A 55,815-nucleotide genomic window follows, 5' to 3' on the forward strand; every position below is an offset into this window, starting at 1 on the left:
CTCGACGCCTACGGCAGGCTCAATCCGCGCATGATCCTGATGGATGTATCGATGCCGGAAATGAACGGGCTGGAGGCGACGGGCGCGATCCGCCGGCTCGAGGAGGACATGGGCACGCATGTGCCGATCGTCGGCGTCACCGCGCATGCACTGAAGGGCGACCGCGAACGCTGCCTGGAAGCCGGCATGGACGATTACCTGCCGAAGCCGATCAGTCCGCGGGCGCTGCTCGAAAAGCTCGAGCGCTGGCTGGGTTCGGACGTCGAGACCCGGCGCAACGCCGGTTAAAACGAATTTGGCGGGCAGGACGGCGGCAAGGGGCTGACGCATGCGTATGGTGCGATCGCACCATACCAAAGCAAGCGCCAAGCTCGGACAATCATGACATTGATTCCGCTCTTTGGTTACGGGCGGGAGCAGCGACCGCCGACAAGAAACAGCGTCGACTCTACCCCAACGGACCCTGTTTTCGGCGATGGCCAGGCCATGATCCGCTCTGGCTTACAGGCAACGCACTCTCGTCCGGATTTTATTTCCCGGCGGCCGTCATCCGGCCGCCGGGATAAATTTTGTTTCAAAAGTCAGACAAGTTGCTGATTTCCGCGGCAAACTCCGTCCGGCCCTTCGAGGCCGCTGCGGAACCCCTTCCGAGCATCCTCGTCCAGACGTTACCGGGCTGACACGAAACTGTCATGCGACTGTAATAATCGAGGGCTATTGCGCTGACCGGGCGCCGATACAACGGGTGCCGAAAGACCATCTTCCGAACAGGAGCAGGCCACATGAGACATTTCATCCGCTCGGCGGCCGTTGCAATTGCAATGGCTGCGGCATCAACCCTTAGCATGGCCGCCGCGATGGCAGCCGACATTTCCGGCGCTGGCGCCACCTTCCCCTATCCGATCTACGCGAAGTGGGCCGACGCCTACAAGAAGGAGACCGGCATCGGTCTCAACTACCAGTCGATCGGCTCCGGCGGCGGCATCAAGCAGATCAAGGCCAAGACCGTCACCTTCGGCGCTTCCGACGCGCCGCTGAAGGGCGAGGATCTCACCTCCACCGGCCTCGCGCAGTTCCCGATGGTGATGGGCGGCATCGTGCCGGTCGTCAACCTCGAAGGCATCAAGCCGGGCGAGCTGGTGCTCGACGGTCCGACGCTCGCCGACATCTTCGCCGGCAAGATCACCAACTGGAACGACGCGGCGATCAAGAAGCTCAACCCCAAGATCAAGCTGCCCGACCAGGCGATTGCCGTCGTCCACCGTTCGGACGGCTCGGGCACCACCTTCAACTTCAGCTACTACCTGGCCGACGTCAGCGCCGACTGGAAATCGAAGGTCGGCGTCAACACCGCGCTTGAATGGCCGGTGGGCATCGGCGCCAAGGGCAATGAAGGCGTCGCCAACAACGTGTCGCAGACTGGCGGCGCGATCGGCTATGTCGAATACGCCTATGCCAAGCAGAACAAGCTCACCTATACCGACATGGTGAACAAGGACGGCAAGAAGGTCGAGCCGACCGCGAAGGCGTTCTCGGCCGCCGCGGCCAATGCCGACTGGAGCTCGCAGCCGGGCTACGGCGTTATCCTGGCCAACCAGGCGGGCGCCGAATCCTGGCCGATGACTTCCGCCACCTGGATCCTCGTCTACCAGAAGCCCGATGATGCGGCAGCCACGGCCGAAGCGCTCAAGTTCTTCGCCTGGTCCTATGCCAAGGGCGACAAGATGGCTGCTGAGCTTGACTACGTTCCGATGCCCGACAAGGTCGTGAAGAGCGTCGAGGAGATGTGGGGCAAGGACATCGTCGACAAGGATGGCAAGCCGGTCTACTCCGGCATGTAATTCCCGCCGAATGAGGAGGGCGCCTCTAGCGCCCTCCTGTCTCTTTCGAAATGCGAGGGACTAAATGACAGCCGTTTCCGAAGCCGCGACATCGTCCGCCCTGCGGACCAGAGAAGCGACGGTGCGCCGCTTCGCCGTCACCGACATGGTTTTCCGGACGGCGACGCGCCTTTCCGCCATACTCGTGCTCGTTCTGCTCGGGGGGGTCGCGATCTCGCTGGTCGCCGGATCGTGGGAGGCCCTGTCGAAGTTCGGCTTCTCCTTCCTGACCACCGAATCCTGGAACCCGGTCACCGAGAACTTCGGCGCGCTCGCGCCCATCTACGGCACCATCGTCACTTCGGCCATCGCCATTCTCATCGCCGTGCCGATCGGCATCGGTATCGCCATCTTCCTGACCGAGCTTTGTCCGCGCCCGCTCAGGCGTCCGATTGGCATCGCCGTCGAGCTGCTCGCCGGCATTCCCTCGATCATCTACGGCATCTGGGGCCTGTTCGTCTTCGCGCCGTTCCTGCAGACGACTGTGCAGCCCTTCATCATCAGTCTTTTCCACGGCATACCGGGGCTCTCCAGCCTGTTTGCCGGTCCGCCCTACGGCATCGGCTTGCTGACCTCGTCGCTGATCCTCGCCATCATGGTGCTGCCTTTCATCACCTCGATCACCAAGGACGTGTTCGACACGGTGCCGGCGGTGCTGAAGGAATCGGCCTACGGCATCGGCTGCACGACCTGGGAAGTGACCCGGCGCGTGACCATCCCCTATACCCGCATCGGCATCATGGGCGGCGTCATGCTCGGCCTGGGCCGCGCGCTCGGCGAGACGATGGCCGTCACCTTCGTCATCGGCAACGCGCACCGCATCAGCGCCTCGCTGTTTGCGCCGGGCACGACGATCTCGGCGACCATCGCCAACGAATTCACCGAAGCCGACGGCAACCTCTATACATCCTCGCTGGTATCGCTCGGCCTGATCCTGTTCATCATCACCTTCATCATCCTCGCGCTCGCACGCTACATGCTGTTGCGCATCGATAGCCGCACGGGAGCCTGACCGATGTCGACTGCCGCATCGCTTCACCAAAGCCGCAAGCGCAAGAATGCCGTGATGATGACGCTGTGCGTCGTCGCGGCGGGCATCGGGCTGGCCTGGCTGGCGCTGATTCTCGGCGCCCTGCTCTACAAGGGGCTTTCCGGGGTGTCGCTCTCCGTGTTCACGGAAATGACGCCGCCGCCCGGCGATGCCGGCGGCCTGCTCAATGCCATCTACGGCAGCATCGTCATGACGATCATCGGTATCGTCGTCGGCACGCCGATCGGCGTGCTGGCCGGCACCTACATGGCCGAATACGGACGCTTCTCGAAGCTTACGACGGTGGTGCGCTTCATCAACGACATCCTCTTGTCGGCGCCTTCCATCATCATCGGCCTGTTCGTCTACGAGCTGATGGTGCGGCCGATGGGGCACTTCTCGGCGATTGCCGGCGCGGTCGCGCTGTCGATCCTGGTGATCCCCGTCGTGGTGCGCACCACCGAGGACATGCTGAACCTTGTGCCCAACGCGCTGCGCGAAGCAGGCACCGCCATCGGAGCACCGCGCTGGGTAGTGATCCGCTCGGTTGCCTATCGCGCGGCGCTCTCCGGCATCGTCACCGGCATCCTTTTGGCGATCGCCCGCATCTCCGGCGAGACGGCGCCGCTTCTCTTCACCGCGCTCAACAACCAGTTCTGGTCGAGCAATCTCAATGCGCCGATGGCCAGCCTGCCGGTAACCATCTTCCAGTTCGCTCTCAGCCCCTACGAGGAATGGCAGCAACTGGCCTGGACGGGCGCACTCATAATCACCCTGACGGTTCTCGGGCTGAGCATCATCGCCCGCAGCCTAACCGGACGCAGAGAGGACAGATGAAACCGATGTTGTCCACCGACCTGAACGCAGCCGACACGACCGTCGAGAAGGCCAAGATCGAGGTCAAGAACCTCAATTTCTACTATGGCCAGTCGAAGGCGCTGAAGGACATCAACCTGTCCCTGCCCGAGCGCAGCGTGACCGCCTTCATCGGCCCGTCGGGCTGCGGGAAGTCGACGCTGCTGCGCGTGCTCAACCGCATCTACGAGCTCTATCCGAAGCAGAGCGCCGAGGGCCAGGTGCTGCTCGACGGCAAGAACATCCTCGACCGCTCGCAGGACCTCAACCTGCTGCGCACCAAGATCGGCATGGTGTTTCAGAAGCCGACGCCGTTCCCGATGTCGATCTACGAGAACATCGCTTTCGGCGTCAGGCTCTATGAGAAGATCAGCAAGGCTGAGATGGACAGCCGCGTCGAGCAGGCGCTGAAGCGCGCAGCACTCTGGAACGAGGTCAAGGACAAGCTCAACGCCAGCGGCCTCAGCCTCTCGGGCGGCCAGCAGCAGCGCCTGTGCATCGCCCGTACCGTTGCTGTGAAGCCCGAGGTCATCCTGCTCGACGAGCCGGCCTCGGCGCTCGATCCGCTGTCGACCGCCAAGATCGAGGAACTGATCGACGAGCTGCAGGCCGACTACACGATCGTCATCGTCACCCACAACATGCAGCAGGCGGCGCGCGTGTCGCGGCAGACGGCGTTCATGTATCTGGGCGAGCTGGTGGAGTTCGACCGGACCGAGAAGATCTTCACCTCGCCCCGCGAAAAGCGCACGCAGGACTACATCACCGGCCGCTTCGGCTGAGCTCATACGAGGACATCATCATGGCCGAACATACCGTCGCTTCCTTCGACGAGGATCTGAGGCAGATCAGCCGGCTCATCAACGACATGGGCGATCTCGCCGCCTCCATGGTCGGCGCTTCGACCAAGGCCCTGCTCGAGACCGACAATGCCATGGCGCAGCGCGTCGTTTCCGACGATGCTATCATGGACGCGCGCCAGCGCGAGCTCGACGACCGCGCCATCACGCTGATCGCCAAGCGCCAGCCGATGGCCGACGACCTGCGCAACGTGGTCGGCTCGATCCGCATGGCAGGCGACCTCGAACGCATCGGCGACCTCGCCAAGAACATCGCCAAGCGCGTCGGCTCGGTCGGCGTCAGCGCCGCGCCGCGCGACCTCACGCATTCGATCGATTCCATGGCGCAGCTGGTGCTGATCCAGGTCCAGGCCGTGATCCAGGAATATACGGTGGGCGACGCCACGGCGCTGGCCAAGCTTCGCAACGACGACGAGCGCATCGACGTCAAATACACATCCGTCTTCCGGGAACTCCTGACCTACATGATGGAAGACCCGCGCAACATAACCGCCTGCACGCATCTTCTGTTCTGCGCCAAGAATCTCGAGCGCATCGGCGACCATGTGACCAACATCGCCGAGAACGCCTATTATGTGCTGACCGGCACGCAATTGCCCGCGAATCGTCCCAAGCAGGACGAGACGACAATGTCGGCGCCGGCGGCCTGACGAAGGGTATCTGCCAATGATCGCGCCACGCATCATGGTGGTGGAGGACGAGGAGCCGCTTGGTGTGCTGCTCCGCTACAATCTCGAATCCGAGGGTTACCAGGTCGAAGTGGTGACCCGCGGCGACGAGGCCGAAATCCGCCTTCAGGAAAACGTCCCCGACCTGCTCGTGCTCGACTGGATGGTACCCGCGGTTTCCGGCATCGAGCTCTGCCGGCGCCTCAGGATGCGGCCCGAGACCGAGCGGCTGCCGATCATCATGCTGACCGCGCGGGGCGAAGAAAGCGACCGCGTGCGCGGCCTCTCGACCGGCGCCGACGACTATCTGGTCAAGCCGTTCTCGACGCCGGAGTTCATGGCGCGCGTCAAGGCGCTGCTGCGCCGCGCCAAGCCGGAGGTGCTGTCCAGCGTGCTCAAGGTCGGCGACATCGTGCTCGACCGCGAGTCGCACCGCGTCTACCGCAAGAAGAGCGAGATCAGGCTCGGCCCGACCGAGTTCCGGCTGCTGGAATTCATGATGCGTCATCCCGGCCGGGTGTTCTCGCGCAGCCAGCTGCTCGACAATGTCTGGGGCGAGACGATCTATATCGACGAACGCACCGTCGACGTCCATGTCGGCCGCCTGCGCAAGGCGGTCAACAATGGCCGCATGCCGGACGTCATCCGCACCATCCGCGGGGCGGGTTACGCGATCAGGGAAGATTAGGGATAGGGGGCCGAGACGCTGACGGGTTCTGTGTCTCCAGCATCGGATCGCGTGCATTGGCGGTTAGCCGAGACGCTTGTGCTTCGTCATCCACGGGCGGAGCAAGGAGCGCAGCGACGCAGCGCAGATCCGAGGATCCATTCCGTGATGTCGATGCGTTGCGACAGTCCAGAATTCTGTGCCGCTGCGCTCGACGCGTGAGGTAGCGGCATGGATTCCAGGGTCTCCGCGACGGAGCTTCGCTCCTGCTCCGCCCTGGAATGACGAAGCTGCGGGGCCTTCCCTTCGCTAATTCAAGCGTCTGCTGCTGTCCCGGACCTCTTCAAGGCTGCCTCAGGCCACGTTCTTTCCCGTCCCCACTCTTGCCTGGCCTCCCGGCGCGAAAATCTCCTGGTCGACGAAGGTCAGCGCGCGCATGGCGCAGCCTTCGCGGATCAGCGGCAACTCGTTCGGCTCGGTGTCGAAGGAGATCGATTCGGAGTGCTGGCCGCCGGCCGTCTGGGCGATCGCTTCCCTTAGCGCCGGCTCGATTAGGTCGAAGGCGGCCGCGCTGACGCCGACCATGGCGACAGGCGCCGGGTCGATGAGGGCGAACAGGCTGCCGAGACCGAAACCAAGCGCTTCGCCGGCCCGGCGGTAAGCCTCCCGTTCGGGGCCGTCCCTCTCGCGCGCCTTCGCGGCAAGGGCCCGCATGTCGGCGTCGCCGACGTCGACTGGCTCGGCGTCCTCGCTCATTTTCATGGCGCTGCGCCAGATCGCATAGTTGCCGGCATAGGCCTCGACGCAGCCGCGGCGGCCGCAGCGGCAAAGCGCCCCGCCCGGGCGGTGGATCATGTGGCCGAACTCGCCGCCGGAGGAATGCGTCCCGGTGAACAGCGCACCCTTGAGCACGAGACCCATGCCGATGCCGTGCGACAACAGGATGGCGATGAAGTCGTCGCGATAGCGCTCCGGGTCGCGCCATTGCAGCGCCACCGCCATCATGTTGCAGTCGTTCTCCATGGTGGCGGAGATGCCGAACTCCTTCTCGAGAATGTCGGCGAAAGGAATGTCGGTCAGCGGCGTTATCGGCGACCACAGCATGGAGCGCGCATGCGAATCGGTGATGCCCTGAATGCCCATGGCGATGCGGGCGACGCTGCCAATGTCGAGGTCGGGATCCTGCAGCCGGCGCCGCACGATCGCCACACATTCGCCGATCAGCTCGTCGCGGGGCATAACAAGCGTGTCCAGGCGCTGCTGCTCCTCGGCAACAACTTGGCCGGCATAGTCGATCACGGCGACCGACAGGAAGTTCAGCGACAACACCACGGTCAGCACCGCGGCGGCTTCAGGGTTCAGCGCCAGGCCGATCTGCGGCCGGCCGCGTTTCAACGCCGTCGGCTCGCTGGCCTTGCTTTCGGTGAGAATGCCCTCCTGGATCAAGTCGGCGGAGATCGCCGAAATGGTCGAGTGGCTGAGCCCGGTGGTGGCGGCAATTTCGGTCCGTGATGGCTGACCGGCGCGGCGTACCGCCGAAATCACCATGGCGCGGTTGCGCCGGCGCAAATCGTCATGGCGGATTCCGACCGACATCGTTTCGCACGTCCTCCCCAGTCATCGCGGCCTTGTGATAATGCCATGGCCTGTCGCTGACACGCTAGGGATTGTGGCAGAAGCCAGGGGCCATGTCATTATTTATTGCGGATACCGAAAAAAATGCCTGAGCCCATCAAAACCCATCAGAATCTCGGTTGACAGCGCTGTTGTGCTGGACCACTATTTTTTTGAGGCTCGAAAAAAAGCCTCTGTGCCGGCCTTCGGGCCAGTCTGGGTCGCGCCGCACGGGCGCAGGGAGGATATCATGAAGAAATTTGCAGCCGCCATTCTGGCGGGCGTTGCCATGTCGCTGACGCTGGCGTCCGTCGCCGAGGCGAAGGACAAGGTGATCGGCGTGTCGTGGTCGAATTTCCAGGAAGAGCGCTGGAAGACCGACGAAGCAGCGATGAAGGCCGCCATCGAGGCCGCGGGAGACAAGTATATCTCGGCCGACGCGCAGTCCAATCCGGGCAAGCAGCTGACCGACGTCGAAAGCCTGATCTCGCAGGGCGCCAACGCGCTGATCATCCTGGCGCAGGATGCCTCGGCGATCGGCCCGGCGGTGCAGAAGGCGCTCGATGAAGGAATCCCGGTCGTCGGCTACGACCGCCTGATTGAGAACAAGGACGTGTTCTACCTGACCTTCGACAACAAGGAAGTCGGGCGCATGCAGGCCCGCGAGGTGTTCAAGGCCAAGCCGGAAGGCAACTATGTCTTCATCAAGGGCTCGGGCTCCGATCCGAACGCCGACTTCCTGTTCGCGGGCTCCATGGAAGTCCTGAAGGACGCCATCGACAGCGGCAAGATCAAGAATGTCGGCGAGGCCTACACGGACGGCTGGCTGCCGGCCAACGCGCAGAAGAACATGGAGCAGTTCCTGACCGCCAACGACAACAAGGTCGACGCGGTCGTGGCTGCCAATGACGGCACCGCCGGCGGCGTCGTCGCGGCGCTGACGGCGCAGGGGCTGGCCGGCACCGTTCCGGTCTCGGGCCAGGACGGCGACCACGCGGCGCTCAACCGCATCGCGCTCGGCACGCAGACCGTGTCGGTGTGGAAAGACGCGCGCGAGCTCGGCAAGAACGCCGCCGAGATCGCCTCGCAGCTCGCCGACGGCAAGAAGATGGGCGACATCGCCGGCGCCAAGGACTTCACGACGCCCGGCGGCAACACCGTCAAGTCGCTGTTCCTGACGCCGGTCGCGATCACCAAGGACAACCTCAACGTCGTCATCGACGCCGGCTGGATCAAGAAGGACGAGGTCTGCGCGGGCGTGCCCGCCGGCAGCGTCCAGGTCTGCAACTGAGCCTTGCCGACGTTCGATCAAAAATACCTGCGCCGCGGCCAGGAGCGGTTCAATGAACCGCTCCTGGTCTTTGTTGCCGCAATCCCGGACGGAAAACCGCTACGCACTTTTCCTGGGATTGCTCTAAAGCCGTGGCGTTTTCTCAAAAGATTTTGCCGTTCTGCCTCAGGCGGATAGCTTCTAGGCTGAGTTCCGGCATCCGCGCCAGACGGCAAGCCGGTGGGAGGAAATCATGACCGACACGACGTCTACCCAACCGGCGGACACCGCGCGCGCGTCGGAACTCGGCACTGTTGCCCGGTTCCTGAAGGCGACCGAGCTCGACACCCGCATGCTGGGCATGATCGGCGCGCTGCTCCTGATCTGGATCGGGCTGCATGTGATTTCCAGCCTGCGGCTTGGCGTCAACCCGCTCGACTTCGACAGCCGCACGTTCCTGACGCCGCGCAATCTCTGGAACCTGTCGGTTCAGTCTTCGGCCGTGGCGATCATGGCCTCCGGCATGGTGCTGGTCATCGTCATGCGCAACATCGACCTGTCGGTCGGGTCGGCCGAAGGGCTGATCGGCATGGTCATGGGCTTTGCCCAGGTGCATTTCCTAGTTCGCTTCGTCGGGCTTGAACTGGGAAATCCCTGGATCTGGGTTCTGGCGTTGCTCATCGGCCTGGCGCTCGGCCTCATCATCGGCGCCTTCCAGGGCTTCGTCATCGCCTATCTCGAAGTGCCGGCCTTCATCGTCACGCTGGGCGGATTGCTGGTATGGCGGGGCGCTGCCTGGTGGGTCACCAGCGGCCAGACCGTTGCGCCGCTCGACGCCACGTTCCAGTTGATGGGTGGCGGCCCGGCGGGCTCGATCGGCGCCAGATGGAGCTGGGCCGTCGGCATCGTCGCCTGCCTGGCGGTTATCTTCATGCATTTCAACGGCCGCGTGCAGCGCAAGCGCTTCCGCTTCCCCCTGCGTCCGGTCTGGGCCGAGACGCTGCTCGCCACGGTTACCTGCGCGGTCATCCTGGGCGCGGTGTGGCTCGCCAACTCCTATCCGTGGCCGGTCGGCATCGTGAACCGCTACGCCGCCGCCAACAACATCACCGTGCCCGAAGGCGGGCTGTTCATCGCGCACGGTATCGCCATTCCGGTCCTGATGGCGGTCGCCGTCGGCCTGATCATGACCTTCGTCACCAAGCGCACTAGATTCGGCCGCTACGTCTTTGCCATCGGCGGCAATCCGGAAGCCGCCAATCTTGCCGGCATCAACACGCGCTGGATCACCATGAAGGTGTTCATGATCATGGGCGTGCTGGCGACGATCGCGGCGGCGATCTCGTCGGCCAGGCAGAACTCCTCGACAAACGCGCTGGGGACGCTGGATGAACTGCTGGTCATCGCCGCAGCGGTCATCGGCGGCACGTCGCTCGCAGGCGGTTCCGGAACCGTGCTCGGTGCCATGCTGGGCGCATTGCTGATGCAGTCGCTGCAATCCGGCATGGTGCTGCTCGGCGTCGATTCACCGCTGCAGAGTATCGTCGTGGGCGCCGTGCTGGTCGTCGCGGTGTGGCTCGACACTCTCTATCGCAAGCGCGTCTGATAGCAGGAGAAGGACCATGGCTGAAAAATCGTCTCCCGCCGGCGTTCCGCTGGTCGACATGCGCAACGTCTCGATCGCCTTCGGCGGCATCCGCGCCGTCGACGACGCATCCGTCGATCTTTTCCCCGGCGAAGTGATGGCGCTGCTCGGTCACAATGGCGCCGGCAAATCGACGCTGATCAAGATCCTGTCCGGCGCCTATAAGCGCGACAGCGGACAGATATTCATCAATGGCGAGGAGGCTTCGATCTCCAATCCGCGCGACGCCAAGAAATATGGCGTCGAGACGATCTATCAGACGCTGGCGCTGGCCGACAATGTCGATGCCGCAGCCAATCTCTTCCTCGGCCGCGAACTGATGACGGGTTGGGGCACGCTCGACGACGTCGCCATGGAAGCCGAGGCGCGCAAGGTGATGGGCCGGCTCAATCCGCGTTTCCAGCGCTTCAAGGAGCCGGTTATCAAGCTGTCGGGCGGACAGCGGCAGTCGGTGGCGATCGCGCGCGCGATCCTGTTTAACGCCCGTATCCTGATCATGGACGAGCCGACTGCGGCGCTCGGCCCGCAAGAGACGGCGCAGGTCGGCGAACTGGTCAAGCAGCTCAAGGCCGACGGCATCGGCATCTTCCTGATCAGCCACGACATCCACGACGTGTTCGAGCTCGCCGACCGCGTCTGCGTGATGAAGAACGGCCAGGTGGTTGGCACCGCGCGCACCACCGATGTTACCCAAGACGAGGTGCTTGGCATGATCATTTTGGGCAAATGCCCGCCAGGCGCCATTCCGGGCCCGGGGGCGCTGAAGATCGCAGCATGAAGTCGAACTGGTAGCCGGCTAATTAACGGCTGCGTGATGTACCAGCCGCGGTGATGGTTTGACCGCGCCATTGTGTTGGCGCCGAGACTTGCCCATAAAGATCGTCGACCGTCCACGGGCCGCATCCTTGATTTGAAGAAGCTCTTTCCGATCCTTGCCTTTGTCGCCGTCGCGCTGATCAGCCTGACCATGGCAGGGTTCGCCTATTTCGCGACGCAGGAGGCGGCGCGGATCAAGTTCGAGGGCACGGCCGACGACGCGCTCAACCGCATCGAGAGCCGCGTCGACCTGCATCTGTCGCTGCTGCGTTCGACGCAGGCGCTGTTCGATGCCCGCAACGGCGACATCTCGCGCGGCGAATTCAAGGCCTTCTTCACCGCCCTCGACATCGACGACAATTTCGCCGGGCTGCGCGGCATCGGCTTCCTGAGGCTCGCCAAGACCGGCGACGAGGCGGCGGTGGAACGCGACATCCTGCACGATCATGGGTCGGCGCATCCGATCTATCCTGCCACGACGCAGCAATGGCGCACGCCCATCGTGCTGTTCGAGCCGCTCGCTGCCTCCAACCAGTCGATCATCGGCTTCGATATGTTCACCGAGCCGGTACGGCGCGCAGCGATCGAAAAGGCGATGGCAGACGACCGGCAGCATGCGAGCGGTTTGGTCCAGCTCGGCCAGGGCGCCGGCGTGGCGCAGACCTTCACGGGCTTCCTGGTTTTCGTGCGTCTGAACGTCGAGACCGCGCCAGACGTCATCAATGCAAGCCGCTCCTCGACGGCCGGCTTTCTCTACGCCGCGTTCCGCGCGCAGGACCTGTTCCAGGTCGCGCTCAGCCGTTCTCCGCTGCTGCCGGTCAATGTCGAGGTCTATGACGGCAAGTCCGAGGACGGCAATCTTCTGTTCCGTTCGGAGGCGCCGCCGGCAGAACGCATCGGGGCGACGCTTCTGGCGCGTCGCGATATCGTTGTCGCGGGCCGGCCCTGGACCGTGCTGTTCAGGCCGACAAGCGCCTTCGAACCGCCGTCCTCGCGCGCCATACCGGTGATGCTCGGACTGTTCGGTCTGCTGCTTGCCGGCGCCATCGCGCTGGTGGCGCGCTACCAGGAGCGCGCCTATGAGGCGAAATCGGCGCTGCACGAGGCGACCGAAAAGAGCCTGCTGGAAAAGGATCTGATCCTGCAGGAGATGAAGCACCGCATCAAGAATTCGATCACCCGCGTGCTGGCGATCGCGCGACAGACGGCTTCGCAAGCCACCGACGTGAAGGAGTTTTCGGCTTCGTTCTCGGCGCGCCTGCAGGCCATGGCTGCATCGCAGGACATGCTGACCCGCTCGCGCTGGCAGAAGGCCGATCTAGGCGACCTGCTGCGCATCGAGCTCGGGCAGGTGTTCGGCAAGGACCTTCCCGACGGCGTGTTGTCAGGGCCGGAAGTGCTGCTGGACGAGACGACGACGCAGGCGCTCGGGCTGACCTTCCACGAACTTGCCACCAACGCGCTGAAATATGGCGAGGCCGGCAGTTCGGTGGGCGCCCTCAAGGTCGATTGGAGCGTCAACGGCCGCGGTCGCGAGCGGACGCTGGTTCTGAACTGGCGCGAGGCGGGTCAGAAGGAACTGGAAGCGCCAGTCAAGACCGGCTTCGGCACCAAATTGATAGATCTCAACGTCACGCGCGAATTGCGCGGCACCATCGCGCGCGACTACCACGCCGACGGCTTGAAGGTGGAAATCAGGATCCCGCTGGGCGCGTAAGGCAAAACAGCGGCTTGAATTTGAATTCAGAGCAAACCGGAGGCCGGCTGCCGGCCCCCGGTCTTTCCCGTGCTGAACTAGTTGCAGCGAGCCGTGTAGATCCGGCCGCGATGATCGCGATACTGGCAATAGCCGTTGCGCAGGTTGCGAACCAGAAGGCCCGACCCGGCGCCGACGGCCGCGCCGATCAGCGCACCCTTGCTGCCGCCGACCAAGCCGCCCACGCCGGCGCCGATCAGGCCGCCGCCGACGACGTCCTGCTCGGTTGTTGTGCAGCCGCTGACAGCGACCACGGCAACCATGGCAATCATCATCTTCCGCATAGAATTGCTCCTCACTTTTGTCCTCACTTTCGGCAGTGCCAGCAACCATTTAGCATGAAAAAAGGTGCTTCGCCTGCCCGATTTTACTGTTGCCTAACGTAGTCTTTTCGGCACGCTTGCCGTTCGACGCGACAAGCATGCCGGGCACCTCCAGCGTTAGGAACTGCGTGCCGTCCGGGCCGCACGTTCCAGACGATCCGATCGCAGTCGTCCAGCGCGGGATCCATGGTGGCCGATAGTCAAAGTCGCGTGTGAGGTCAGAACAATTGCCAGGCCGCGGTCAGGGCCACGGCGGCCAGAAGCGCGATCGCGCCCAGGCGGAGCGAAAGATGCCACGACCGCGGCGCCGGCGGCGGCTCGGCATCCCGGAAGCCGCTCATCGAGACGCGGGCGGCCTGCTCCAGCCTGTTCATGTCGGCAACCATCATTTCAGTCTCCCCAGGTCGCGCCGGGGCGCGGGTGGGTTTCCGGCGCATCGTCAGCCGGGAGCACAGGATCGGACTTTATGGTGAACAGCCGGTGAAGGGCTCCGCCGGCAAAGCGCTCCATCTCCGTCTAACGAAATTGCGGACGGCTGCGGCAAAGCCGCCGAGCCTGACGGTTGCACATTTTTCCTGGAATTGCTCTTACGCCATCGGCGGCGCCTCTCAATCCGTCTCGAAATTCCCGTGCGGAACGGTGAGACGGTATTCCATCCGGTCTCTGCCGATTTCCAGCGTCGCGGAGCCATTCAGCGACATCGGCACGACGCGTTCCAGCGCCACGCTGCCGAAACGCTTCTCATTGCGCTGCGCGTCGCCGACCGCCTCCGTCCAGGTCAGCAAGAGGTTGGGCGAGGTTCCGTCTTCAGCCTCGAGCTTGGCGCGCACCTCGACATGGCCGTCCGGCCGCGACAGTGCGCCATAGCTCACTGAGTTGACGGCCAACTCATGCATGGCGAGACCGATATGCAGGGCGGCGTTGGGGTTGAGGTAAGGATTTTCGCCCGCGAACCGCAGGCTTTGAGCCAGATCGCTGCTGTAGCGGCCGACCTGGCCGGATACGAGCTCGTGCAGCGCTGCTCCTCGCCAGTTGGAGGATGTGACGAGATCCTGCGAGGACGCGAGCGATTGCAGCCGGCCGCGAAACCGCGCCAGGAACTCGCCGAGCGTCTCCGTATACCGCCCGGTCTGAGTGGCGACGCTCTGGATGATGGCGAGCAGATTTTTCGATCGATGGCTGACTTCGCGCAGCAATGTCTTGAGGGTCTGCTCGCGGCGTTTCTGCTCCGTCGTCTCCACCACCGTCGTGACGACGCCGAGGACATCGCCGGCTTCCCCGCGGTCTGCATCGATCCAAAGCTGGAACCAGCGCACCCCCTGGTGCCCCGGAATGCTGAGCTCGAGCTGGTCCGGGTTGCCGGATTCGATCACCTTGAGTTTGGCGGCCCTTATGCGTTCGGCCTGCGCCGGCGAGAGCAAGTCCTTGCCGTCGGCTGTATCGGCGGCCCAGGGCGCGTTCATGTTGCGCGCCCAGACCGTTTCCATCTGCCGATCCTGGTAGAGAACCGAAATCCCTGCATTGTGCAGGGCGTGAAGCAAGGCCCGCCCCACCTGCATCCCGCTTTCCGAGGGATGCATCGCGATCACTTCGCGCTTTTCGACCCTGTCTTGCGTGGGACCTTGGGAAGGCATCGGAAATCCCCCACTCGGCCCTTGAACGGCCCAATCCGCAACTTGTTCCGCACGAGTCGACACCCTGAAATTGGGCTTTCCAAAAACGGTCCGCCGGACGGTGCTCTTTCGAGGCGCCGTCCGGCGGTGGCTGGAAACCGTTTGAGGGGTGCGGCTTCCAGTGTTGCGGTCAGGCTCTTCTGAATAGGCCTGCGATGAGCGAAATCACCAAGAAGGCGAGAAAGATGAAGAACAGGATTTGCGCGATGCCTGCCGAAGTGCCGGCGATGCCGCCGAACCCAAGCGCGCCGGCGATGATCGCAACTACGAGAAATACGAGCGCCCAGTACAGCATGATGCGTCTCCTTCTTATGTCGGGAAAAGAACGTGGCCAGATGCCGTTTGTTCCACCATTTGCTGAAAAAGACGATCCCCCAAAGCGAGCTTTTCAGACCGCACACAGCCAAGCGTCACGCATGGCGCGAAGCCCTCGCATGACACTCGAGATCCAGCTTCGGAAGGGATCAGGCGGCGGCCTTGGCCTGACGGTCGAAGAACAGGGCCTGGCTGATCAAAGCCTTGACCATGTCGGGATTAAACGGCTTGGTGACCAGGAAGGCCGGCTCGGGCCGTTCGCCGGTCAGCAGGCGTTCAGGGAAAGCAGTGATGAAGATCACCGGCACAGGCGTCGAGGACAAGATCTCGTTGACGGCTTCGATGCCCGAGCTCCCATCGGCGAGCTGGATGTCGGCCAGAACCATTTTCGGCCGCGTCCTGCCGAACAAGGCCACAGCCTCGGCATGCGTGCGCGCCGTGCCGACGACGCGGTGGCCGAGGCTCTCGACCATCTCCTCGATATCCATGGCGATCAGTGGCTCGTCCTCGATGATCAGCACGTCGGTCGCGACTTGCCGGGAAATCTCGTTGCTCGCCTGGGCAAGCAGCTCCGAGAACTCATCCTCGTCGACGTCGAGGATCTCCGCCGCCTCGTCCTCGCTGAAGCCCTCGACGGCAACCAGAAGGAAAGCCTGCCTCGGCAGGGGCGCGATCGCATTCAGATTGGCCGCGGCCCGCTGCTCCCAGGCGGTCTGCGCCTGTTCCTGCGGCACGCGGATGGCCACGGAGGTGAACAGCCTGGCGAAAACCTTGTACAGCGCAATACGGTCGCTCGAGGCTTCGGGGAAGATGTTGGTATCGGCGATAATGGCTTCCAGCATCGCGGCGACCAGCGCGTCACCGCTCTCCTGCGATCCCGAAACCGCGCGCGAGAAGCGGCGAAGGAACGGGAGATGAGGAGCGATGGTTGCGGACAGACTCATTATTGACGTCTCCCTCAGATGACGTTTCATATTCAAGGCCGCATTGGTTGCAAGCCCCTCTGCATCAAACGCCGGCTTCTGGAAAAAGTTCCGCCGGCTGCGGAACTAAATTAGCAGGCAAGCGTTTCGGATCCAGGGATGGGCAACCAGACGAGGGTTCCGCTTGCGTTGTGGTTTGAAGTCGAAGAGCGGCTCGGGTGCTGGAAATTAGGGCTATTTATGAAGGAAATGTCAAAAAAACAGATGGCTGATGCCGCAAGCAGGCATCGGAACGGGGATGGCAATCCGCTTGGTGCAAACTCCGAAATCGCTCGCAAGCTCAAGCAGTATTATGACGAACTGGTCTCGGATCGTGTGCCGGACCGTTTCGCTCAGCTGCTCAGCCAGCTGGAACAGACCGAACCTGCCCAGAAAAAGGACTGAGGCATGGCGGCGGTATCCCAGAGTTTCAAGACCGAGCTGCTCGGCGCGATCCCGAGCCTGCGGGCTTTCGCCGTGTCGCTCACACAGAATGCCGACCGGGCCGACGACCTCGTCCAGGAAACGCTGGTCAAGGCATGGGACAAGCATGAGAGCTTCCAGCCGGGCACCAATTTGAAGGCCTGGCTGTTCACCATCCTGCGCAATGAATTCTATTCGCAGATGCGCAAGCGCGGCCGCGAAGTGCAGGACAGCGACGGCATCATGACGGCCAGGCTTGCCGTTCATCCGGCTCAGCATGGCCAGCTCGATCTCAAGGATTTCCGCGGCGCGCTCGAGCAACTGCCCGAGGACCAGCGCGAAGCCATCATCCTGATCGGCGCTTCCGGCTTCTCCTATGAAGAAGCCGCCGAGATCTGCGGCTGCGCGGTCGGCACGATCAAAAGCCGCGTCAGCCGGGCGCGCGCCAGGCTGCAGGAGATCCTCAAGATTTCCGGAGAGGACGAGTTCGGACCGGACGCGATCTCGGCGCAGGTCACAGGTTCGAACGCGGCTTAACTTTCGGGACGCGAAGGCGACAAGTACCTGCTCGCGCCATTCGGCGCCATCATTCGGCACGCTTGACGTATCCGGCATTTCCTTGAGGAAGCCGGACTCGCACCGGCCATGATGTCAGCACGCAGGCGGCCTGAGATTGCCTCGGCGGCGACCGTCAGGCCGCCGGAGCGGCCCGTCCGCAGGCGATCGCCACGGCTTCGACGAGATCGTCGCCCGAGTAAGGCTTGGTCACCAGTCGAACGTCGGGGAACGAGTTCTTGACTTCGTCCGAATCCGAATAGCCGGAGGCGAATACGAACGGGACGCCCTCTGCGCGCAACCGCGCGGCGAAATCCAGGGTCGACACTCCGCCAAGCATCAGATCGACAACTGCCGCGTCGAAGCTCGAAGGCAGCGCCTGCCCGTCGATGTCGGCGATCTCTCGCGCGATCGTCACATTCGCGGCACCGTGGTCACGGCAAAGCTGCTCGACATCCATCGCTATCAGGAACTCGTCTTCGAGGACAAGAATGCGCAATCCGTCAAGCAATGCTGTCACTTATGGGGTGTCTCCTTGGCAGCCGCACTCATGCGCGCAATCCGTCACGATGTCATTTAAAAAAGACATGGACATGACCTTAGCGGAACCGCTGCCTCCCTCAAACGTTTCCTTGCGCCCCTAGGGCAGGGATTTCGAAGAGGGGTCGAATGTCCGCACGTTTGGTTGCCACTCGCCAATATCCTTGCGAAAAATGCCCGCTGCGGCCGCTGCCGGCCTTCCGCGAATTCGACGAGCAGGAGTTGTCATTTATCGACACCTTCAAGCGTGGCGAATTGGCTGTCGACAGAGGTGCGACCGTGCTGGTCGAAGGCAGCCACAGCGCGCATCTTTACACGGTGCTGTCGGGTTGGGCGTTCCGCTACAAGCTTTTGCCCGACGGGCGCCGGCAGATCCTCAATTTTTCCATGCCTGGCGACCTCATCGGCCTGCAGGGAAGTCTGATGGGCGAAATGCAGCATTCCGTCGAAGCCCTGTCGCCGATGCTGCTTTGCGTTTTCGAACGCGATCAGCTGCAGGAACTCTATCGCAACCATCCCGGCCTTGCCTATGACATCACCTGGATCGCATCGCGCGAGGAGCGCATGCTGGATGAGAACCTGCTCAGCATCGGCCGCCGCACCGCGCTTGAACGCGCCGCCTATCTTATCGCCTTCATCGCCCGCCGGGCTCGCGGCGCCGGCCTCAACGGCAAGACACCGGTGCAGATCCCGATCACGCAACAGCACATCGCCGACACGCTCGGCCTCTCGCTGGTCCATACCAACAAGACGATTCGCAAGCTGATGGACCGCAAGCTCATCATGTGGCGGGACGGCGGCTGCGAAGTGATCGACTATGACGGGCTGAAGAAGCTTGCCCGCTGGGAGGGGCTAGGCGAGGAATGCAGGCCGCTGATCTAGGTTGGCTTGCAACGACCGGAACCATGGCGCCGAACGGGCGTTGAAACCAACGCAAACACAAGGAGTTAGAGAATGGCAACCGCCGCAGGCAAATCCGCCACAGACGAAGCAACCGCCGCCGATCTGGAGGCCGATATCGAGCAACTGAAAGCGGACATCCAGCGACTCACCGAGCAACTCGCCACGACCGGTCAACACGGCTACGGCGCGGCCCGTCGCGCCGCCGCGGACGGCGTCGAGCAATTGCGCGCGCAGGGCGAAGCCGCGTTCGAGAGCATGCGGGGAAGCGCCGAGGATATCGAAGCGCAGCTGATCGCCAAGGTGCGCGAGAAGCCGGTGACCTCGCTGGCCATCGCGGCGGGCGTCGGTTACCTGTTCGCCCTGCTTTCCCGCCGCTAACCGCAGATGGGGGCGCTTGTCTCGCTGATCTCGGCCCTCGCCTCGGGCGAGGCGATGGCCGCTTTGCATAGGGCGCGGACCGCGGCAATCCTTTACGGGCTTGCCGCCATTTTCGCCTTGTGCGGTGTCGGCTTCCTCATCGGCGCCGCCTACATCTGGCTGGCGGTCCGCTACGGACCGATCGCGACCAGTCTCGGCTTCGGCATCGGCTTCCTGGTGGTTGCCGGGCTCATCCTCGTCATTCACAAGCTGGCGGCCGGCATGCGCAGCAAGCGCCGCGCGCGGCGACGCCAGGCCAATATGACGGCGGCGGGCGTTACCGCAGCACTTGCCTTGCTTCCGGCCCTCGCCAAAAGCAAAGGCGGGCTTGGAGCCGTTGTCGCGCCTGCCCTGGCGGTCGTCGCGTATGCTATCTATCGCGAGAACACCAAGTCCGGGCCGTCGAAGCCGGACCCGGAAGACTTGCCTTGAGCAGTGCCGGAGCGCTCATTTCAAGGACGGCTCGAGCGGCATCGATATTTCGGCGAAGACGCCATCCGGGCGAAATTCGTGGATCACCTCGCTGTCGATGACCTTGGCGAGGCTGCGGCGGATCAGGATCGAGCCAAAACCCTGGCGATCCGGAGGCTCGACCCGCGGCCCACCGCTTTCGCGCCAGGTCAGCACCAGGCGGCGCGCGCCTTTGCGGCCTTGCGTCTTCCAGTCGAGATCGACTTTTCCCGACGGCGCGGAGAGTGAGCCGTATTTCATCGCGTTGCTGGCGAGCTCATGCAGGATCAGGCCGAGCCCGACCGCTTGATCGGGCGAGAGCAGAAGCTCGGGACCCGAAATCGCGATACGCGGCTGGCGGCCCGTGTCGAAAGCCCTGACCTCGATGCGTGCCAATTCGCCGATGCCAATGCCGCGCCATTCGCGGTCGGACAGCAGATTATGGGCGGCGCCGAGCGCCTGCAGCCTGGCACCGAAGGCCTCCAGGAACACACTCGGCTGGCGAGCGTGGCGGACGGTCTGCGTCGCCAGCGCCTGCACGGTCGCCAATGTGTTCTTGACGCGGTGGTTGAGCTCACGCAGCAAGAGGCGCTGCCGCTCGTCGCCGAGCTTGCGCTCGGTGATGTCGTAGTTGACGCCGAAGATCAGCGTCGGCTTGCCCTCGCCGTCGCGTTCGATCACACGTCCGCGCGTGGCGATCCAGCGGGGTGGATGGACCCCCTTGACCCGGTACTCGCCAAAATAGTCGTCGCTGCCGCTCAGCGCGTCGCGGAAACGCGTCTCGGTCTGGTAGACGTCGCGCGGGTCGATGGCGCGCAGGATGTCGCGCGCCTTCAGCCGGTTCGAAGGCGGCAGGTTGAAAAGCTCGGCCAGAAGCGTGTCGCATTCGATCATGTCGGTGCGTATGTCCCAGGCCCAGCTCGCCAGTGAGGCGGCGTCCAGCGCGATGGCGCGGCGCTTTTCCTCGCGCGCCAGTTCCGCCTTGGCGATGGCGCCGTCGCGGGTGGCGTCCTTCAGCGCGAACAGGCTGGCCGCGAGGTCGGCCAGCATTCTCAGCTTCGCCAGCTTTTCCTCGGCCGGAAACGGTCTCGGCTGGCGATCGAGCACGCAGAGCGTACCGATCCTGGCACCGGCCACCATCATCGGCACGCCGATAAAAAAACGGATGTGCTGCTTGCCCGTGACCAGCGGATTGTCGGCGAAACGCGGATCGAGCGTGGCGTCGGTCACCACCATGGGATCGTCACCGGCGGCGATGGCGTGGGCGCAGAAGGAAGTGCTGGCCGGCGTCTCCTTCTCGTCGAGGCCGATGCGCGCCTTTAATCGTCGGCGACTGCTGCCGATCAGGCTCACCAACGCGACAGGCGCTTCGGCAATTGCCGCAGCGAGACCGGTGATACGGTCCAAGTCCGGATCGGTTGCCGTATCCATGGCGCCCAGGCCCTGAAGGAGGGTGAGCCGCTCCGCATCGATCACGACGCGGCTGACGTCCGCTGGCAAACTATCCGCCTTGCTGCTCACCATTCCCTCAAAACGCCACGCAATCGGCCATCATATACACGCAATCGGTTGCCGCATGCTTGCGGGGCGTCTTTTCCGACACGGAACCTTCCCGAACAGGATCCGTTACCGACCATGTCGTGCCTGAAGCGCCCGCCGCCGCGCAGCATGGAGGCCAATCGTGACCAAGATCGTACCTGAAGACAAAGCTCGCCAGGGGCATTGGGGCTGGCACGCCCTCAGAATCCTCATCGCCGGGCTGCTGCTCGCCTTCATCGCGTGGGGCGCGGTCGAGATCTACGGCGAGCTGATCAAGTCGCCGACCACCCAGCAGAACGTGCCGACGGCGCCGCCCGCCGAGCAGAAATCCACTCAAGGCGGCTGATCTTTCCATCACGCCGCCTTCGCCTGCGCATTGCGGGACGGGACAAGCACGTTCAGGGCGCCGGGGTGAATCTCGACCGTGGTTTCCCTCTCAAGCCTGATCAATTCGCCGTCCAGCACCGCGCTGAACTTCCTGGTGGGCGAACGGATTTTCAGCACGACCTTGCCAGCCTGATGCACTTCGACATGCGCGCTCTGGCGCAACCTGCCGCGCAGCATGTCCAGCAGCAGCTTCGCCAGATGATGGCGCCGGCGCGCGACGCTGACATAGATGCCGAGCACGCCGCCAGCCGGGTTGTCGGCATAGGGCAGGTGGCCTTCGCCGAACAGATTGTTGGAGATGCCGATGCCGGTCGTGCGGGCGACGATCTCGGTCTTGCCGATGCTCAGGCTCACCTTGAGCGCCGGCGGGTTCTTGATAGCCGCCCACGCCGCGCGCACGGACGCCTGCATCTTTCCAACGCGCGAGCCGAAATCCATTTTCTCGCGCAACTGGACCATCTTGGCGTGCATGCCGACGGAGAACTGATGCACGAAGGGCTGGCCGTTGGCGCTCGCCATATCGACGGCGATCACCTCGCCGTCGGCAAAGGACTGCAACGCCGCGTCCAATGTCTGCGGGATGCCCAGGCCGCGCGCAAACAGGTTCATCGTGCCAGCCGGCAAGATGGCCAGGGCCTTCTTCTTGTTCATGAGGAGGGATGCCGCGGTGGAAATCGTGCCGTCGCCGCCTCCGGCGAGAACAACGTCGATATTTCGCCTGGCGATGACCTTTTCCAGCGCCGTGGCGACGTCGCGACCGGCAACGATGTCGATCTCGACCGAATGCCCCGCCGCTTCGAGGATCTGACGCAGCTTTTCGGAAAATGCTTCCATGTCGATGGTACGGAGGGTGCCGCCGTCCTGGTTCAGCACCGCAGCAAACCGCATATCGCGCTCCGTGTCCGGGTCACTTTGTGCCGGCAGACCCTCAGCCGCAGGCTGAAACGAGGAGGCCGCCGCAAAGGTTCCGCCGGGAGGTCAGCCATCCACGGACGCGTGAACGCGTTGCGGTTGGAACAACCCTCCGGTCACAACGTTGTGAACCTGTAGACATCGCCGCTTCCGACCTGCCGTCAAGAGGCTGGCCAAGGAGCGTCATGCACAGATCAGGCACGAGGAGAGACCATCATGATGATCCGCACTCTTTTTGCGACGACTGCGATCGCAACCCTTCTAGCAACCGGCGCTTTCGCGCAGACGACGCCCGCCCCGGCTCCACAGCCCCCAGCAGCCGAGAATCCGGCGCCGGTCCCGCGCGCCGCTGGCGCCCTGATGAGCAATATTATCGGCGAGTCCGTCTATAACGGCACGGGAGACGATGCACAGAATATCGGCAAGGTTGACGATGTCGTCTTCGATTCCGGCGGCAAAGCCAAGTCCGCGATCATCGGCGTCGGCGGATTTCTCGGCGTCGGCAAGAAGGACGTCGCTTTCGACTACGGCAAGCTGGAATGGGCAGAGAAGAACGGCGACCGCTGGCTGGTCGCCAAGTCCACCAAGGATGAGCTGAACGCTCTGCCGGCGTTCGACCGCAAGCCTTACGATCCGGCGCCGGCGCAGTCTACCGACGCTACGCAGCCCGCCAACAACACGACAACAGCCCAGGCTCCCGCGGCCGCACCGGCCGAGCCGGTGAAGAAGGCGGAGGGCAACCTCGCCACCAACATCATGGGCGAGTCGGTTTATAACGGCACTGCGGACGATGCCCAGAAGATCGGCGACGTGAAGGACATCGTGCTTGCCAAGGACGGCAAGGCCGAGTCGCTGGTGATCGGCGTCGGCGGCTTCCTCGGCATCGGCACGAAGAACGTCACTTTCGACTTCGACAAGGCAAAATGGGCGGAGAAGAACGGCGACCGCTGGCTGGTGGCCGAGACGACCAAGGAGCAGCTGCAGGCCCAGCCGGAGTTCGACCGCAAGCCCTACGATCCGGCGCCCGGCACGACGACGGCCGCGAACAACGCGCCGGCAACGACCACGCCTGCGGTGGTCGCTTCGGGCACGACGTCCGATAAGGGAGCGAAGCCGGCAGAGCCCGCCAAGTCGACGGCGGAGAACAAGCCTGCGACGCCGCCAGCCCAGAGCACGGCTGAGAACAAGCCCGCCGATAATAGCGGCGCTGCCACCGACCAGACCAAGACGGCTTCCATCGATAAGTCGACACTGACTGAGATGCCGATGGGCAACATGCGCGTCGACGACCTCAAGGGCACAACGGTCTATGGCGCCAACGACGAGAAGATCGGTTCGATCGGCGACGTCGTGCTGACGCCCGACAACAAGCCGGACGCGGTCATCGTCGATGTTGGCGGCTTCCTGGGCATCGGCGCCAAGGAAGTGGCGATCGGTATGGATAAGCTCAAATTCATGACCGACAAGAACGGCAAGAAGTATCTCTACACCAACTTCACCAAGGAGCAGCTGCAGGCCCAAACGGCCTATGACAAGAGCAGTTATGCCGCCAACCGCGACCAGCAGCGGATGATTCTGAAATAAGGGAATAGGAAGTAAGGGAATAGGCAGTAGGAAATAGGCAGTAGGCGAAAGAAGGGTTGGCATACCACCCAGCGACACGAATGTTCTACTGCCTACTGCCTACTGCCTACTGCCCACTCACGTACCCCACCACTCCATCTTCCGTCAGTTCCGCCAAGGCAAGGGACTGATCGAGGTGAGCGGCGCGCCAGGCAAGCATCTTCTCGGCGAACTCGAGCCGTACCGGGAGATAGGCCGGGTCGTTCGCCACATTGTTCAGCTCGCCTGGGTCCCTCGATAGGTCGAACAGAAGCGCCGGCAGGCCGCCGCCGAAGTGGACATATTTGAAGTCCGCCGCGCGGATAACGGCGAGGTTGCAGGCGTTCGATCCGACACCGAAATGGCGTTCGGCTTCGCCTTGGGCGACCGTGCGGAAATCAAACTCCCAATGCGCAGCGTCGCGCCAGGCTTCCGGTTCCGTTCCGTCCAGCCAAGGCGCGAGCGAACGACCGTCGAGGTGGCACTGCGGCGCGGCGCCGATCAGGTCGAGCACGGTCGGGAAGATATCGACGGCCTCAGTGAAGCGATCCACGGACGAACCGGCCGTGGCTTCCCGGCGCGGATCGCGGATGATCAACGGAATGTGGTAGCTGGCGTCGAAGAAGCCGCCTTTGCCGAGCATGAAGTGATCGCCCATCATCTCGGCATGGTCGGAGGTGAGCACGATCACGGTATCGTCCCAGGCGCCCGCTGATTTGATGGCCCGCCAGATGCGGCCGAGCTGCGCGTCGACCTCGGAGATCATGCCGTAATAGATCGCGCGGATGCGGCGAAAGTTCTCCTCGCTCCAGTCCGCCACCATGCCCTCGATGCCGGGGATGAATTTTGTCCGCTTCTGCCCGGCCAGATCGTAGGCGATATAGGGATGGCTGCCGGCCTCGGCCTGCCAACTTGCAGCGCGTTTGAACGCGGGACCTTCGGCCGGATCGTACATGCTGTTATAGGGCTCCGGCACGATGAAGGGCGGGTGCGGGCTGATGAAGGAGATATGCGCGAACCACGGCGCGCTCGCCTCCTGCTCGCCAAGCCAGCGGATGAACTCGCCGGCCAGGAACGCGGTCGGCGTTTGGTCTTTCGAATAGATCGGCGGCGCATTGCTCACGTCCTGTTCCGCCTGGCCGCGGGCCGGACGGTGGATGTCGGGGCTTCCTGCGCCGGTGTCGATGCCTTGGGTCCGCAGCCATGACAGCCATTGCTTCTGATGCTCGGGCAGGGCCTGGCGCACGGTGAATCCCGGCAGCACGCCTTCATAGCTGCGCAGGCGCGGATCCCCGGCCGCCAGCGGGCGCGGATCGAGCGAGACATCGGTGTAGCCGAACAGGGTGGGATCATAGCCCGCCGCGCGCGCCGAAAGCGCGATGTTGCCATGGCGCGCGTCAAGCGGCGTGCCATTGCGGCAGACGCGATTGTTCATCTGGTAGAGCCCGGTGTAGAGGCACGCGCGGGCAGGCGAGCAGGGTGCTGCCCCGCCGTAGTGGCGGCGGAAAAGCACGCCTTCCGCGGCGAGCGCATCCACGTTCGGTGTCTTCACCACCGGATGGCCAGCCGCCGACAGGCAATCGCCACGCCACTGGTCGCAGGTGATGAGCAGGACGTTCGGGCGGTGCTTGCGATTGTCCAAGATCGTCTCCTTGTGGAAGCGTTCAGATGGAACGGAAATCACCCGCGTTGCAAGCCAAGCTTTGGTGACAGATTGGTGGACATGTTTCGAACTGTCGTTCACTTTTGTGATACAGTCCATTCTGTGTTTGCCGCTTTGCCGCCGGCCCGCTCATCCTCATATTGGCGTGGACAGCGGCAAGGGCCGCACAAGGACAAAGGGAAGGAGCAGGATCATGCTCAATCAGATACAGGGGCTGCATCACGTCACCTCGATGGCGAGCGATGCACGCCGCAACAATGAGTTCTTTACGAAAAAGCTTGGCCTGCGCCGGGTGAAGAAGACCGTCAATTTCGACGCGCCGGATGTCTACCATCTCTACTATGCCGACGAGGTCGGCACGCCGGGTTCGGTGATGACCTATTTCCCGTTCCCCGATATCGCCAAGGGCCGGCACGGCGTCGGCGAGGTGGGCTCGACGGTATTCTCGGTGCCGGAAGGCACGTTGGCCTATTGGGAAAAGCGCTTCGCCGATGAGGGCGTGGGCAATGTTGCCCGCACCGAAAGCTTCGGCGAAAAGCGGCTCACCTTCACCGGCCCGGACGGCGACAGTTTCGCGCTCGTCGAGGACAAGACCGACAAGCGGGCGCCCTGGGTCAAGGGCGGTGTTCCCGGCGACGAGGCGATCCGCGGCTTTCACTCGGTTTCGCTGCGGCTGAAGGACGGCGGCGCCACCGAGGAGCTTTTGAAATTCATGGGCTATGAGGAGGTCGACAAGTCCGGCAATATTCGCCGGCTGGCGATCAAGAACGGCAACGGCGCCGACGTCGTCGACATCGAATCGCTGCCGGGTGCCGGCTTTGCCAATCTCGGCGCCGGCTCGGTGCACCATGTCGCCTTCGCGGTCGAGGATCGCGCAAAACAGCTGGAAGTGCGCAAGGCGCTGGTCGACACGGGCTATGGCGTGACGCCGGTCATCGATCGCGACTATTTCTGGGCGATCTATTTCCGCACGCCGGGCGGCGTGCTGTTCGAGGTTTCGACCAACGAGCCGGGCTTCGACCGCGACGAGGACACCGCGCATCTCGGCGAGGCGCTGAGGCTGCCGGCGCAGCACCAGCATCTGCGGCCCTATCTGGAACAGCATCTGCAGAAGCTGGAAGACTGAAGCCATGAGCAAGGACGCTTACATCCACAAGGTGCTGCCCGGTACGCCGGGCAGCCCGCTGCTCTTCGTCCTCCACGGCACCGGCGCGGACGAGAACCAGCTTCTCGGTTTCGGCCGCGAGCTTATGCCTTGGGCGACGATCGTCTCGCCGCGCGGCGATGTGTCGGAGCACGGTGCTCCCCGTTTCTTTCGCCGCACCGGCGAGGGTGTCTACGACATGGACGACCTGGCGCGCGCGACATCGAAGATGGCGAGCTTCGTCAAGGCGCATGTCGAGACCGCAAAACCTTCGGCGGTGTTCGGCCTCGGCTACTCCAACGGCGGCAACATCCTGGCCTCGGTGGTGTTCGCCGAGCCGGGCCTGTTCGACGCCACGGCGCTGATGCATCCGCTGATCCCGTTCGAACCCCGCGTCCAGGGCAGCCTTGCCGGCCGCCGCATCCTGATTACGGCCGGCAGGCGCGACCCGATCTGTCCGCCCAACTTGACGTCGCGGCTCGAGGCCTATTTGCGCGCCGACGGCGCCGATGTCACAGTGGAATGGCACGACGGCGGGCATGAGGTTCGGCCGAATGAAATCGAAGCGGCGCGGCGGTTTTTCGCGCCGGCGCCCGTTGCCGAAGGAGGCAAGTAACATGGCCGACCAACTGCCCGAGATCGAACTGGAAGACCGCGGCTCCAAGGGGCGTTACGTGCTGCGCGGCCCGGGCGGCGCCGAGGCCGAGATGACGTTCACCAAGATCGGCGAGCACCAGCTCATCATCGACCACACCGAGGTGCCGGATGTTTTTCGCGGCCAGGGCGCCGGGCTTCGGCTCGTCACCCGCGCGGTCGAGGATGCGCGTGCCGCCGGCAAGAAGATCATCCCGCTCTGCCCCTTCGCCAACGCCCAGTTCCGCCGCCACCCGGAATGGGCGGATGTGCTGAAGCGGTAGCACCGTCTTTCCCTTCTCCCCCTGTGGGAGAAGGTGACCGCGCAGCGGCCCCACAAGGGGAGAAGGGGAAGCTCTTGGCATTTGCACCGCCCGGTCATCTTGCCTAAGTTGACGGTTCGCCCGGACGAAACCTGTCGTCCCGCCCATCTCCGATTTGAATGGCTTCCCTAATGACCGATACCGACCTGATCCCCGTTTTCGACGGACATAACGACACGCTGCTTCGGCTCTACCAGTCGAAGGAAGCCGACGTCGAAAAGCTGTTCATCGAGGGGACGCCGGGCGGGCATATCGACCTGCCGCGCGCCAGGAAGGGCGGCTTTGCCGGCGGCATGTTCGCGATATTTCCGCCGCCGGTCGAAAAGTCGAAACGCAGCGCCGTGCCGCCGGCACCGAGCGACAATGAACCGCTGCCGCCGGAACTGCCGCAGGCCGAGGCGATCACCTCGACCATCGGCATGGCTTCGATCTTGTTCAGGCTGGAGCGCGCCGGCGCTCTGACCGTCTGCCGCAGCGCCGGCGATGTGCGGGACGCGATGGCCAAGGGCTCGATCGCGGCGGTGTTCCACATCGAAGGCGTCGAGGCGATCGATCCCGGGCTTGCCATGCTCGATGTGCTGCACGCCGCAGGGCTGCGCTCGCTGGGCATCGTCTGGAGCCGCCCCAACGCCTTCGGCAACGGCGTGCCGTTCCGCTTTCCGTCCTCGCCCGACACCGGGCCTGGTCTCACCGATGCCGGCAAGGCGCTGGTCAAGGCGTGCAACCAGCTCAGGATCATGATCGACCTCTCGCATCTCAACGAGAAGGGTTTTCGCGACGTGGCCGAGCTTAGCGATGCGCCGCTGGTCGCGACCCATTCCAATGTGCATGCGATCTGCGGCCATTCGCGCAACTTGACCGACTGGCAGCTCGGCGCGATCCGCGAATCCGGCGGCATGGTGGGCCTGAACTTCGCCACCGGCTTCCTGCGCGAGGACGGCCGCATGAACGCCGACACCAGCATTGATATCATGGTGCGCCACATCGATTCGCTGTTGCAGGCGCTGGGTGAAGACGGCGTCGGACTGGGCTCGGATTTCGACGGCGCCATGATCCCGGCCCCCATCGGCGACGTCGCCGGTCTGCCGAAGCTCACCGATGCGCTGGCGGCACGTGGTTTCGGGCGCGCGCTGATCGAGAAGATCGCTTATCGGAACTGGTTGAACGTGCTGGAGCGCACCATAGGCTAAGGCAGGTCTATCCGTCGTAGCCGATACGCTTCAGCCATTCCTTGCCGACGCCACGGTCGCGGATGATCGCTAAGGGGTTTTCCGCGTCGAGCCGGGCGCAGATGCGGTAGACCTCCAGCGTCTCGGCGTTCATCTCGCCGCGCTTGAAGAAATACATCGCCGCCGCGTAGCGAGTGCGGCCGGACCACATCTCGCCGAGTGGCGTGTTGACCAGTTGCCACTGCTCGGCGGCTTCCGCTTCCAGGTCTTCCGCTTCGCTTGCCATAGTCAAAAGTCCGCGGGCGGGTTGGCGGTGCGGCGGTCGAGCCTGATGAAGGGCCTCGGCACCACCTTCGCCTTCTTCATCAGCTTCTGGTACTGCAACTCGCGCATGGCGTAAATCTCGACCCACAGGTCGTCGACGATCGTGTCGCCATAGGGCCGCTGCAGCGAGGCGAGCGCGATGTTGCGCTTGGCCATGGGCGACCACATCGCCGCGCTGACCAGCCCAACCTCCTGGCTTTTCTTGTAGTAGACGATCGCATGCTCGGCCGGGATGTTGCCTTCGATCTCCAGGCCGACCAGCACATGGCGCAGCTTCTTCTTCGTCCGGGCTTCGAGGATGGCGCGGCGGCCGTTGAAATGGCCTTTGTCCGGATCGATCATGAAGCCGAGGCCGATCTCGTCCGGCATGCGAAGGCGGTCGGCGCGGATGGCGTGCTCGGCAGCCGTGAAATCGGCATTGGCGACGATCAGTCCCGCCTCCAGCCGAGCGCGGTTCAGCGCCGTATAGCCGATGGCGCGGATGCCGCGCAGCTCGCCCGCCGTCATCACCCGGTCCCACAGGCTCAGCGCCTTGTCGGCCGGCACGAACAATTCGTAGCCGAGATCGCCGGTGAAGCCGGTGCGCGAGATGGTCACGGCAGCGCCGTCATGCGCGAACTCGGCGAGGTCGAAGATTTTCAACCGCTCGACGCCGGCAAAGCCCGCCTCGCGCAGGATGGCGAAGGAGGTCGGGCCCTGCAGCGCAAGTCCGGCGACCGCTTCGGTCTCTTCCTCGACACTGATCTCATAGCCGATCGCACTGTCGAGCAGCCAGGGCAGATGGCGCTCTTGCGAGCAGAGACGGAAGCGTGTCGGCGAGAGCCGGAACAAAGTGCCATCATCAAGGACAAAGCCATCGTCGTCGCACCAGGCGGTGTAGTGGACGCGGTCGGGTTTCAGTTTGGTCACGTCTCGCAGCGTGACGCGGTCGAGATAGGCTTCGGCGTCCGGGCCCTCGATGCGGTACTTGGTCATCGGCGAGATGTCGAAGAGCGCCGCCTGGCTGCGGATGGCGAAATATTCGAGCTCCTCGTCCCACAGCGAATGCGGCGCGCGGTAGCCGGCCCAGTTGTACCAGTCGTTCGTCAGCGCCAGCGCGTCGATGCGCGGCTGGAAGGGGGTGCCGAGCCGCAGCGTGCGGAAGTGGGATTGGGCGAGGGTGCGGGCGGCGTCGGTTTTCACATGACGATTCATGACGGCGTTCCTTCGCGCCCCCCTCTGTCCTGCCGGACATCTCCCCCACAAGGGGGGAGATTGGACGTCACGCTGACTTTCGCCAATCTCCAACGTCGCAAGAAAAGCGCCGACAGATCGAGCTGCTGATCTCCCCCCTCGTGGGGGAGATGGCCGGCAGGCCAGAGGGGGGCGCCATGGAGCGCGACTTCAGCGATTTGCAAAAACATATTCACCCCTTCATCGCGATGATGCGGCGCGCGGCGTTGAGGCCGGGCGCGCCGGAGATGCCGCCGCCCGGATGCGAGCCGGCGCCGGCGAGGAACAGGCCTTCGAGCGGCGTGTCGTAGCCCGACCAGCCGGAGACCGGCCGCGACATCAGCATCTGGTCGGCCTGCAACTCGCCATGGTGCCAGTGGCCGCCAGGCATGCGGTAGCGCGCCTCGATGTCGGCGGGCGTCAAAAGCTCGGCGTGGCTGACCGTTGCGCCGATGCCGGGCGCATAGGTCTCGAGCTGCGCCATGATCGCCTTGAGGAAGCGCGGCTTGCCGGCGCCCCAGCCCTCTCTCAACGCATAAGGCGCGTACTGCACCACAGCCGAAAGCACGCAGGCGCCGAATGGGGCGAGCGATAGGTCGGCCAGGCTGGGCAGCGTGATTTCCATCACCGGCTCAGGCGAGAACTCACCATATTTCGACGGATTGAAGGCGCGCTCAACATGGTCGGGCGAAGGCGCGACGACGAGGCGACCTTTGTGGCCGGCGGCGTCGACGCCCGAAAATTGCGGCGGCCGATCCAGCGCCAGATGCAGCTTGGCCGCATCGCCCTTCATGCGGATGTTCTTCACCTTGCGCACGAAGCCGGTATCGACGTCGCGCGGGCCGACAAGATCGAGGATCGTCGTCGCCGGGTTGATCGCGGAGACGACGATGTTGGCCTGCAGCGTTTCGCCGCCCTGCGTGACGACGCCGACGGCGCGGCCCTTTTCGACGATCACCTTGGCGACCGGCGAAGCCGGGCGGATCGAAACGCCCGCCTTTTCCGCCGCCGTGCGGATGACGGCGACGACGGCGCCCATGCCGCCTTTCGGCTGGACCTGCGCGCCGGCAAGGCCGCCAATTTCGCCGGCCAGCCTGTAGTAGAGGCCGAGCAGCGAAGTCGGCGAGCGCGGCCCAAGATGCGAGCCGAGCGTCGCGTCGAAAGCAAGCAGGCCCTTCAGCCGGTCGTCCGAGAGCTGCTCGTCGAGCAGGTCGTAGACATTCATCAAAAGCACGCGCAGGAAGTCGCGCATGTCTTCCCTGCCAAGCCGCTTCAGCGCCAGCGCGGTCTGGCCGAGCCCGGTCACATCGGCGAGTGACATGCCGCCAAGATCAGGCGGTCGGCGCGACAGGAAAGGCTTCAGCACGCCGGCATAGCGCAGCAGTTGCGCGCGCAAATCTTTCCAGGCGGACTGTTCCGAAGGGCTGGCGCCCGTCAGCACCTCGCCATAGGCGCCGTGGAGCACCAGCGGGCCGTCCTTCGACAGCGCAACCGACGGCACGAAGTCGCCGCGCTCTACCGTCAGCCCGTGGCGTTCCAGCTCCAGCGTCTTCACGACATCGGGATGCAGGCGATTGAGCAGATGCGCGACCGTGGAGACGCGAAAGCCCGGCGCGAATTCCTCGGTGCGCGCGGCGCCGCCGACCTCGTTGCCGGCCTCGAGCAGCAGCACCTTGCGGCCCGACTTGGCCAGCGTGGCGGCGGCGACGAGGCCATTGTGACCGCCGCCGATGACGATGGCGTCCCAGTTCAAATCAGATGACGTCATGGGCCGGGCTCATATGCAGGGTTGGCTTGGCAAGATCGCGCAGGATCTCGGCGGCGGCATTGCGCCCGGGCGCGCCCATAACGCCGCCGCCCGGATGGGTGGAGGAGCCGCACATATAGAGCCCACTGAGCGGCGAGCGGTATTGCGCGTAGCCGGGCACCGGGCGGTTAAAGAGCAGCTGGTCGAAGGTGAGCTCGCCCTGAAAAATGTTGCCTTCGGTGAGGCCGACCTCGGCCTGGATTTCGCGCGGCGTGCGCACTTCCATATGGACGATGCGGTCGCGGAAGCCGGGCGAATATTGCGCGATCTGCGCAATCACGCTTTCGGCGAAGCCGTCGCGGTCGGCATCGGTCCAGTCCGCCCCTCTTATCTTCGGCGGCGCGTATTGCACGAAGCAGCTCATGAAATGCTTGCCCGGCGGCGCCATGGTCGGATCGAGCGTGGTCGGGATCATCATGTCGAGGAAGGGATCGGCCGACCAGCGTCCGGCCTTCCAGTCGTCATAGGCGCGCTCCATGCGCTCGATGGAATCGGTGAAATGCATGTCGGCGCGGTAGACCGGCGAATCCTTCGGCAAAGCCGGGAACTTGGGCAGGGAATCGAGCGCGATGTTGACCTTGCCGGACGAACCGCGGATCTTGAAGTTCCTGACGCGGCGCAGGAAGATGTCGGGCAGCTCCTTCTCCTCGACCAGCTTCAGGAAGGTGCGCTTGACGTCGGCATTGGAGATGACGAGCTTGCCGTAAATCTCCTCGCCGCCGGCAAGCACCACGCCCTTGGCCTTGCCGTTCCTGATCAGCACGTGATCAACTTCGGCGCCGGTGCGGATGGTGCCGCCACTGGCCTTGAAGGAAGCGGCCAGCGCCTTGGTGACGGCGCCCATGCCGCCGCGCGCGTAGCCCCAGGCGCCGACCGAGCCGTCGACCTCGCCCATATAATGATGAAGCAGCACATAAGCCGTGCCGGGCGACATCGGGCCCAGCGCCGTGCCGATGATGCCGGACAGCGCGAAGTTCGCCTTGATGACGTCGGTCTCGAAATACTCGTCGAGGAAGTCCGAGATCGACATCGTCCAGAAGCGCAAGGTCAGCGCCATCTCCTCGGCCGAGATGCCGGCGAATTTCTTGCCGAGATAAAGCAACTCGCCCAGGTCGCGCGGCCTGAAGCTCGTCGGGTCGGGCGCAGTGCGCATCAGGAGCGGCTGGATGAAGCGGCACTGCCTCGTGACGTCGCGCGAATAGCGGTCATAGGCCTCGGCGTCGCGCTTCGAAAAGCGGGCGAACTCACGGCGATGGGCGTCATGATCGCGGTAGTTGGCGAGGTAGTCGCCGTCGCGCGTGAACACCGCGCCGCCTTCATAGGAGATCACCTGCAGGCCGAAGCGCGGCAGCTCCAGGTCGCGCATGATCTCGGGCCGAAACAGCGAGCAGACATAGGAACAGTTGGAATAGAGGAAGCCCGGCGTCAGCTCGCGGCTGGTGGCCGCGCCGCCGACCCAATCGTTCTTCTCAACCACCAGCACGTCCAGCCCGGCGCGCTGCAGATAGCAGGCGGTGACCAGCCCGTTATGGCCGCCGCCGATGACGATCGCGTCCCATGCCTTCATGCGCGCCGAACCTCCCGCCGGTTGCCCTATCTGCTTGTTTCTCCGCAATTCCGGTCGGAGAACCGCATCACGCTTTCCTGGAATTGCTCCGTGCGTCTTGTCCCCGATTGCCCCGAATTTGGCACGGATCACAGTTTTTTGTCCAGCAATATTGAATGAATGTTCAACAAATGGTGTTGCGTTTTCCTGTTGATGCGCTAGGCTTTGCCTTGATTTCTGGATTGATCCGCATCGCCATTTGAGGTTGAGGATCGGATGATCGAGACGGCCGACGCCGAGCCGGAATATGACGAAACCGCCATCCGCTTCCTCGAAGCGCTGTGGGGCGAGGGTTACTTGTCGCCGGGCGGTCCGGACGAGGTCGACCGCGTGGTCGAAGGCCTCTCCCTCAAGGGCAAAACGATCCTCGATATCGGTTGCGGCGCCGGCGGCATCACGCTGCATCTGGCGGCAACGCACGGCGCGGCTCGAGCCACCGGCTTCGACGTCGAAAGGCCGGTGATCGAGACGGCGAGGCGAGGGGCGATCATGCAGGGCCTCGAGGATCGTGTCAGCTTTGTCCAGGCGCCGCGGGGACCGCTTCCTTTCACGAACGCTTCCTTCGACGTCGTCTTCTCCAAGGACGCGCTGCTGCATGTGCCGGACAAGGACGCGCTGTTCGCCGAGATCTTTCGCGTGCTGAAGCCCGGCGGGGTGTTTGCGGCGTCGAACTGGATGATTTCGCATGATGGCGAGCCGTCGCCTCAGATGAAGGCCTATGTCGCTGCCGAAGGGCTCTCCTTCGCCATGGCCTCGCCGGCGCGCTATGCCGAGGCGATGCGGCGCGCCGGCTTTACCGACATCACCATACGCGACCGCAATCCATGGTACCGCGAGGTCGCGCGCGAAGAGCTTTCGCGGCTCAAGGGACCGCTCTACGCGCGGGCCGCGGCAGCGGTCGGCGCGGCCTATGTCGACAAGAACATCAAGACCTGGGAGGCGATGCAGAAGGTGCTTGACAGTGGCGAGCACCGCCCCACTCATCTGCGCGGTTGGAAGCCGGTCGGATAGCCGGCAATGCTGGAGACCGTCACACCCATGAAGACTGCAGAGGCGAGCGATGCTCTCCCCGAAACGGCGCGGAAAGGCGATGCCGAAAAGCGTGGCCGCAAGGCCTCGAAAGAGGTTCGGCGGCTGCAGCTGATCGAGGCGACGATCGATTCCCTGGCCAAGCGCGGCTATGCCGAAACGACGATGGCGGACGTGGCCGACGGCGCGGGCCTGTCGCGCGGCATCGTCAACTTCCATTTCGAGAGCAAGGAAAAGCTGCTGATCGCCACGCTGCAGCACATGTATGACGAATATTCGGCGCATTGGCGCACTTCCCTGCAAAAGGCGGGCGACGATCCGGCGCGGCAGCTGCAGCATCTGGTATGGGCCGATTTCGACCGTTCGATCTGCAACAAGCGCAAGCTTGCCGCATGGCTCGCCTTCTGGGGCGAAGCCAAGTCGCGGCCGACCTACCAGGCGCTGAGCAGTTCGCGCGACGCCTATTACCAGCAGGTCTTCATCGATCTCTGCACGACGCTCAAAGTGAGCGGCAACTACACCTATGACCCGCAGGTCATAGCGCTGGCGCTCAGCGCCATGCTCGAGGGCTTGTGGCTGCGGCTGATGATGGGGACTGAGGACACCACGCGAGAGACCGCATTGCAGGCGGCGAATGCGTTTTTGGCCGCCGCCTTCCCGAAACACTTTGGCTAGCGAGAACTGGAGCTAGCGAAAGCCGGGTTAGCAACAGCCGGCCAACAAGACCGGCAAAAGAGGATGGAACATCATGAAGAAACTCAGCCGACGCCTGACATTGACCCTGGCGCTTGGGAGCGTGCTCGCCGCTTCGGCGGCGGCGTTCGCGGTCGCCGCCGACAAGGATCTGATCGTCTTCGACTGGTCAGGCTATGAGGATCCGAGCTTCCACGGCAAGTATGTCGAGAAGAACGGCGATTCGCCGACCTTCGCCTTCTTCGGCGACGAGGACGAGGCCTTCGAAAAAATCCGCTCCGGCTTCAAGTCCGATCTCGGCCATCCCTGCTCGCAGAGCGTGGTGAAATGGCGCGAGGCGGGGCTGCTGCAGCCGCTCGACACGTCCAAGATCGCAGGCTGGAAGGATCTCAACCCCGGCATCATGGCGATGAAGGACCTTGCCACGACGTCCGACGGCAAGGCCTGGTTCATGCCGTGGGACTGGGGCAATACCCAGCTCACCTACAATTCCGACAAGATCGCCGAAAAGGACGTGCAGTCGCTGAAGGCGTTCGCCGATCCGAAATACAAGGGCAGGGTTTCGATCGGCGACAATGTCGACGACGCCTACGCGTTGGCCAGCCTCGCCATCGGGCTCAAGGACTGGACCAAGATGACGGACGACCAGTTCAAGCAGGCATCCGATTTCCTGCGCCAGGTGCACAAGAATGTGCGCTCCTACTGGACCGACACCACCGACATCGTGCAGCTGCTTTCCGGCGGCGAGGTCGACCTCGCCTGGGCCTGGAACGATGCGACCGTGCAGTCGGTCAAGGCCGGCGTGCCGATCAAATCCAAGAAGGACACCGACGAAGGCATCTCGACCTGGGTCTGCGGCTACGTGCTGTTCAAGGACGCGCCCGGCAACGTCGACAAAGCCTATGACTACCTCAACGCCGTCAACGATCCGGAAGTCGCCAAGGTGCTGGTGAAGGATTGGGGCTACGGCCAGGCCAATGCCAAGGGCATGGCCGGCGTCGATCCGGCGGTCCTGAAGGAAAAGGGCTACGACAACGTGGAAAAATGGGTCGACAAGACGCTGTTCCAGCAGCCGCTGCCCTCGGAGCTCAAGCTCAAGATGATCGCCGAATTCGAGAAGATCAAGGCCGGCTATTGAAGAGCATCATCGAAAGGACCGACGTCGTCATCGTCGGCGCCGGCTTCACCGGTCTGTCCGCCGCACTCGAATTGAAGCGCGCCGGTATCGATTTCCTTGTGCTCGAGGCGCGCGACCGCGTCGGCGGCAGGGTAGAGGCTGTGCGCAATGGGCTCGGCGAATTGATCGACAGCGGCGGCCAGTTCTTGTGCGTGGACATGCCCGAAGTGATGGCGCTGGCGAGGGCCTACGGCAAGAGCTTCGTCGAGACCTATGTCGAGGGCGAATTCATCACCTATCCGTCGATGACGCCAGCGCGGGCGGAGCGGACCTATCATGTCGCGATGGCAATCCGCGAGCGCATGAACGGGATCGAGCCGGACGATCCGTCGATCGCCGGGTTGACCGTGGCGACATGGCTCGAGCGCCAGGCGGACGCGGCCGACGCCAAGGCAGCCTTCCGTTCGATGATCGAGGGCCTGTGGTGCCTGCCGCTGGACAAGGTGCCGTTGTGGTACCTGATCGACAATGATCGCCGCATCACCAACGAAGTCTTCGAGCTGCAGTATTTTCTGCGCGAGACGATGCAGTCGCTGGCCGATGATCTGGCAGCAGATCTCGGCAACCGCCTGCGGCTGGGAGAAGCCGCAACGCGGATCGAGCGCGGGCGGCAAGGCATTCGCGTCGTCTCGACCGGCGGCGTTGTCGAAGCGGGCGCAGCGCTGGTCGCCTTGCCGCCGGCGACGGCCGCGAAGCTCGACTTCGCGCCGCCTTTGCCGACTGAACTGGCGAGTGCGCTCGGCGTCTGGGAAAGCGGCGCGGTGATCAAGATCCTGGTGCGTTACGCAAAGCCTTTTTGGCGCGAGCGCGACCTGTGCGGCATGGTCATGTGGCGCGACCAGCCGGGGCTGTTTGCCTGCGACGCCAGCACGGATGCCGACCATGCCGCGCTTGTCGTCTTCGTTGGCGGGCCGCTGGCGCTGCGCTGGCACCCGCTCGGCGAGGCGGCCTTGCGTGCGGAAATCATCGCGAGGCTTGTCCAGGCGCTCGGCCTGCGGGCCGCCGACATCATCGATTTCAGCTCGCGCGACTGGACGCATGACCGCTGGAGCGGCGGCGCCTATAGCGATCTCATCACCGATGTGACGGCGCGGAATGCCGAGCACGTGATCCTTGCCGGCGCGCCGCCGGTTTATTTTGCCGCTTCGGAAGTCTCGCCGTCTTTCCCGGGCTATGTCGAAGGCGCGATCGTGGCGGGGCGCGTCGCTGCTGCAAAGATTCAGTCCGCCATCGCCACCAGCGCCTCGGGGTCGTAGGCGAGACGGATTGGCGCGCCGACCGGAATGTCGTCGGCGCCGAAATCGTTGGTCTCGGTCACCGAAAGCGGCTTTTCCAGTCCGGGGATCTCGACGATCAGATGCGTGATCTCACCGAAATAGTGGCGCTCGACGACCTTGCCGGCGACCTCGAATTTTGCTGACGCGTTGTCCCACAAAACACGCAGGCGTTCGGGCCGGATGCCAAGCGTCGCCGCGCCGCCATTGCGCACGAAAGCCCTTGGCTTGTCTGTCCTGACGCGGCCGAAGCCCAGCGTGTCGAGCACCAGCGAAGCGCCGTTTTCCTCGACGATCTCGGCTTTTACGAAATTCATGCCGCCGAGGAAGTCGGCGACCTGGCGATTGACCGGGCGCTGGTAGATTTCCTTCGGCGAAGCGACCTGCGCGATCTTGCCGCCGAACATCACCGCGATGCGGTCCGACATCGCCAGGGCCTCGTACTGATCGTGCGTGACCAGCACGAAGGTGATGCCGACCGCCTGCTGCAAGCGGCGCAGTTCGACCTGCATCTGCTCGCGCAGCTTCTTGTCCAACGCCGAGAGCGGCTCATCGAGCAGCAGCACCTTGGGCCGCATGACCAGCGCGCGGGCCAAAGCGACGCGCTGGCGCTGGCCGCCGGAAAGCTCGGTGGCGCGGCGCTTGCCGAGACCGGTAAGCGAGACCTGCGCCAGCGCTTCCTCGACGCGGCGCTTCTCCTCGCCGGCGTCGAGCTTCAGCCGCCTCAGGCCGTAGGCGACATTCTGCTCGACATTGAGATGCGGGAAGATCGCATAGCTCTGGAAGACCATATTGGTCGGCCGGCGGTTGGCGGGAATGCCGTCCATCGGCTGGCCGTCGACGGCGATGGAGCCGCTGGTCGGCGTGTCGAAACCGGCGATCATGCGCAAAAGCGTGGTCTTGCCGCAGCCGGAAGGCCCGAGCAGCGAGAAGAACTCGCCCTCCCTGATCACCAGCGAGGCATTGTCCAGCGCCTTGAAGGAGCCGTAGCTGCGGGTAACGTCGCGGATCTCGATCATGGTGCGATCGGTTTGCGTGCGCTCGGAGTGGATCCGCTCAAGCATAGAGGCCTCCCTCGTTCTGGGTGCGTCTCGCCGCACGGCGGCGCAGGATTTCGGCAATCGTCATCAGCAGGAATGACGCAAAGAGCAGCAAGGTGCCGAGCGCCAGCACGCCGGGAAGTTTGGCCGCAAACCGCAGCTGGCCCCAAATGTAGATCGGCAGCGTCGCCTCGGTGCCGGTGAGGAAGAAGGCGATGATGAATTCGTCGAGCGAGATGGTGAAGCAGACGAGCAGGCTGGAGATGATCGCCGGCGCGACCATCGGCAGCGTCACGCGCCGGAAGGTGCCGAACGCGCTCTCGCCTAGATCGGCGGAAGCTTCTTCCAGGCTGCGATCGAAACCCTCGAAACCGGAGGTCAGCACGGTCATCGAATAAGGAATGCAGACCAGCACATGGCCAAGCACCACGGTGAACAGCGACAGGCTCAGGCCGAGCTGCAGCATGACCAGCAGCATCGAGATAGCGACGATCACTTCGGGAAGCACCAGCGGCGCCATGATCAGTCCGTTGATGGCGCGGCGGCCGGGATAGCGGTAACGGGTGATCGAGCGGGCGGCGAGGATGCCCAGCACCGTCGACAGGATCGAGGCGGAAACGCCGACGATGAGGCTGTTCCAGGTGGCGTCGATCAGCGCCGGCGTGCGCTGCAGGTCCTCGTACCAGCGCAGCGTGACGCCCGAGAGCGGGAATTTCGGCGTCGCCGCCGTGTTGATCGAGAAGATCGGCAAGAAGATCACCGGCAGGTAAAGGAACAGCAGATAGAGGACGGCATAGCTCGACAGCCAGCCGGGCAGGTAACGTCTGATCGCCGTCATCGTGCCAGCCTCTGCAGGGCGCGGAAGACCAGCACAGTGGCGCCGGCCATCAGCGAGACGATGATCATCGTGGTTACGGAAAGTGCTGCACCCAGCGGCCAGTTCGACGCCTTGCCGAATTGCGCCTGGATTGCGTTGGCGATCATCACGCCGTCCTTGCCGCCGACGAGCTTCGGCGTGACGTAGTCGCCGACTGTCGGGATCATGACGATCAGCGCCGCCGAGATGACGCCGGGCGCCGACAGCGGCAGGGTGACGCGCAGGAAGGAGCGCAGCGGCCCGTCGCCGAGGTCGGTCGCCGCCTCGACCAGGGTCCGGTCGACCTTCTCCAGCGAAACGAAGATCGGCAGGATCGCGAAGGTCGCCCAGGCATGGGTCAGCGTGATGATGACGGCGGTGGAATTATAGAGCAGCGCCGTCGACGGCTCGTCGATGATGCCGAGGCCCATCAGGCCGGAGTTGAGCACGCCGTTATAGCCGAGGATCACCTTCCACGACATCACGCGCAGCAGGTAGCTGGTCCAGAACGGGATGGTGATGAGGAACAGCCACAGGCTCTTGTGGCGGCCGCCATGGAAGGAAATGAAATAGGCGATCGGATAGGCCAGAGCCACGGTCAACAGGCTGACGGTCAGCGAGATGTAGAGCGAGCGCCAGAGCAGGTCGCGGTAGATCGGCTCGGTCAGCGCGATCCGGTAATTCTCCAGCGTGAACGTGTGGTCGATGGTGAGATAGTTCTGCGTCCAGAAGGAATGGGCGATGACGACCAGGATCGGCAGGACGAGGAGAATGAGAGCGTAGACGAAGGTGGGACTGATCAGGGCAAAGCCCTGGAGGGCTTCCGATTGCAGAAAGGGACTTCGTCTCGATCCCGCCATGCGCAACGGGGGCGACCCTTCCGCGGCAACCGTCATTGCAGCGCTCCGGGCGTGATTTCGGTAGCTGGCTCGGGCTGTCCCGCCATGCGCCTTCCCATTCGTGGCGCCGGCTGCCTGTTCCCGAATTATGCTTGGAGCGCGATCGCTCCCTGGCTTGCCGGCTTTCTTTCATCATGAGCGCATCCGCCGATTGAAATCAAGCGCTATTTCTGCGATATTGATTGAACGGATATTCAAAATTAAGTGATGAAAAGCTGAGTTTCCATGGTTTTCCGCGCAATTTGATATCCGGTGGAAATTCAAAAACCTGGCAGATGCGAGGCGAAAATGGCGGCTCAAAGCAAGATCAAGGCAAGCGAACTCATCGATGCCGGCGATGACGACGCGGTCGAGCTCGCCAAGCGCCATCTCTTGCAGCCCTGGCCCTATGCCGGCTCGGTCGGCAACGAGGCGCGCGCGCTGATCGGCGAGGGCCACGGCATCTACATCACCGACGCTTCCGGCAAGCGCCTCATCGACGGCCCGGCCGGCATGTGGTGCATCAATGTCGGCCATCGCCGCGAAGAGCTGGCCAAGGTCATGTACGACCAGGCGATGGCGCTCTCCTACAACACGCCTTGGTATACGATGAATGCGCCCTCGGCCGAGCTTGCCCGGCGCATCGCCGATGCGGCACCTGGCGATCTCAGCCACACCTTCTTCACCACCGGCGGCTCTTCGGCGGTGGAGACGGCGCTGCGCTTCATGCAGTTCTACAACAATGTGCGCGGACGACCGGAGAAGAAGCTGATCCTCAGCCGTGGCGGCGCCTATCACGGCTCGACCTATCTGTCGGCCTCGCTCAACGGCCGGCCGCGTGACCGCGACTGGATGGACGGCGCCGACGATCTGGTGGTCAAATTGTCCTCGCCCGACCCGTTCCGGCGGCCGAAGGAGATGAGCATCGCCGCCTTCACCGATTTCCTGGTCGACCAGTTCCGCGACACCGTCGCGCGCGTCGGCGCAGAGCGCATCGGCGCTTTTGTCGGCGAACCGGTGCAGGCTTCCGGAGGCGTCATCGTGCCGCCGGACGGATATCTCAAGCGCATCCGCGAGATCTGCCGCGAGAACGACATCCTCTATGTCTCGGACGAAGTGGTGACCGGCTTCGGACGGCTCGGCCATGTCTTTGCCTCAGGCGACGTGTTCGGCATCGACCCGGACATGATCACCTTCGCCAAGGGCGTCACATCGGGCTATTTCCCGCTCGGCGGCGTCATCATCTCGGAGCGCCTGCTCGAAGAGCTGCGCCGCTCCAACCATCCCGATGCGCTGTTCGGCCATGGGCTCACCTACACCAGCCATCCGATCGGCTGCGCCGTCGCGCTGAAGAATCTCGATCTGCTGGAAGAGGGCGTGCTCGCCCACACGCGCGAGATCGCGCCCTATTTCCAGGCGCGACTGAAGACGCTGGAAGAGCTGCCGCTGGTCGGCGAGGTGCGTGGCGTCGGGCTGATGGCTTGCGTCGAATGCGTCGCTGACCGCGACAGCAAGGATCCGCTGCAGCTCGACAAGAATGTGGGCAAACGCATCGACGCGCATTGCCACGAGCTCGGGCTTCTGGTGCGGCCGCTGATCAACATGTGCGTGATGTCGCCGCCGCTGATCATCAGCCGCGAGCAGGTCGACGACATGGTGGCGATCCTGCGCGAAGGCATTTCACGCACAATGGATGATTTAAGGAAGGAAGGGATCTGGCGGGGGTGATTGGCTCTTCCTTCTCCCCGTTTTACGGGGAGAAGGTGAGAGCTCATCCCCTCGACCGCAGCGCGTCGTTCAATCCCCACATGTCCTTTTCCTCGGGTGCCGTCTCCAGGTTCAGAACCGGGATCTGCCTGCGCAGGTGGTCGTGGTGGGTGCGCACGCCGTATTCAAGGTCGGAGAGGTAAAAGCCCTCGAAGGCTTCCGACAGCATGGATTCGTTCGACCACACCGAGAGCTGGACGTCTTCGTTCATGGTGTCGCGGTCGATGCGATAGGCGAGGTAGCGTGCCGCCGCCTGTTCGCGCGTCTCGTCCTTGTAGCGGTAGATGGCGCCGCGCAGCAGCGTCTCGCCGGTCGATAGCGGGAACTCCTGATAGAACTGGACGGATTCCGGCATGATCGACAGCGCGTTGTTGGGGAAGATGCCGTAATAGATCCAGGCCTTGCGCAGATGTTCGGGCAGATGTGTAGCCTCGGGCCCGAGCTTGATGTACTCGCGAACGCTCCAGCGCCGCCCGGCATGCGGGTTGTAGGTGGCGAAGGACCGCGAGACGCCGTTGATGAAGGGCTCGTCGAAATAGGTCGCGCCATAGAGGTCCTGCAGCGCCGGATGGGCCATGGCGACGTGGTAGCCTTCATTGTCGACGTCGCGCACCGACTTCCAGTTGACCGGCGATTTCTGGGTCCAGATGCCCCAGGAAGGGACCATGTCGGCGACATTGTAATGCGCCATCTCGGCCTCGATCGGCTTCAGCAGCTCGGCCACCGAAGGCTGCGGGCCACCCTTGCGGAAGCGGATGAAAATAAAGCCCATCCAGATTTCGAGGTCGAGCGGCATCAGGCCGAACTCGGTCTTGTCGAGCTCGGGGAACGAGCCCGGACGGGCAGCGCCGCGCAGTGTGCCATCGAGATTGTAGACCCAGCCATGGAACGGGCACACCAGCGCGTTCTTGCAGGTGCCCTGGCTGTCGGCGACGACGCGGCTGCCGCGGTGGCGGCACATGTTGTTGAAGGCGCGCACTACGCCGTCCTTGCCGCGCACGATCAGCGCGCGCTCGCCGACGACATCCATGGTCAGATAGTCGCCCGGATTCGGCACGTCGGAGACGTGGCCGGCGATCTGCCAGTGGTTGCGGAAGACGTACTCCTTCTCAAGCTCGAGAAGGGCGTTGGAATGGTAGCTCCACCCCGGCAAACCCCGCCGGTCCCAATCGTTGGGGATCGCCACGTCACGAAGGTGCGGGTTCATGGATATATTTTGCTTTTTGTTGAATACTCATTCAATATAAGCATATTTTGCATTGAAATGCAATGGCTTGCGTAAATATGAAAATTCCCTGGCGGCAAATCCGGCCCCGCCCGGGCTGGAAAAATCCCGGAAAATCCGGGTCTTAATTGAGGAAGCGGGACGGCAATTCAGAAGGCGGATGCCCGTCTCGGAGAAGGCCTGTTTTGACGGTCACGGGCGTGCGTAGACAGCGGCGGAGCGCTCGATTCAGGCGTTGCTGTGTGAGGCTGTTTACAGTCGGGCCGGCACGGCAGGCGCATATCTGCGCCGACCATTTCGATGGCCGCTCGAATGGTTGCCTCGGATTGGGAAGGCTGGCGCGTCCGGCATCTGTTTCAATCCTGTTACACAGGCAATCATCGCCGACCATCCGGCAGTTACCTGGTGCGATTATGTTCGTTTTATAACCAAAAAGAAAGATAACGAAGGGAACAACCATGTTTGCGAAAGTTCGTACCGCTGACAATGATCGCCGCCTGCATGGCCCGGAGCGCAATGACCGCCGGCCGAAGCTGGCGTTGCGCCAGCGCGCCAGCGATCATCCGATGGCGATGTTCATGGCGATCGGCGCTTGCGCCTTCGTCGGCATGCTGGCGGCACCCGCCTCGGGCCCGGCTTTCGCCTCGATCAATCCGCCGGCCAATGTCGTCGAGGGCGCGCAGACCACGCTCAAGACCGCCCGCCTGCCGGAATCCACGATCGACTTTGCCTGCAAGGGTCAGAACTGGGGCGCCGAGAGCCTTGAGTGCCTGCGCGCCATCGCCGAGCAATCCGGCCAGCACAGGGAGCGCGCGGTGCGCATGATCGCCAACGCCGCGCCGCTCACCAACACGCCGAACGTTTTTTAAGACCTCCCCTGAGCGCGCCCTCCTGCGCTCCAGTCAGGCTCCCGCCGTGGAAATCGGTCGGGAGCCTCTTTTTTCGGCTCCGTCGATATTCAGGTGAGGCCGACCTGCGAAGGGCAGCTTCCTGCGCTTCCGGTGCTCACGTACTGAAGTACGCTCCGCTCCGGTTCTCGGAATCCACCCTTCTCGGCTCGGCCTGACCTGAATCTCAACAGACCCCGCGGCGGCGTTTATGAGAGCTCGGCCGCGTAGTCGGCCCGCTTTAGATGTGGGCGCCGTTGTCGGCGGCGGCTTCGTCGGCAATGGTCGAGAGGATGCCGCGGACGTCGAGCGTCGAGAATGGCTTTTCCAGGATGTGCGGGCGCTGCTGCGGCGGCAGCGCTTCGATTTCCGCCTTGGCACCGATCAGATCGCCGGTGACCAGCACGAAGCGCTGCGCCAGCGCGGCCCGCTGAGCAAGCAGTTCGCGGTAGATCGCAATGCCGCTAATGCCCGGCATGCGCAGATCGGAAAAAACGATGTCCGGCGGCATGTAGCCATTCAACACGTCCGCCGCCGATGTCCAGCTTGCCACGACGCGCGACTTCACGCCCATCAGTTCGAGTATGTCGGACAACGAGCCGGCGACGTCCGGCTCGTCGTCGATCACCAGTGCGTGGCGCAGCCCGCTTGAACGCGCCGGACCTTCGCCGGGCGCGGCGCTGCCGCCCGCGATCGCCGGCAACTGCACGACGAAGCGCGCACCTTGCGGCTCGACCTCCTCGAACCAGATGTTGCCTTTGTGGCGCTCGACGATCGATTTCGAGATCGACAGGCCGATGCCGGTGCCGACGCCGACCGGCTTGGTGGTGAAATAGGATTCGAAGATGCGCGAGCGGATCGCCGCGGGAATCCCCGGGCCGTTGTCCTCGACCGAGAAGCCCGGATTGCCGTGCTCGTTGCGGAACGTCCGCACCTTGATGCGCCGTTCGCCGGCGATGCCGGCAAGCGCATGCTGGCTGTTGATGAGGAAGTTTGCCGCGACCTGCGTGACGTGGTCGGCGTCGGCCATGGCAAGCAGCGGCCCGACGGTGAAATCGGTGTCGATGATGATGCCGCTGGAGCGCGCGCCATAGGCGGTGACTTCGAGCGCCGAGCGCACCACCTGGTTGAGATCGGTCTCGGCCTGCTCGGTCGGGTGTAGGCGCACCATCGACAGGAAGCTCTTGACGATGCGGCCGCAACGCTCGGCGGCGGCGCGCACTTTCTCGGCGCGGACCTTGGTCTGCGGATCGCCGGCGAATTCGTGCAGCAGCGTCGACTGCGCCACAACCACCGCAAGCGGGTTGTTGAGCTCATGCGAGACGCCGGCAAGCAGCGAGCCCATCGCCGCCATCTTTTCGTTCTGGTGCAGCTTCTCGCGCTGACGATTGATCTCTTCCTCGGCCTGCAGCTTTTCGCGCAAGTCGCGGATCGAGCCGAAGATCAGGCGGCGGTCGGCAACCCGCATCTCGGTCGCCGTCAGCTCGATCGGGAAAATCTCGCCGGCAGCGTTCTGCGTGACGGTCTCCAGCCGCTGGCCGACCATCGGCGCACCGCGGCCAGCCATGTATTCGGCGCCAGAGGCATAGCCTTTGCGGTAGTATAGCGGAACGATGGTATCGAGCAGGTCCTTGCCGAGGATTGCGCTGCGCTGGAAGCCGAACATCTTCTCGGCGGCCGGATTGAATTCGATGATCGAACCCGTCTCGTCGATGACGATGATGGCGTCCAGTGAGGCCTGCAGCATGGTGCGGCGGATCACTTCACTGGCATGCGCTTCCGATGGCGAGCGCTCGATGGCGTCGCCGATCGCCAAGGCGATGATGTGCAGCGTCGCTTCTTCCTCATCCGTCCATTCGCGCTCAGCGATGCAGTCATTGATGGCCAGCGTGCCCCAAAGGTGGCCATGCGCGAACACGGAGACGGACAGGAACGACTTGATGTTCTGCTTCTCGAAATCGGCCCGCAGGAAACCCTCGAGGTCGCGCGTGTGGCCGGAGAAAATCTTGCCTTGCCGCTCGTCCTCCTGCAACTGCTCCAGCAGCGAGTCCGAGTTGATGATCGACTGCATGATCACCGTGGGCGAGGCCAGCTCGCCGCCGAAGTCAGGGTCGATCCAATAAGCGGCGACGGACTGGGCGAAGCCTTCGCCCGGCAATTCACGCAGGCGGAAAAGGATGCCGCGCTGGCAATCCATCTTGCGGCACATCGTCGCCAATATGTCGTCCATCTCGCGCTGCCAGTCGCCTGCCTCGCGCAGGCGGCGCACGACATGGACAGCCGCCATGGCGGCGCCGCCCGGACGCGAGCCATTCGTATCGGTGCGTGCTGCATCAGCAGTCATGGTCATCCAAGGCCCGGACGTCGGTCGTTCAGAGCGTTCCCTCCGTTCCACGGAAACGGCGACCCACTCTACCGCTTTGTTTTGACGCAATTCCGGACGGAAGGCTACGGCCAAGGCGCCGAGCCTAGCCGTTTCATGCATTCCCGGAATGCTCTAGTTGGCGTCGCCGCTCGGCAGCGAGAAGATATAGCCTTCGCCGCGCACCGTGCGCAGGAATTTCGGATTGGCGGGGTCGGCCTCGATCTTCTTTCGCAACCGCATGATGCGGATGTCGACCGCGCGCGAGGATTCCGGATCCTCGACGAAGCCGATCGCTTCCGAAATCGCCGCTCGCGTCAGAAGCCGGTTGGCGCGGGTGAGAAAAACCTCGAGCACGTCGAACTCGCTTTTGGCCATCTCGATCACCGCGCCATTGGCGCCGATGACCAGACGGCCGTCGAAATCGGCCTGGAAGCCGCCGAAATTCACGAAACGGCGATTTGCGGTTTCGGCCTTCGCCGCCTGCGGCTCGGCTGGCTGCGGCACGCGGCGCAGCACGCTGCGCACCCGCGCCAGCACCTCGCGCAATTCGTACGGCTTGACGATATAATCGTCGGCGCCGAGCTCCAGTCCGACGATGCGGTCGAGCGCGGTGCCGGCGGCCGTGGCGTAGATGACGCCGATCTGCGTTTTCGAGCGCAGCCAGCGGCCGAGCGACAGCCCGTCCTCGCCGGGCATGGCGATGTCGAGGATGGCGAGGTGGAAGGACTGCGCCTCAAACAGCGCGCGCGCGGCGGCCGCATTCTCGGCCGTGACGACGTCATAGCCGCTGGCGCCGAGATATTCGGCCACAGCCTCCCTCAGATCCGGTTCGTCCTCGACGACGATGATACGTGCCTTCACGACGCGCTCGCTCCCGCTTTCAGCAGAAAGTAGATTGGGTATAAACATGATGTCCAGACTCATCTCGAGTTGTCTGTGGCGGGGTGAAGAAAATGGCCGCACGATCCGTCATTGCGCTTGTGTCCGTCGCCGAGGTGGTGGCCAAAAATCTCGCGGACCATCTCGAACGGCGCGGGCACGATGTGCGCCAGGCGCGCCAGCCCTGGGAGGCGGAGACGCTGCTTTCGGCCGGCGGCATCGATGTCGTGGTCGTCGGCGACGACGTCACCCAGGCCGAGGGCCGCGAACTGCTCAGGCGTTACAGCAGCCAGGGCGGGGGTGGCGAGGGCGGTCCCGACTTCATCCTGATCTGCCGGCCGCGCGACCTCGTCGACAAGGTGCTGGCGCTCGAGCTGGGTGCCGCCGACGTCATCGAAAGCCCGCTCAACGTGCGCGAGCTTGCCGCGCGCATCGGCGGCCTGCTGATGAGACGCGGCAGGGCCGGCGGCGAGCTGATCGTGCTGGAAAACGCCACCGTCGACCTGCGGTCGGCCATGGTGATGCATCGCTCGGGCGCGGAGGAGCAGCTTTCCCCGGGCCAGGTGGCGCTGCTCAAGCTGTTCCTGGCCAGCCCGCGCAAGGTGCTGACGCGCGACGATATCATTGCCGCGGCGCCGGCGGAGAATGCCGACGCTTTCGACCGATCGATCGATTCGCGCATCGTGCGGCTGCGCCGCAAGCTCGACACCGAGACTATCACCACCATCAGGGGCGCCGGCTATCGTTTCGATCCGCCGGTTCCACGCAACGAGTAAGCTTTGATCAGTGAGGCTTTTGAGCATCGGCTTCCCCAAAGCGGTGATCATTTGGGTCCGACAACGCCTGGCGTTCAGCGCACGACGATGACCGAGGGTCCAGTTGGAACGTTCGCGCTGACGGTTATCCCGGCCTGGGCGCGATCCTTTAGCAATACCGTCGCAAGAGCGGCAAATCCCAGCAAACCCTGCGCGTAAAGCAGCGCGGAAAGCACCGAGGCGGCAAGTTTCGTCTTCATCTCTTCAAATCCTCGATCTCGAAATCGGGCTTCAGGAAACTCCCGAAGCGCCCGCGCCGCTGACGGAGCCCCCCGCTGCGGCGCGGGCCTTCGGTCCTCTCGGCAGCAAGTAGCCGGAGGGGCCGCGCGTCCTCATCAACCGGAGGCCGACCCGCCAGAAGGCCTTCAGCCGGTGGACGCGCAGGCTGGACAAAATCCAGACCGTGGCGATGAACAGAGCCATGTGCAGCGTCGAAACCTCGCCGGAAGTCATCGCCGCCAGCGTCGTCGCCGGCTTGCCGGCTACCGAGCCGGCGCCGCCGAGCACGATCGCCGCGACGCTGATCCTGAGAAACCAGGAGCGGAGTTTCGATTTCCTGCCCATTTTCGTTTGTGGATGTCTGTTCCCGTTGCGTCAAATTTGATGCCGGCCTGTATCCAAATCATGCCGCCGCAGATGCATTTTGTTGCAGATCGGTTTCGAAAGTGGGTCCTAGTCTTTCATATACATATCAAATGAACTTTCGTTTCTGGCCGAAGCCGATTGTGCGACGCCTGACCGCCACCTCTCGCAAAGGTCCGCGGTACTGCTCAACCGGCCTCGCTGTTAATTTGCAGAAACGAATTCGAAACAGAAACGAGTATTAAGCGAAATAGGTCTGAAACGGACGAGCACGATAAGGCCCCATCGAAATTGAAGCCGGACACAACGGCAAAAAACAGAGGGATCGTCATGCACACCGCCATTTCGGCCAAGCTTATCCATATCACCGCCGCCGCGCTCACCGGCGCGGCGCTTCTGTTCGGCGCCGGCAATGCCGCCCACGCCAACCAGCTCGTCGCCAAGGTTTCGCTGTCGCAGCAGATCATGGAAGTCACCGTCGATGGCCGCCCGACCTACATCTGGAAGGTCTCGACCGGCAGCAGAGGGCACATCACGCCGACTGGCTCGTTCAAGCCGACCCGCTTGCACGAGATGTGGTATTCGAAAAAATACGACAACGCGCCGATGCCGCATTCGGTGTTTTTCAGCGGCGGCTACGCCGTCCACGCCACCTATGCCGTCAGCCGTCTCGGCCGCCCCGCTTCGCATGGCTGCGTGCGGCTGCATCCCGATGCTGCGGCCGATTTCTATCAGTTGGTCGAGGCCTTCGGCCCCGGCAACACCAGCATCGTCATTGTCAAGTAAGACTTGGCCAAGTAACCGACTAGGTAAGAGTAGCAGGCTGGTTGCCGCCTTCCACCGATCGCGAAGCTGTGAGGCAGCCGCCAAAAAAAGAGGCCGGAATTTTCCGGCCTCTTTTGTTTTCGCTTCGGTTGCCGTCTCAGCTCGGCAGCGCCGGCATCAGATTCGGATCGGGCTTCTCGGCGAGATGCGGCAGGTCCTTGCTGGCGATGAAGGTGTAGAACATCGGCACGACGAAGAGCGTGAACATGGTGCCGACCAGGATGCCGGTGAAGATGACCAGACCCATCGAATAGCGCGCGGCTGCACCGGCGCCGCTGGAGACGATCAGCGGCACGACGCCGAGCGCCATGGCCGCCGTGGTCATCAGGATCGGCCGCAGGCGCACCTTGGCCGAAGCGATGATGGCGTCGCGGCGCCGCATGCCATGGATTTCACGCTGCTGGTTGGCGAATTCCACCAGCAGAATGCCGTGCTTGGTAATCAGGCCGATCAGCGTGATCAGGCCGACCTGGGTGTAGATGTTCAGCGTCCCCAGGCCGATGTTGAGCGGCACGATCGCGCCGAAGATCGACAGCGGCACCGCCATCATGATGATAAGCGGATCGCGGAAGCTCTCGAACTGGGCCGCCAGTACCAGGTAGATGACGATCACCGCCGCCGCGAAGGCGATCAGGATGGTGTTGCCCTGCTCCTTCTCCTGCCGCGACTGGCCGGAATAGTCGACGAAGAAGGTGTCGGGCAGGGTCTCCTTAGCGAGATCCTCCAGCACCTTCAGTCCGTCGCCGGTGGTCACGCCAGGCAGAGGCAAGGCCGAGATCGTCGAGGAGTTCAGCTGGTTGAACTGCTCGATGGCCGCCGGCGAGGCATTGGTCGAGATCTTCACGACCGCCGACAGCGGCACCATCTTGCCGTCGACACTGCGCACGAAATACTCGCCGAGCTTGTCGGGATTGTCGCGGAATTCCTGCGGCACCTGCGGGATGATGTCGTAGCTGTTGGAGTCGCGGTCGAACTGCGCCACTTCGGAGCCGCCCACAAGCAGCGTCAGCGTATTGCCGATATCCGCGATCGGCAGGTTCAATGCTGCTGCGCGCTCGCGGTCGATGGTCACGGTCACCTGCGGCGCATCGTAAGACATCGAGTTCTGCACGACGATGAAGCGGCCGGAAGCCTGCGCCTTGCTCTTGATCTTCTCCGCCTGCTCGAAGACCTCCGAGGGAGCTCCGGTGGAGCGCACCACCATAGAAATCGGCAGGCCGCCGCCGGAGCCGGGCAGCGTCGGCGGCGCGAAGACGAAGGCTTCGACGCCGGCGACCTTGGCGAGGCGGCCCTGAATGTCGGCCTGGAGCTCCTTCGAACTGCGCTTGCGCTCTGCCCAATCCTTGAAGGCGAAGCCGACGAAGGCACCGTTGGTCGCGCCGCCGAAGGCGACGGCAGAGAATTGCGCCCTGGTCTCGGGAATGTCCTTCACAAGGCCAAGCATCTGATTGACGTAGGCCTCGGTGTAATCCGATGTCGCATAGCGCGGCGCGGTGACGATCGAGAGCAGGAAACCTTGATCTTCTTCCGGCGCCAGCTCCGTCGAGGTCTTGGTGAACATGAAGCCGGTCAGCGCCACGAGAGCGACAACGATGATCAGCGTCACCGGGCGGTTCCTGAGCGAAGCGGTGACCGCCCGTTCGTAGACGCGCTCGACGCGGCTGAAGGTTCCGTCGACGATCCGCTGGAAGCGGCCGTGCTGGCCCGGCTTCAGCAGGCGAGCGGACATCATCGGCGTGATGGTCATGGCGATCACGCCCGACAACACCACCGAGCCGGCCAGCGTCACCGCGAATTCGCGGAACAGCGCGCCGGTCAGGCCGCCGGTGAAGGCAAGCGGGGCGAACACGGCGGCCAGCGTGATGGTCATCGCCACGATGGCCGTCGCGATCTCGCGCATGCCGTTGAAGGCCGCCTGCATCGGCGACATGCCGTCTTCCTCCATGTGGCGGTGGATGTTCTCCACCACCACGATGGCGTCGTCCACGACAAGGCCGATCGCCAGCACCATGGCCAGCAGCGACAGAAGGTTGATCGAATAGCCGACCGCAAACAGGATGAAGCAGACGCCGATCAGCGATAGCGGGATCGTCACGATCGGCATCATCACCGAGCGGAACGAGCCCAGGAACAGGAGGATGACCACGATGACGATGGCGACGGCTTCGCCGATGGTCTTGAACACTTCCTCGATCGAGGCGCTGATCTGGCCAGTGGCGTCGTAGACGACCTCGATCGTCATGCCTTTCGGCAGCGTCTCCTGGATCTGCGGCACGAGCCGGGTGACCGCGGCGGCGGTCGTCAGCGGGTTGGCCGCAGGCGTCGGGAAGATGGCCAGGAAGGTTCCCGGCTTGCCGTTGAAGCTCACCCTGGTGTCGGTGTTTTTCGCGCCGAGCTCGACATGCGCGACGTCGCGCAGGCGCACCACCTGGCCATCCGTCGAGCGTATCGGGAGCTGGGCGAAGGCCTCAGGCGTCTGCAGGGTCGAATGCACGGTGATCGAGGAGACCACATATTCGTTCTCGGTGTTGCCGGGCGCCGACAGGAAGTTCGAGTTGTTGATCGCGGTCAGCACGTCCACGGCGGTGGCGCCGCGGGCGGCAAGCCTGATCGGGTCGATCCAGACGCGCATGGAATATTCCTGGGCGCCGAAGATCTGGACGTCGGCGACACCTTCCACGGTCGAGATGCGAGGCCGGATGACGCGCTCGATATATTCGGTGAGCTGCTCCTTCGTCATGTTCGGGTTCTGCATCGAGATGTACATCATCGCGAACTGCTGGCCGGTGCCCTTGACGATGACCGGATCCTTGGAGGCGTCCGGCAAGGTGCCGCGCACGCCCTGGACCTTGGACAGCACCTCAGCCAGCGCGACGTCCGGATTGGAGCCGAGCTTCATCTGTACCGTGACCGTGCTCGAGGACGGACGGCTGGACGAGGTGACGTAATCGATGTTTTCGGTCGAGGCGACGGCGCGCGCGATCGGGGCCGATATGAAGCCCTGGATCAGGTCGGCACTGGCGCCGGGATAGGCCGTGGTGATGGTGATCGCCGTCTCGTCAACCTTAGGATATTGACGGATCGACAGGCCGAAGATGCCCTGGAAACCGAGCAGCAGGATCAGGCAGGCCAGCACCGTCGACAGCACGGGCCGGCGGATGAAAAGGTCGGAAAAGCTCATTGCTGAACCTGTTTGTTCGCCGATTTGCTGGGATCGATGGTGTTGTCGACGGCAACCGACATGCCGTTGAAGAGCCGGTTCTGGCCGGCCGTGACGACCTGGTCGCCGTCCTTGAGGCCCTCGACGATCTCAACCATGCCGTTGTTGCGGCGGCCGAGCTTGACGAAGACCTGCGAGATGGTGAGCGCAGGCTGCTGCGCGGCCTCGGCCGGCTTGGCGGCGTCGCCGGCCGCTTTGTCGGCCGGCTTCGCGTCCGCCGGCTTTGCGGCGTTGTCGGCTGGCTTGGTGGCGTCCGCCTGCGGCTTGGCGGCATCGCCGGCCACCTTATCGGCGCTGGCCTTCTGCTCATCCGGCTTCGCCGGCGCGGCAGCGGCTGCGGGCTTCGCCGGCTCGACCACGAAGACATAATCGCCATAGAGGCTGGTCGTCACCGCCGTCTGCGGCACGGAAATGACATTGTTTTCCTGCGGCAGCTCGACACGGATCTGGACGAACTGGCCAGGCGTCAGCTTGCCTTCTGGATTGGCGACCTCGCCGCGAATCGAGACCAGCCGGCTGGCGGGATCGATCTTGGGGTCGATGCCGCGAATGGAGCCGGCAAATGACATATCGGCGAGATTGGTGCCGAGCTTGATGGTCTGGCCGATCTTAAGCAGCGGCAGCTGCTGTTCGGGTACCGTGAAGTCGACCCGCATCGTGTCCAGGTCCTGGATCGTCACCACCGCATTGCCTGGCGCCAGATACTGGCCGATGTCGATCTTCGGGATACCGACCGTGCCGCCGAAGGGTGCGGATAATTGCTTCTGATCGAGCACCGCCTGCAGCTTGTTGACCTGCGCGGCCGAGGCGTCCGCCGCGGCACGCGCAGCGTCAAGCGTCGCGTCGGTGCCGACGCCGCGCCGCTGTAATTCGATCGCGCGGGTCAGCGCCGCCTGGTCCGAGGCGGCCTGCGCCTTCTGCGCCACCAGATCGGCTTTCTCGACGGCATCGTCGAGCTGCACCAACACCGCGTCGGCGGCAACCTTCTGGTTGGCGTGGAAAAGGATGTCCCTGACGATGCCGCTCGTCTCGAGGGTGAGATCGACGCCGCGCACGGCGTTGACGGTGCCGATGGCCTCGATGCCGGGGGTCCATACCGAAGGCTTGACCGTCACTGTCGACACCGTCGCGGCCGGCGGCTTCATGGTGGCGAAATACTGCTTGATGCCGGCGTCGCGCATGAAGTTGAAACCAACGATGCCGACGCACACCAAGGCAAGCAGCAGCAAAAATCCGGCGATGATGAAAAAGCGCTTCACGGATGGTCCCCTCGAGCCGGCAACCGGCAAATCAATCGATGCCGGGGCACATATCGACGATAAGTCCCGATTTCAAATCGGCGCGCTTTACTGTACCGGCTGGACGGTCTTGTCAATTCTGCCTAAGCTAATGTACGGGGAGGCGCGATGAGAGTACCCAGGGCGAACTCGCGCGAAAAGATACTTGCCGCCGCTGCCGACGTGGCGCGCGAGGCTGGTCCGGGAAGCCTGTCGCTCGAGGCGGTCGCAAGCCGCGCCGGCGTGTCGAAGGGCGGCCTGCTCTACAATTTTCCGACCAAAGCCAAGCTGATGCAGGGGCTCGTCGAAAGCTATCTCAACGACTTCCAGAAGGCGCTGGAAACACGCGCAACCGAGGCCGGCCATGAAAGCGTGCTCTCAGCCTATATCAAGCTGTCGGCCGATGATTGCGAGCGGCCGAAACCGTCGGCGTCCTGGATGTTCTCCGCGATTGCGGAGGATCCCGATTTTCTGACACCGATCAAGGCCTTCAAGCGCCAGCTGTTCGAAAGGCTGAAGGGGGAGACGGACGACCTCGGCTCGCTGCTGGTCTGCTTTCTCGCCATCGAAGGGATGCGCAGCATGAATCTGTTTGATTCAGACGTGCTCTCAGAAGACGAGCGCAAGCTTCTGGTGTCCTCGCTCCTGAAGATAGCCGGATAGGTCACCAACGGTTTGGTGGTGACCAAACGGCTTGGTAGTGGTGGTGACCAAACGGTTAACAGCGTCACACCAGCTTCATCCTAGGGACATAGCGTCCTCCCCGGTTCTTTGCTGCAATGCAAAAGGAGTGGGACAGTGGTGGACGTAGTTTCGAGTGAAGCGGGGATCCCGAGACCGGATCATCCCCTGGATCAATCGGGCGGTGCCAAATGGTTCCTGCCGACTTTCGGCGTGCTGGTGCTCGTCGGCATCGTCTATGTCGGCTATGCGCTCAGCCAGGATCTGGCCATCGCCAAGACGGTGCCCTGGATCCTGCTCGGCATCGCGCTTCTGATCGCGCTGGGCTTCGAGTTCGTCAACGGCTTTCACGACACTGCCAACGCGGTCGCCACCGTCATCTACACGCGCTCGCTGCCGGCC

General features: G+C 63.7%; 56 protein-coding genes (2 of these 56 only partly in view). 32 read left to right on the forward strand and 24 right to left on the reverse strand.

Features of this window, described 5'->3' with window-relative positions:
* The 7 genes from LB538_RS17585 to phoB all read left to right on the forward strand — a co-directional run.
* On the forward strand, window positions 1–288 hold the end of the coding sequence (locus tag LB538_RS17585) for a response regulator (RefSeq protein ID WP_224527152.1). 3,057 nt of this gene lie to the left of the window's left edge; only the last 288 of its 3,345 coding nucleotides appear in the window; its start codon lies beyond the left edge, outside the window; it ends in the stop codon at window positions 286–288.
* Window positions 289–782: 494 nt separating this feature from the next.
* Window positions 783–1,841 carry a phosphate ABC transporter substrate-binding protein PstS gene (gene pstS, locus LB538_RS17590; RefSeq protein ID WP_095767366.1) on the forward strand — a complete coding sequence of 353 codons (1,059 nt, stop codon included), beginning with the start codon at window positions 783–785 and terminating at the stop codon, window positions 1,839–1,841.
* Window positions 1,842–1,905: 64 nt separating this feature from the next.
* Window positions 1,906–2,892: a phosphate ABC transporter permease subunit PstC gene (pstC, locus tag LB538_RS17595; protein WP_095767367.1), complete on the forward strand. Its 987-nt coding sequence runs from the start codon at window positions 1,906–1,908 to the stop codon at window positions 2,890–2,892.
* Between the two features lie 3 nt (window positions 2,893–2,895).
* Complete coding sequence (gene pstA / locus LB538_RS17600) at window positions 2,896–3,747, forward strand: phosphate ABC transporter permease PstA (protein ID WP_095767368.1); 852 nt, start codon at window positions 2,896–2,898, stop codon at window positions 3,745–3,747.
* A complete protein-coding gene (gene pstB, locus LB538_RS17605) occupies window positions 3,744–4,547 on the forward strand; it encodes a phosphate ABC transporter ATP-binding protein PstB (protein ID WP_095767369.1) in 804 nt (267 codons plus the stop codon). Before pstA ends, pstB begins: the two co-directional genes overlap by 4 nt.
* A gap of 20 nt (window positions 4,548–4,567) precedes the next feature.
* Window positions 4,568–5,275 carry a phosphate signaling complex protein PhoU gene (gene phoU / locus LB538_RS17610; RefSeq protein ID WP_095767370.1) on the forward strand — a complete coding sequence of 236 codons (708 nt, stop codon included), beginning with the start codon at window positions 4,568–4,570 and terminating at the stop codon, window positions 5,273–5,275.
* A 16-nt stretch (window positions 5,276–5,291) separates the two neighbouring features.
* Complete coding sequence (gene phoB / locus LB538_RS17615) at window positions 5,292–5,981, forward strand: phosphate regulon transcriptional regulator PhoB (RefSeq protein ID WP_010911896.1); 690 nt, start codon at window positions 5,292–5,294, stop codon at window positions 5,979–5,981.
* Window positions 5,982–6,314: 333 nt separating this feature from the next.
* Here the strand turns inward: phoB and LB538_RS17620 are convergent, their stop codons facing one another.
* Window positions 6,315–7,556 (reverse strand): ROK family protein, encoded by a 1,242-nt coding sequence (locus LB538_RS17620; RefSeq protein ID WP_224527156.1) that lies wholly within the window; start codon window positions 7,554–7,556, stop codon window positions 6,315–6,317.
* Between the two features lie 268 nt (window positions 7,557–7,824).
* Between LB538_RS17620 and xylF the strand changes: the two genes are divergently transcribed.
* The 4 genes from xylF (at window position 7,825) to LB538_RS17640 (ending at window position 13,022) form a co-directional block, all read left to right on the forward strand.
* Entirely contained in the window at window positions 7,825–8,865 is a 1,041-nt protein-coding gene (gene xylF, locus LB538_RS17625; RefSeq protein WP_095767551.1) for a D-xylose ABC transporter substrate-binding protein, read from the forward strand.
* 232 nt (window positions 8,866–9,097) lie between these two features.
* Window positions 9,098–10,450 (forward strand): sugar ABC transporter permease, encoded by a 1,353-nt coding sequence (locus tag LB538_RS17630; RefSeq protein WP_224527159.1) that lies wholly within the window; start codon window positions 9,098–9,100, stop codon window positions 10,448–10,450.
* Window positions 10,451–10,466: 16 nt separating this feature from the next.
* Window positions 10,467–11,267, forward strand: a complete 801-nt coding sequence (locus tag LB538_RS17635; RefSeq protein ID WP_224527162.1) for an ATP-binding cassette domain-containing protein — start codon at window positions 10,467–10,469, stop codon at window positions 11,265–11,267.
* Between the two features lie 132 nt (window positions 11,268–11,399).
* Window positions 11,400–13,022: a CHASE domain-containing protein gene (locus tag LB538_RS17640; RefSeq protein WP_224527166.1), complete on the forward strand. Its 1,623-nt coding sequence runs from the start codon at window positions 11,400–11,402 to the stop codon at window positions 13,020–13,022.
* 77 nt (window positions 13,023–13,099) lie between these two features.
* Here the strand turns inward: LB538_RS17640 and LB538_RS17645 are convergent, their stop codons facing one another.
* From LB538_RS17645 to LB538_RS17665, 5 genes are all read right to left on the reverse strand, one after another.
* Entirely contained in the window at window positions 13,100–13,345 is a 246-nt protein-coding gene (locus LB538_RS17645) for a YMGG-like glycine zipper-containing protein (RefSeq protein ID WP_095767375.1), read from the reverse strand.
* A gap of 257 nt (window positions 13,346–13,602) precedes the next feature.
* The gene (locus tag LB538_RS17650; protein ID WP_224527168.1) at window positions 13,603–13,773 is read right to left on the reverse strand and encodes a hypothetical protein; all 171 of its coding nucleotides are present in this window, start codon (window positions 13,771–13,773) and stop codon (window positions 13,603–13,605) included.
* A gap of 219 nt (window positions 13,774–13,992) precedes the next feature.
* Window positions 13,993–15,018, reverse strand: coding sequence for a sensor histidine kinase (locus LB538_RS17655; RefSeq protein WP_224527172.1), 1,026 nt, complete (start codon window positions 15,016–15,018; stop codon window positions 13,993–13,995).
* Between the two features lie 169 nt (window positions 15,019–15,187).
* Complete coding sequence (locus LB538_RS17660; RefSeq protein ID WP_018429836.1) at window positions 15,188–15,352, reverse strand: DUF1328 domain-containing protein; 165 nt, start codon at window positions 15,350–15,352, stop codon at window positions 15,188–15,190.
* Between the two features lie 169 nt (window positions 15,353–15,521).
* The gene (locus tag LB538_RS17665; protein ID WP_095767378.1) at window positions 15,522–16,316 is read right to left on the reverse strand and encodes a response regulator; all 795 of its coding nucleotides are present in this window, start codon (window positions 16,314–16,316) and stop codon (window positions 15,522–15,524) included.
* Between the two features lie 219 nt (window positions 16,317–16,535).
* Here LB538_RS17665 and LB538_RS17670 point away from each other — a divergent pair, with 219 nt between their 5' ends.
* Together LB538_RS17670 and LB538_RS17675 are read left to right on the forward strand one after the other, a co-directional pair.
* Entirely contained in the window at window positions 16,536–16,739 is a 204-nt protein-coding gene (locus LB538_RS17670) for a NepR family anti-sigma factor (protein WP_224527505.1), read from the forward strand.
* A gap of 3 nt (window positions 16,740–16,742) precedes the next feature.
* On the forward strand, window positions 16,743–17,294 hold the full coding sequence (locus tag LB538_RS17675) for an RNA polymerase sigma factor (protein WP_040985057.1): 552 nt from the start codon (window positions 16,743–16,745) through the stop codon (window positions 17,292–17,294).
* A gap of 154 nt (window positions 17,295–17,448) precedes the next feature.
* On the opposite strand, the gene LB538_RS17680 is transcribed toward LB538_RS17675, so the two are convergent.
* Window positions 17,449–17,832 carry a response regulator gene (locus LB538_RS17680; protein ID WP_224527174.1) on the reverse strand — a complete coding sequence of 128 codons (384 nt, stop codon included), beginning with the start codon at window positions 17,830–17,832 and terminating at the stop codon, window positions 17,449–17,451.
* Window positions 17,833–17,981: 149 nt separating this feature from the next.
* On the opposite strand from LB538_RS17680, the gene LB538_RS17685 reads away from it, so the two are divergent.
* From LB538_RS17685 to LB538_RS17695, 3 genes are all read left to right on the forward strand, one after another.
* Entirely contained in the window at window positions 17,982–18,734 is a 753-nt protein-coding gene (locus LB538_RS17685) for a Crp/Fnr family transcriptional regulator (protein WP_224527177.1), read from the forward strand.
* Between the two features lie 72 nt (window positions 18,735–18,806).
* A complete protein-coding gene (locus LB538_RS17690; protein WP_140545906.1) occupies window positions 18,807–19,133 on the forward strand; it encodes a YqjD family protein in 327 nt (108 codons plus the stop codon).
* Window positions 19,134–19,139: 6 nt separating this feature from the next.
* Complete coding sequence (locus tag LB538_RS17695) at window positions 19,140–19,604, forward strand: phage holin family protein (RefSeq protein ID WP_224551542.1); 465 nt, start codon at window positions 19,140–19,142, stop codon at window positions 19,602–19,604.
* Window positions 19,605–19,619: 15 nt separating this feature from the next.
* Here LB538_RS17695 and LB538_RS17700 read toward each other — a convergent pair whose 3' ends face one another.
* Window positions 19,620–21,146, reverse strand: a complete 1,527-nt coding sequence (locus LB538_RS17700) for a sensor histidine kinase (protein ID WP_224527184.1) — start codon at window positions 21,144–21,146, stop codon at window positions 19,620–19,622.
* A 157-nt stretch (window positions 21,147–21,303) separates the two neighbouring features.
* Between LB538_RS17700 and LB538_RS17705 the strand changes: the two genes are divergently transcribed.
* A complete protein-coding gene (locus tag LB538_RS17705) occupies window positions 21,304–21,507 on the forward strand; it encodes a hypothetical protein (protein ID WP_224527187.1) in 204 nt (67 codons plus the stop codon).
* 8 nt (window positions 21,508–21,515) lie between these two features.
* Here the strand turns inward: LB538_RS17705 and LB538_RS17710 are convergent, their stop codons facing one another.
* On the reverse strand, window positions 21,516–22,436 hold the full coding sequence (locus tag LB538_RS17710) for a diacylglycerol/lipid kinase family protein (protein WP_224527190.1): 921 nt from the start codon (window positions 22,434–22,436) through the stop codon (window positions 21,516–21,518).
* Window positions 22,437–22,679: 243 nt separating this feature from the next.
* Here LB538_RS17710 and LB538_RS17715 point away from each other — a divergent pair, with 243 nt between their 5' ends.
* Window positions 22,680–24,044, forward strand: coding sequence for a PRC-barrel domain-containing protein (locus LB538_RS17715; protein ID WP_224527508.1), 1,365 nt, complete (start codon window positions 22,680–22,682; stop codon window positions 24,042–24,044).
* A gap of 106 nt (window positions 24,045–24,150) precedes the next feature.
* Here LB538_RS17715 and LB538_RS17720 read toward each other — a convergent pair whose 3' ends face one another.
* A complete protein-coding gene (locus tag LB538_RS17720) occupies window positions 24,151–25,704 on the reverse strand; it encodes an alkaline phosphatase family protein (protein ID WP_224527193.1) in 1,554 nt (517 codons plus the stop codon).
* Between the two features lie 214 nt (window positions 25,705–25,918).
* On the opposite strand from LB538_RS17720, the gene LB538_RS17725 reads away from it, so the two are divergent.
* From LB538_RS17725 to LB538_RS17740, 4 genes are all read left to right on the forward strand, one after another.
* A complete protein-coding gene (locus LB538_RS17725; protein ID WP_224527196.1) occupies window positions 25,919–26,851 on the forward strand; it encodes a VOC family protein in 933 nt (310 codons plus the stop codon).
* 4 nt (window positions 26,852–26,855) lie between these two features.
* Window positions 26,856–27,485 (forward strand): alpha/beta hydrolase, encoded by a 630-nt coding sequence (locus LB538_RS17730; protein ID WP_224527199.1) that lies wholly within the window; start codon window positions 26,856–26,858, stop codon window positions 27,483–27,485.
* Between the two features lies 1 nt (window position 27,486).
* Window positions 27,487–27,786, forward strand: a complete 300-nt coding sequence (locus LB538_RS17735; protein ID WP_095767389.1) for a GNAT family N-acetyltransferase — start codon at window positions 27,487–27,489, stop codon at window positions 27,784–27,786.
* Between the two features lie 170 nt (window positions 27,787–27,956).
* Window positions 27,957–29,015: a dipeptidase gene (locus tag LB538_RS17740; protein ID WP_224527202.1), complete on the forward strand. Its 1,059-nt coding sequence runs from the start codon at window positions 27,957–27,959 to the stop codon at window positions 29,013–29,015.
* Window positions 29,016–29,022: 7 nt separating this feature from the next.
* On the opposite strand, the gene LB538_RS17745 is transcribed toward LB538_RS17740, so the two are convergent.
* The 4 genes from LB538_RS17745 to LB538_RS17760 form a co-directional block, all read right to left on the reverse strand.
* The gene (locus LB538_RS17745) at window positions 29,023–29,280 is read right to left on the reverse strand and encodes a hypothetical protein (protein WP_224527205.1); all 258 of its coding nucleotides are present in this window, start codon (window positions 29,278–29,280) and stop codon (window positions 29,023–29,025) included.
* Between the two features lie 2 nt (window positions 29,281–29,282).
* Window positions 29,283–30,512, reverse strand: coding sequence for an aminomethyltransferase family protein (locus LB538_RS17750; RefSeq protein WP_224527208.1), 1,230 nt, complete (start codon window positions 30,510–30,512; stop codon window positions 29,283–29,285).
* Between the two features lie 211 nt (window positions 30,513–30,723).
* Window positions 30,724–32,298 carry a phytoene desaturase family protein gene (locus tag LB538_RS17755; protein ID WP_224527210.1) on the reverse strand — a complete coding sequence of 525 codons (1,575 nt, stop codon included), beginning with the start codon at window positions 32,296–32,298 and terminating at the stop codon, window positions 30,724–30,726.
* Entirely contained in the window at window positions 32,285–33,904 is a 1,620-nt protein-coding gene (locus tag LB538_RS17760) for a phytoene desaturase family protein (protein ID WP_224527212.1), read from the reverse strand. The genes LB538_RS17755 and LB538_RS17760 overlap by 14 nt, the downstream gene beginning before the upstream one ends.
* Window positions 33,905–34,159: 255 nt before the next feature.
* On the opposite strand from LB538_RS17760, the gene LB538_RS17765 reads away from it, so the two are divergent.
* From LB538_RS17765 to LB538_RS17780, 4 genes are all read left to right on the forward strand, one after another.
* The gene (locus LB538_RS17765) at window positions 34,160–34,954 is read left to right on the forward strand and encodes a methyltransferase domain-containing protein (RefSeq protein ID WP_224527213.1); all 795 of its coding nucleotides are present in this window, start codon (window positions 34,160–34,162) and stop codon (window positions 34,952–34,954) included.
* A gap of 6 nt (window positions 34,955–34,960) precedes the next feature.
* The gene (gene betI, locus LB538_RS17770; RefSeq protein WP_224527215.1) at window positions 34,961–35,647 is read left to right on the forward strand and encodes a transcriptional regulator BetI; all 687 of its coding nucleotides are present in this window, start codon (window positions 34,961–34,963) and stop codon (window positions 35,645–35,647) included.
* A gap of 73 nt (window positions 35,648–35,720) precedes the next feature.
* Window positions 35,721–36,803 (forward strand): ABC transporter substrate-binding protein, encoded by a 1,083-nt coding sequence (locus tag LB538_RS17775; RefSeq protein ID WP_224527217.1) that lies wholly within the window; start codon window positions 35,721–35,723, stop codon window positions 36,801–36,803.
* Entirely contained in the window at window positions 36,800–38,098 is a 1,299-nt protein-coding gene (locus LB538_RS17780) for a flavin monoamine oxidase family protein (protein WP_224527220.1), read from the forward strand. Before LB538_RS17775 ends, LB538_RS17780 begins: the two co-directional genes overlap by 4 nt.
* Here the strand turns inward: LB538_RS17780 and LB538_RS17785 are convergent.
* Genes LB538_RS17785 through LB538_RS17795 form a run of 3 tightly spaced genes read right to left on the reverse strand, consistent with a single transcriptional unit; the run spans window position 38,062 to window position 40,908 of the window.
* Window positions 38,062–39,135 (reverse strand): ABC transporter ATP-binding protein, encoded by a 1,074-nt coding sequence (locus LB538_RS17785; RefSeq protein WP_224527511.1) that lies wholly within the window; start codon window positions 39,133–39,135, stop codon window positions 38,062–38,064. The genes LB538_RS17780 and LB538_RS17785 overlap by 37 nt on opposite strands.
* A gap of 37 nt (window positions 39,136–39,172) precedes the next feature.
* Complete coding sequence (locus LB538_RS17790; RefSeq protein WP_224527222.1) at window positions 39,173–39,994, reverse strand: ABC transporter permease; 822 nt, start codon at window positions 39,992–39,994, stop codon at window positions 39,173–39,175.
* Complete coding sequence (locus LB538_RS17795; RefSeq protein ID WP_224527225.1) at window positions 39,991–40,908, reverse strand: ABC transporter permease; 918 nt, start codon at window positions 40,906–40,908, stop codon at window positions 39,991–39,993. The genes LB538_RS17790 and LB538_RS17795 overlap by 4 nt, the downstream gene beginning before the upstream one ends.
* A 291-nt stretch (window positions 40,909–41,199) precedes the next feature.
* Here LB538_RS17795 and LB538_RS17800 point away from each other — a divergent pair, with 291 nt between their 5' ends.
* The gene (locus LB538_RS17800) at window positions 41,200–42,618 is read left to right on the forward strand and encodes an aminotransferase (protein WP_224527228.1); all 1,419 of its coding nucleotides are present in this window, start codon (window positions 41,200–41,202) and stop codon (window positions 42,616–42,618) included.
* A 43-nt stretch (window positions 42,619–42,661) separates the two neighbouring features.
* On the opposite strand, the gene LB538_RS17805 is transcribed toward LB538_RS17800, so the two are convergent.
* On the reverse strand, window positions 42,662–43,864 hold the full coding sequence (locus tag LB538_RS17805; protein ID WP_224527231.1) for an aromatic ring-hydroxylating oxygenase subunit alpha: 1,203 nt from the start codon (window positions 43,862–43,864) through the stop codon (window positions 42,662–42,664).
* Between the two features lie 476 nt (window positions 43,865–44,340).
* On the opposite strand from LB538_RS17805, the gene LB538_RS17810 reads away from it, so the two are divergent.
* Window positions 44,341–44,751 (forward strand): hypothetical protein, encoded by a 411-nt coding sequence (locus LB538_RS17810; protein ID WP_224527233.1) that lies wholly within the window; start codon window positions 44,341–44,343, stop codon window positions 44,749–44,751.
* 259 nt (window positions 44,752–45,010) lie between these two features.
* On the opposite strand, the gene LB538_RS17815 is transcribed toward LB538_RS17810, so the two are convergent.
* A complete protein-coding gene (locus LB538_RS17815; protein WP_224527236.1) occupies window positions 45,011–47,113 on the reverse strand; it encodes an ATP-binding protein in 2,103 nt (700 codons plus the stop codon).
* Window positions 47,114–47,266: 153 nt separating this feature from the next.
* On the reverse strand, window positions 47,267–47,995 hold the full coding sequence (locus tag LB538_RS17820; protein ID WP_224527238.1) for a response regulator: 729 nt from the start codon (window positions 47,993–47,995) through the stop codon (window positions 47,267–47,269).
* Between the two features lie 92 nt (window positions 47,996–48,087).
* On the opposite strand from LB538_RS17820, the gene LB538_RS17825 reads away from it, so the two are divergent.
* On the forward strand, window positions 48,088–48,789 hold the full coding sequence (locus tag LB538_RS17825) for a response regulator transcription factor (protein ID WP_140692892.1): 702 nt from the start codon (window positions 48,088–48,090) through the stop codon (window positions 48,787–48,789).
* Between the two features lie 74 nt (window positions 48,790–48,863).
* On the opposite strand, the gene LB538_RS17830 is transcribed toward LB538_RS17825, so the two are convergent.
* Together LB538_RS17830 and LB538_RS17835 are read right to left on the reverse strand one after the other, a co-directional pair.
* Window positions 48,864–49,028, reverse strand: a complete 165-nt coding sequence (locus LB538_RS17830; protein WP_181174806.1) for a hypothetical protein — start codon at window positions 49,026–49,028, stop codon at window positions 48,864–48,866.
* Window positions 49,029–49,059: 31 nt separating this feature from the next.
* The gene (locus LB538_RS17835) at window positions 49,060–49,392 is read right to left on the reverse strand and encodes a hypothetical protein (RefSeq protein ID WP_140842958.1); all 333 of its coding nucleotides are present in this window, start codon (window positions 49,390–49,392) and stop codon (window positions 49,060–49,062) included.
* 348 nt (window positions 49,393–49,740) lie between these two features.
* Here LB538_RS17835 and LB538_RS17840 point away from each other — a divergent pair, with 348 nt between their 5' ends.
* A complete protein-coding gene (locus tag LB538_RS17840; RefSeq protein ID WP_224527241.1) occupies window positions 49,741–50,196 on the forward strand; it encodes a L,D-transpeptidase in 456 nt (151 codons plus the stop codon).
* A 136-nt stretch (window positions 50,197–50,332) separates the two neighbouring features.
* On the opposite strand, the gene LB538_RS17845 is transcribed toward LB538_RS17840, so the two are convergent.
* Together LB538_RS17845 and LB538_RS17850 are read right to left on the reverse strand one after the other, a co-directional pair.
* Window positions 50,333–53,416: an efflux RND transporter permease subunit gene (locus tag LB538_RS17845; RefSeq protein ID WP_095767407.1), complete on the reverse strand. Its 3,084-nt coding sequence runs from the start codon at window positions 53,414–53,416 to the stop codon at window positions 50,333–50,335.
* Window positions 53,413–54,714, reverse strand: a complete 1,302-nt coding sequence (locus LB538_RS17850; RefSeq protein WP_224527244.1) for an efflux RND transporter periplasmic adaptor subunit — start codon at window positions 54,712–54,714, stop codon at window positions 53,413–53,415. The genes LB538_RS17845 and LB538_RS17850 overlap by 4 nt, the downstream gene beginning before the upstream one ends.
* A 147-nt stretch (window positions 54,715–54,861) precedes the next feature.
* Here LB538_RS17850 and LB538_RS17855 point away from each other — a divergent pair, with 147 nt between their 5' ends.
* Together LB538_RS17855 and LB538_RS17860 are read left to right on the forward strand one after the other, a co-directional pair.
* Window positions 54,862–55,395: a TetR/AcrR family transcriptional regulator gene (locus tag LB538_RS17855; protein ID WP_095767408.1), complete on the forward strand. Its 534-nt coding sequence runs from the start codon at window positions 54,862–54,864 to the stop codon at window positions 55,393–55,395.
* A 135-nt stretch (window positions 55,396–55,530) separates the two neighbouring features.
* Window positions 55,531–55,815: the 5' portion of an inorganic phosphate transporter gene (locus LB538_RS17860; RefSeq protein WP_224527246.1), read on the forward strand. It continues 1,326 nt past the right edge of the window; 285 of the gene's 1,611 nt are visible here — the first part of the coding sequence; its start codon is at window positions 55,531–55,533; the stop codon falls past the right edge of the window.

This window comes from Mesorhizobium sp. Ca11 (assembly GCF_020165275.1).
Lineage (GTDB): Bacteria > Pseudomonadota > Alphaproteobacteria > Rhizobiales > Rhizobiaceae > Mesorhizobium.

Excerpts from the sequence above, each read along its gene's own strand:
- pstS (WP_095767366.1), top strand. The coding sequence starts at position 783 with ATGAGACATTTCATCCGCTCGGCGGCCGTTGCAATTGCAATGGCTGCG.
- pstC (WP_095767367.1), top strand. The coding sequence starts at position 1,906 with ATGACAGCCGTTTCCGAAGCCGCGACATCGTCCGCCCTGCGGACCAGA.
- pstA (WP_095767368.1), top strand. The coding sequence starts at position 2,896 with ATGTCGACTGCCGCATCGCTTCACCAAAGCCGCAAGCGCAAGAATGCC.
- pstB (WP_095767369.1), top strand. The coding sequence starts at position 3,744 with ATGAAACCGATGTTGTCCACCGACCTGAACGCAGCCGACACGACCGTC.
- phoU (WP_095767370.1), top strand. The coding sequence starts at position 4,568 with ATGGCCGAACATACCGTCGCTTCCTTCGACGAGGATCTGAGGCAGATC.
- phoB (WP_010911896.1), top strand. The coding sequence starts at position 5,292 with ATGATCGCGCCACGCATCATGGTGGTGGAGGACGAGGAGCCGCTTGGT.
- LB538_RS17620 (WP_224527156.1), bottom strand. The coding sequence starts at position 7,556 with ATGTCGGTCGGAATCCGCCATGACGATTTGCGCCGGCGCAACCGCGCC.
- xylF (WP_095767551.1), top strand. The coding sequence starts at position 7,825 with ATGAAGAAATTTGCAGCCGCCATTCTGGCGGGCGTTGCCATGTCGCTG.
- LB538_RS17630 (WP_224527159.1), top strand. The coding sequence starts at position 9,098 with ATGACCGACACGACGTCTACCCAACCGGCGGACACCGCGCGCGCGTCG.
- LB538_RS17635 (WP_224527162.1), top strand. The coding sequence starts at position 10,467 with ATGGCTGAAAAATCGTCTCCCGCCGGCGTTCCGCTGGTCGACATGCGC.
- LB538_RS17645 (WP_095767375.1), bottom strand. The coding sequence starts at position 13,345 with ATGCGGAAGATGATGATTGCCATGGTTGCCGTGGTCGCTGTCAGCGGC.
- LB538_RS17650 (WP_224527168.1), bottom strand. The coding sequence starts at position 13,773 with ATGATGGTTGCCGACATGAACAGGCTGGAGCAGGCCGCCCGCGTCTCG.
- LB538_RS17655 (WP_224527172.1), bottom strand. The coding sequence starts at position 15,018 with ATGCCTTCCCAAGGTCCCACGCAAGACAGGGTCGAAAAGCGCGAAGTG.
- LB538_RS17660 (WP_018429836.1), bottom strand. The coding sequence starts at position 15,352 with ATGCTGTACTGGGCGCTCGTATTTCTCGTAGTTGCGATCATCGCCGGC.
- LB538_RS17665 (WP_095767378.1), bottom strand. The coding sequence starts at position 16,316 with ATGAGTCTGTCCGCAACCATCGCTCCTCATCTCCCGTTCCTTCGCCGC.
- LB538_RS17670 (WP_224527505.1), top strand. The coding sequence starts at position 16,536 with ATGAAGGAAATGTCAAAAAAACAGATGGCTGATGCCGCAAGCAGGCAT.
- LB538_RS17675 (WP_040985057.1), top strand. The coding sequence starts at position 16,743 with ATGGCGGCGGTATCCCAGAGTTTCAAGACCGAGCTGCTCGGCGCGATC.
- LB538_RS17685 (WP_224527177.1), top strand. The coding sequence starts at position 17,982 with ATGTCCGCACGTTTGGTTGCCACTCGCCAATATCCTTGCGAAAAATGC.
- LB538_RS17690 (WP_140545906.1), top strand. The coding sequence starts at position 18,807 with ATGGCAACCGCCGCAGGCAAATCCGCCACAGACGAAGCAACCGCCGCC.
- LB538_RS17695 (WP_224551542.1), top strand. The coding sequence starts at position 19,140 with ATGGGGGCGCTTGTCTCGCTGATCTCGGCCCTCGCCTCGGGCGAGGCG.
- LB538_RS17700 (WP_224527184.1), bottom strand. The coding sequence starts at position 21,146 with ATGGTGAGCAGCAAGGCGGATAGTTTGCCAGCGGACGTCAGCCGCGTC.
- LB538_RS17710 (WP_224527190.1), bottom strand. The coding sequence starts at position 22,436 with ATGCGGTTTGCTGCGGTGCTGAACCAGGACGGCGGCACCCTCCGTACC.
- LB538_RS17715 (WP_224527508.1), top strand. The coding sequence starts at position 22,680 with ATGATCCGCACTCTTTTTGCGACGACTGCGATCGCAACCCTTCTAGCA.
- LB538_RS17725 (WP_224527196.1), top strand. The coding sequence starts at position 25,919 with ATGCTCAATCAGATACAGGGGCTGCATCACGTCACCTCGATGGCGAGC.
- LB538_RS17730 (WP_224527199.1), top strand. The coding sequence starts at position 26,856 with ATGAGCAAGGACGCTTACATCCACAAGGTGCTGCCCGGTACGCCGGGC.
- LB538_RS17735 (WP_095767389.1), top strand. The coding sequence starts at position 27,487 with ATGGCCGACCAACTGCCCGAGATCGAACTGGAAGACCGCGGCTCCAAG.
- LB538_RS17740 (WP_224527202.1), top strand. The coding sequence starts at position 27,957 with ATGACCGATACCGACCTGATCCCCGTTTTCGACGGACATAACGACACG.
- LB538_RS17745 (WP_224527205.1), bottom strand. The coding sequence starts at position 29,280 with ATGGCAAGCGAAGCGGAAGACCTGGAAGCGGAAGCCGCCGAGCAGTGG.
- LB538_RS17750 (WP_224527208.1), bottom strand. The coding sequence starts at position 30,512 with ATGAATCGTCATGTGAAAACCGACGCCGCCCGCACCCTCGCCCAATCC.
- LB538_RS17755 (WP_224527210.1), bottom strand. The coding sequence starts at position 32,298 with ATGACGTCATCTGATTTGAACTGGGACGCCATCGTCATCGGCGGCGGT.
- LB538_RS17760 (WP_224527212.1), bottom strand. The coding sequence starts at position 33,904 with ATGAAGGCATGGGACGCGATCGTCATCGGCGGCGGCCATAACGGGCTG.
- LB538_RS17765 (WP_224527213.1), top strand. The coding sequence starts at position 34,160 with ATGATCGAGACGGCCGACGCCGAGCCGGAATATGACGAAACCGCCATC.
- betI (WP_224527215.1), top strand. The coding sequence starts at position 34,961 with ATGCTGGAGACCGTCACACCCATGAAGACTGCAGAGGCGAGCGATGCT.
- LB538_RS17775 (WP_224527217.1), top strand. The coding sequence starts at position 35,721 with ATGAAGAAACTCAGCCGACGCCTGACATTGACCCTGGCGCTTGGGAGC.
- LB538_RS17785 (WP_224527511.1), bottom strand. The coding sequence starts at position 39,135 with ATGATCGAGATCCGCGACGTTACCCGCAGCTACGGCTCCTTCAAGGCG.
- LB538_RS17790 (WP_224527222.1), bottom strand. The coding sequence starts at position 39,994 with ATGACGGCGATCAGACGTTACCTGCCCGGCTGGCTGTCGAGCTATGCC.
- LB538_RS17795 (WP_224527225.1), bottom strand. The coding sequence starts at position 40,908 with ATGACGGTTGCCGCGGAAGGGTCGCCCCCGTTGCGCATGGCGGGATCG.
- LB538_RS17800 (WP_224527228.1), top strand. The coding sequence starts at position 41,200 with ATGGCGGCTCAAAGCAAGATCAAGGCAAGCGAACTCATCGATGCCGGC.
- LB538_RS17805 (WP_224527231.1), bottom strand. The coding sequence starts at position 43,864 with ATGAACCCGCACCTTCGTGACGTGGCGATCCCCAACGATTGGGACCGG.
- LB538_RS17810 (WP_224527233.1), top strand. The coding sequence starts at position 44,341 with ATGTTTGCGAAAGTTCGTACCGCTGACAATGATCGCCGCCTGCATGGC.
- LB538_RS17815 (WP_224527236.1), bottom strand. The coding sequence starts at position 47,113 with ATGACTGCTGATGCAGCACGCACCGATACGAATGGCTCGCGTCCGGGC.
- LB538_RS17825 (WP_140692892.1), top strand. The coding sequence starts at position 48,088 with ATGGCCGCACGATCCGTCATTGCGCTTGTGTCCGTCGCCGAGGTGGTG.
- LB538_RS17830 (WP_181174806.1), bottom strand. The coding sequence starts at position 49,028 with ATGAAGACGAAACTTGCCGCCTCGGTGCTTTCCGCGCTGCTTTACGCG.
- LB538_RS17835 (WP_140842958.1), bottom strand. The coding sequence starts at position 49,392 with ATGGGCAGGAAATCGAAACTCCGCTCCTGGTTTCTCAGGATCAGCGTC.
- LB538_RS17840 (WP_224527241.1), top strand. The coding sequence starts at position 49,741 with ATGCACACCGCCATTTCGGCCAAGCTTATCCATATCACCGCCGCCGCG.
- LB538_RS17845 (WP_095767407.1), bottom strand. The coding sequence starts at position 53,416 with ATGAGCTTTTCCGACCTTTTCATCCGCCGGCCCGTGCTGTCGACGGTG.
- LB538_RS17855 (WP_095767408.1), top strand. The coding sequence starts at position 54,862 with ATGAGAGTACCCAGGGCGAACTCGCGCGAAAAGATACTTGCCGCCGCT.